Source organism: Mesorhizobium argentiipisi (SeqCode), from assembly GCF_037179585.1.
In the GTDB taxonomy this organism is placed as follows: Bacteria; Pseudomonadota; Alphaproteobacteria; order Rhizobiales; family Rhizobiaceae; genus Mesorhizobium; species Mesorhizobium argentiipisi.
In genome coordinates, this window is record NZ_JAPYKO010000024.1 from 57,672 (window position 1) to 99,260 (window position 41,589).

Below are 41,589 nucleotides of genomic sequence, written 5' to 3' on the forward strand. Positions count from 1 at the left end.
TCGACCCGATGCGCCCGATGGTTCGCGCATGCTGCCGGCATCGAGCTGTCATGCGAACGCACGCACGATTCCTGCGGCAGGCTCAGCATCAGGGTCGCATCAGCGTTTACGGGTCTGCACCGCGCCGAGTTTTGGTCGGATCCTGAACAGGTATTCCAGCGCATACTGGTTCGCGATCTTCATCACGGACGGCCGAAGGATCTGGACGGCATCTCGCATCGTCGTTCGCCAGGATTGATGTCGGAACCTGGCCGGAATGCGGGCGACCCGCAGCGCACGCAAAAGCGTCTCCGGTTTCGGGAGGCCCTTTCTATCCTCGATCAGATGCCAATTGAGCTGTTTGACGGCAAGAGTCACCTCATCCACGTCCTCGTAGCTCTTCGACGTCGTTATGCTCGGATGATGTGTCGCATCATAGAAGATCAGCCCTTCGTTGATTGCCACCATCTCGCCGTAACGGGCCAGATCAACAAAGAACAATTGATCGACGCCGGCCGGGATGGATTTATGGGCGCGCATCTGGCACCCGGCGTGGATGACGGCGGCGTTGATCAGGAGCGTCGAAGGGATGATGCCAAGGCTCCTGGTCACCCGTACCAGATAGAGGTCCGTCAGGCACTGCTGGCTGGAATAGAGCGACACCCGGTTTTGCTCCGGCGGGTCCGACCGCATCACGATCCGGTTTTCCTCGACAACATGCGCTGCGCAGGTCATGAACGCCGCCGACGGATATTTTACCGAGATCTCGGCAAATCTCTTCAGAGCTCCCGGGGCCAGCCAATCATCGTCATGCAGCAATTTGATCCACTTGCCTGTGCAGGCAAGCATGGCGTTGTTGGTGTTCTCCACCTGCCCTCGGCCTCTGCAATTTTCGACGATCCGAATGCGCGGGTCGCGTCGCGCATACTCTTCCAAGATGCCCCAACTCGACCCCTTTAGCCCTTCGTCGTCGCTGACGACGAGTTCCCAGTTGGAAAAGTCCTGCCCCACGACACTGTCGATGGTGCGCCTGATGGTGTCCGGCCGGCGAAACGTCGGAACGGCAACGGAAATGAATGGGCGCGCGGGTGACGCGTCGGCAGCATGAGCGACATTGGCCATAGGGCCAAGCGCCAACAGATTTATCTCATTTTTGCCGCTGGCCACCGGCTCTAGCGACGGCACAGATCCCTCAGGGCGCTCGTCGCTATTCAACAGGAGCTTCATCGTGCTGTTTCCTCGCGATTGGATACGGACTGGAGAATGTTACCTGGGCCGGTTCGATGCCCCGTTTCAGAAGATACAGTGAGGCCGCGGTTTTGATGGCAAACCCAACCATCCCGCCAACAGCCATGAGATAGATGACGTCGATAGGTTCCCACCCTGCCTTGGCGCCGGCGAGCAGCGGACCGAAGACAAGCACCATCCGCGCGGCGTCGACGACCAGCCGCACTTCCTGCCGCCGCAACAGGGAAGGAACCTCGCTGAGCGGTGTCGACAATGCTTGCACGGCGCCCATGAACGCCAAAGCAGTCATGATTTGGGCCGTCGGGATCCAAGCCTTGCCCAGGAGCGGCACGACCAGGTATGGGGCGGCCAGCCCAAGCGTCAGTATCGGCAACGCAGAAAGACCAGCGGCAAGCATCAGTAGGCCACGCGCGACGCCGAGCATATGCCCACGATCGCTGCTCTTGTTCGACTCGGCGACAAACACGTTGCTTAGCGGTGTGGCTATCAGCACGATAGGCCCAGTCACCAGCCGTGTGGCGACGCCGAGATAGCCGGCAAAGGCGGCGCCGAAAAACGAGCCGACAAGAATCGCGGGAAGATTGTTGATGGCGTAGCTCCCGAGGGTCGCGGGAATGTCGAACAGCGGGAATTTGTACTCCCTTTTTGCCTTGTCAAAGACGCTTCTCCACGGGGCACGGACGATACCGCGCAGATCCTCCCAGGACAGGATCTGAAGACCGAGGAAGGCAAGAAAGGCGAACTGGCTGAGGATATGGGCGTATACCATCGCCCCGCCCCCAAAACGTGCGAAACCGAAACCCAATTGCAGCACGGCCATGGTCGCTGGCAGGATCAGCCGGCCGATGGCGAAGTCGCGCATCATGCCCGCACGGAGCGCCCAGCAATTCATCGTTTCAACGAGTGCAGCGCCACTCATCCCGATAGGCACCAGCCATACCAGGTGTCTGAGTTGGGCAGGCGCAGCGCTCAAGAACACCTGCCCGACCAAAAAGGTCAGCACGCCGGTGGTGAACACGGCCAGCAGAATTAGCTTGACCGTGACATAGGTCTGCCCGGTGTCCTTGACCCCATAGAGAGAAGGTTCGAAGCGCAGCGCGGCGACTGCGCCCAGCATGTTGACGATCGAAAGATAAATCGTGAATACGCCGAAATCTGTCGGGGAATAAAGCCGGGTCAGTACCGGAATAGTCGCAACGAGAATAAGCTGGCCGGCGATCGCCATGGCCGATACCCCTCCAGCCGCGCGAATGACTTTGCGGATAGAGCTCGGCGGAATATCGATGATTGCTTTCTCAGCCCTGGGGACTGTGCTCGATCTCAGAATGTCGCTGGCCCTGTCTGACATGAGTTCGCGCTTCCGAGAGGCATGATTTTCGCGGTTCCGGGAGCTTACGATGGGCACCGAACGTCACCATCATCCATCTGAATGACACGATTTGGCGGAGCGGCTGGATCGCGAATTTGTGCTGTCCTGCCTGCCGTCGCAAGGCGCGGCTCTCAAACTCCGGCATTTGCCACGACAAAACGTGGCGGATTTATTGCGCGGCCGCTCCGCCGATGATCTCATTCAGATGGATGATGGTGGCGTTCGGTGCCCATCGTAAGCTGGCGCCAATTCCATTTTTTAATGCGGAATCGCAGCTTCGGTCAGGCTTTAGGGACAAGCGAAATGACCATTTGTCCGGCATGTTGCGGCACATCGACTGCGAAATTGTTCGAAGTGACAGCTGACGAAGCCTCTCGGCATTTCCTCAACCCGCACCAGGAACCCGATCGCTTTCGAAATCTGAAGAGCCACCTGTCGGATCTCTGGGGAAGCGATATATGCGATATCCGCAAATGCGCAGATTGCGGATTCGGTTTCGCAGATCCCTTCGTTGCAGGTGGCGCTGAATTCTACAATCTGGCCTGGGCGTATCCTTCCTATCCAACCATGAGATGGGAATATGCAAGAACCATCGAAGAACTCGCGGGCCTGCGGACTGATGGCAAAACGATCATCGACGTGGGTGCCGGCTTCGGGTATTTTCTCGATCGAGTCAAAAATAAATTCTTCAAAATTTCGGACATTTCCGCAGTCGATTATAACGAAACATCGCAGTCGATATTGTCGTCAAAGGGTTTCACGACGTTTTCGAGCGACATTCGTGGAGACAGCTTTGATCAGTTGGAGGAAGCATTCGACTTCATCTGCTTGTTTCAGGTGTTCGAGCACATGGACAAAGTGGACGACGTCTTCACTCGATTGAAATTCCTGCTTAAGCCACAAGGGTCTGTCTTCATTGCGGTGCCAAACGAAAATAGAACGTACTATATGGAGTCTCATGGATCCCTCATAGACATGCCCCCAAATCACATCGGCCGATGGACGAAGCAATCGTTCGATGCGATTTGTCGGCGACATGGCTTGCAACTGACCAAATGTGAGCGGGAACCGTTCGACCTGCTTAGTTTCCTCAAGCACGACATCGTGAACAGCTATCTGCGTAAGGGTGAAAAACCTGGCAGCTTGAGTGAGTTCGTCCGCGCCCTGCCGCGAAGCAAGGCTCAACGGATCGCGCAAGGCTTGACCGCTTTGGCGATTTCACCATCACGCCTGCCGGCATGGGCATATGCGGTTAGCAACGCGTCGACATTGGGCGGGAATGCACTCTGGGCGAGGATCGACAAAGTCTCCTCGCCGATCGACAAAGTCTCCTCGCCGAGCTACGGAGCCATCAAATCAGGCTGCAATGAACGGCCAGATCAATTCCAGGAAAGTGCGTAACGGTTTTCCGCCCGGAGTAGTTCGGGCAGTCGCTAAGCGGAGGGAGGCTGGCCCGCCCAGTTGTCGCGGCCGGCCGGCGGCACACGAACTAGAAAAACACCAACCGACCGGGGTCGTGTTGGCTATTTCTAATGCCGTTCGCCATGCGAGCGAGGGAACGCTGGGAAAATGGCCTTGTGCCGCTGGCGCGCACTGAACCGCAAAGTCAAAGATCTGCCGGGCGAAGCATCGAAGCCGACCGTATGCGTTCGAATTGGTTGTTGATGTAACGGCGCGCCGGTCGTTCGACAACAAAGTAACTCAACACCGACAGTGCGATGGCGGCTCCAAGACCGAGAAGCCTTCCAGCCATCCCCGGAAATTGAGCAAAGGGTTGCTGCCACAGATATATTGAGAAGGACAGCATCCCGACAGCTACGAGGGGTTTCGAACCGAGCAGGCGAAGGAAGTTGGCGGGGGCTTGCCCAAGGTAGACCAGGGCCAGGGCAAGAAGGGTACTTCCCATCCCGTATTTGAGAGGGTCGGGAACCAGTTCGAAGTTGAAAAAGACTGCGGTCACCCCAAGGGCAAGCGGCGCCCAGGATGGTACGTTATACGAACGGAACAGAAGATAGACAGCCGCGGCCATGAGGATGGAGGCCGCACGTACATCGGTGCGCCAGTAGACATCGTAGTAGCCCGCGCCAAGTAGCGTTCGGATAGCGCCATCGCTCCATGCGAGGACCGCAAGCGACAGGCACAGGATACCCCCGGTGAGCTGGGATCTGCGACTAATCGCGGCAATGGCTGCCAAGATGACGTAGGTGTGTTCCTCGACGCACAGCGACCATATGTGGTCGAGGAAGGTGATGCGCCCGGCTTGGAGCACATAGTAGTTGTAGGTAAACGTGGATGCACTGAGCAGATGTTGCCAGTCTGCGGACCAAAGGGCCGGCGCGAGCGACAACCGCCATCGCAGACAGGAACGCAAAGAGGGCGGGGTAGACACGTGCTACCCGCCGACCAAAGAATTTGGGCAAGGCCATCTGTCTCACAAACAGAATATCTGCCATCAGAAGACCACTGAGAGCGAAGAACATCTCCAGACCAAAGCGGCCAGGGTTAATAAACCGCGATGCGAGATAGTGATCTACCAGGACGCCCGTGATTGCGACGGCGCGCCAACCGTCCAGGTAGGACAAATGCGGCAGAACCTGTGTCGGGCCAGTTGCTTTATTGGACACGGCACCCCTCGCGTGTTGGCTGATATTGTTCTATCGGCTCTGTCTAAAGTCTCCGTCGTGCGAACGACGAAGTCGCTAGTGCCCAGATGTCGCCTTCCAGCGCAGAAGAAGTTTCGCGACAGAGCAATTGAAGAGCGCATCGCATTGCCCGCAACTTTGCTCGCCCAACCCGATCCGGGCTTCCAATCCCCGCCCTTCATTGTTGGACAGCGGCAAGAAGTCCGTTGGACGATGGGTTTACCCAACCCGGTGAGGTGTTCGACTGGATGAAGTCAACCGTGTAGCAGGGTGTTGAGGTCCATGGCGCCTACCAATCGAACGGACGGTATTCGACAAAGACTTGGCGATACTCTCGTCGTCATTGCCAGAGCACGAGCCCGCGGTCCTCAAGTCACGCTCTCGCGCAGGAGGTCGGCGCTGTCCCCGAGCCGATATCCGGCATGCTTTCTGAGATTCACCCGCGTAAGAACGCTCCCGACGGGCACCGGAGCAGAATCTTCGCCCTGAAGCAGTTCCAGCACACCGCGAGCGACATGGCGTCGCGTCTTCGCCCACCGGACGGCGAAAAGCACCACGTCCGCCCATTCGGTGAGGAATCTGGCTTCCGGCCTCCCAAGCCCCGATGGCCCATTTAAGATAACGACGCTATAAACCGAGTGTAGATCCTCCATCACTTCGGACCCGTTCCCGCGGGACAGCAGGGTCAGCAGATCCTCCGAAGGGCCGAGGGTCATCAGGTCGATGCCGACTTCAGGCATGCCAGTGACAGCATCTCTCAAGGTACACCGATCACAAACATAGTCCGCGAAAGAATGGCGAGCCTTAGGTCCACCATACTGGTTCAGAAACTCAAGAGTGAGCCGGGCGGCCTTGGGTTCAAGATCGACCACAAGGACTCGGCCGCCCAGGCGCGTCGCAACCAATGCCAAGCTCCATGCGAGCTCAGTCGCCCCATCCTCGGGCGTGCTGGATGTCACAAGCATGATCTGCGAGGAGCGAGCGCTCAGTCGACTTGGCGTTGCCGCGACAAGCAGCGACGTCACGGCGCGGCTGTATCCGGACTCCTGCTGGCCTAGCACCAACTGCTTCAGTCGCTTGGCGTGCGTGGTGGCAGCCTGAGGTATGAGCGCCAGGCACGGGACCCCAAGCGCTGCTTCAGCTTCAGCCTCGCCGCGCAAAGTGCGATCGAAGTGTCGGCGCAGGAGTACGAGAATTCCTCCAATCAGGCCGAACATAATCATGCCCGGCGGAACGAGGAAAATCGGCGCAAGGGTCGTTGGATTGGCAGGCGGCCACGCCGCGGAAAGAATTCCGACTCCGGGGTTGGGATTTGCGATCTGCCGCTTCAAATCCTGTTGGCGGGCCAAGAGGTCGTTATATCGCTGCGTCAGGATGCTCACCTGCGGCTCGAGCGCGCGCAATCCGGAGAGCCGACCGGCTGTATCGGCCACAACCGCATCGAGAACTTTCTTGCGATCTTCCAGAGCCCCGATCTGAGCGCGATAAATGTCGACCTCAGCGGCAACACGAGCGAGAGCTTGCTCTACAGCACTGTCAATCGCTTTGCTCAGGCCCTTATCTGCCGGCGCGGCGGCTTGGCGAGCCGCAAGGTCGGCCAACTCGGGCGTACCGATCGCTTGGGCCAGCGATGCGAACGGTGCGTTCTGCTTACGGAGGTCCTGAATGCGCTGAAGGCGGGATTCCTGCGCGGCGAGGTCAGCCTTGGACATCGATATCTGCTGAGTGAGTTCGGCTGTCTCCTTGGCCGCGTTGTCCGCCGCACCTTGATCTACTGCGCCATGGCTCAGCCGATACCTTTCCAGCCGATCCGTCGCTTCTGCGAGGCTGTCTCGTATAGTCGGCAGCGTGGCAACTATCGAGTCGAGTTCCTGTTCGTCCGAAGCCTGATTTCTCCTTGCAAGATCGCCAATATATACTTGGACAAACGTATTGGCCACAAGAGCGGCTCGCGTCGGATCCTTGTCGGTAAAGCCGACACTGATAACTCTGGACCTCAGTTCCTGCCCAATCCTTATGCCCTCGCGCAGCACCTTTAGTTCAGCCGCATCTGGCTCCGCCGGCGTGCTTCGCGGCCAGATTTTTTCCAGCAGACCATCTAGAACCGAGGGCGATTTCGGTGGCTCGACGCGACCAGGATTGGGAGAAGAGGTTGCGGTCGCGACATCGGCTCGCTTTGTACCGTCGGCGGCTCCGGCAACATTGGCGGCATCTATTTTGCGCAACGCCGCCACCACGCTTCGCAGATGGCTCTGCGACGAGAGCATGGTTATATGGTCGTCAATGCTGGATTCCAGCAAATCCTGGGTGGAACTCAAGCCGCCGGCCGGAGTCGCCCTGCTCGGCGCATCAACGAGCACCTGTGTAGTGGCCTCGTATAGGGTGGGTCGCGCAAGACCCAAAAGCGCGGCAAGGATGCCGCCTGCGACGACCATGGCAAGCAGGAACCATTTTTTTCGTTGGAGGGTAATGAGGAGCTGATGGAGCGGCGTTTGCGTGTCCATCTGCTCTCCCAACGGCCGTCTCATGCGAGGGTTGATCTCGCGTACGGACGGAGGCGCTTCGGTAGCATGCGGAAGATGGATGCGGCTAACCTTGGAACCTTCCATCTTATACTCCTGTAAGTTCGGGCACTTGAGAAAGCCCCGCTTCCAACACCGGCGACCTGCTCGCCTCTTCGTGCCAAGCCTGAAACATGAGCGCCGGCCACAATTCGCGCGAATGGTCGTGCTTGCCGTCGACGTGGTCGCGCCAGCACGCATCCACCTTCGCAAGATCGAATATCCGGTCTCCGGAATTGCGCATGCCGGCGATAAGTTCGGTGGCCCAAATGCGCAGCGGACCTCTCAGCCAGACCGCTATGGGCACATCGAAACCTTGCTTTGGTCTGTCGATCAGCCGCTCCGGAAGATAGCGATGCAGCAGGTGACGAAGGATCCACTTACCGCCACCATTGCGAACCTTCACATTGGAGGGAAGGCGCCAGGCAAATTCGACAACCCGATGATCGAGCAGTGGGCATCGTCCCTCGAGGCCATTGGCCATAGTGGCGCGATCCAGCTTCACCAGTATGTCGCCGGGCAGGTAACCCGCCATGTCGTCGTACAAGAGACGCGACAGCAACCCGTCGAGCTGCGGCGCACCATCGCTCGATGTGGGGAGCTTCTGCCGGGCGAGGTTTTCGACCGCAGATCCCTTCAGCCTCTGATACAACTCGTCTTCACTGGTTGCGGCGAGCAGCGGAGCAAGCCGATCAAGCCGGTCGCCGCGTAGCGCATGCCGTACACTCGCCGAAAGCGGCAGGTTTCCAACGATCTCGTGACGGACCGCGCGAGCAAGCAACCCTGCCCCGGCCGCCAACGCCCGGCGCAATTGTATGGGCAGCCCCTGGTGCCGCTTCAGCCTCTCCGCCATGAAATGGCGGCCATATCCCGCGAAACATTCATCGCCGCCGTCACCCGACAGCGCCACGGTTACATGCTGGCGGGCCAGCCGCGCCACCAGCAGCGTTGGAATCTGCGATTCGTCGGCGAAAGGCTCGTCCCAGATACGCGGCAATTCTGGAATGACCTCGCGTGCGGCGGTCGGTGAAAGGTGAAGTTCGGTGTGATCGGTTCCCAGGTGCCGTGCTACTTCGGCCGCATAAGGGGCCTCGTCGAAGCCGCCCTCCGCAAAGGCCACCGTGAATGTGCGCACCGGACTTCTGGATTGAGCCTGCATCAGCGCCACGACCGTAGAGCTGTCGATCCCACCCGACAGAAAGCCGCCCAATGGCACGTCAGCGATCATCCGTTCGCGAACGGCGAGCCGAAGCAGGTTGTCCAGTTCGTCGGTCAGATCCTCGTCGCTGCCGGCGATCTGGTTCTCACGGCCTTTGGCGGCGACGTCGGCCAGCGACCACCACGGTTTAACCCGGCGGCGAAGAGCGTCGGCGCCACCCGCTTCGGCCAAATCGGTGGGTCTGACGGAGAGCAGGGAACCGGGCGGCAGCTTGAACACACCCTGCCAGATGCATCTATGGTCCGGTACCCACCCTCTCGAAAGCATGGCAGCGGTCGCATCCAGGTCGAGTTCGGCGGAGAAGCCCGGAAAGCACCGGATTGCCTTCAGCTCGGACGCAAAGACCAGAGCATGCCCGACCAATGCCACATAAAGCGGCTTTTTGCCCATTCGATCCCGTGCGAGATGAAGGGTTCTGGTCTTCAGGTCCCACAACGCAAACGCAAACATGCCCGCAAAGCGCTTAAGGGCGGCCTCGATGCCCCAAGCCTCGATCGCACACAGCATGACTTCCGTGTCGCCGGTGCCGCGAAACTGATGCCCGGCGTCCTCAAGTTCGCGCCGCAGGTCCCTGAAATTGTAAATCTCGCCGTTGAAGGTGGTCACATACCGGCCGCTGGCGGAACGCATAGGCTGACGTCCCGTCGCCGAGAGGTCGACGATCGCCAGTCGCCGATGGCCCAGCGCAATGCCCGCTTCACGATCTGTCCAGAGCCCTTCGCCGTCGGGCCCACGGTGCCGAAGCGCCGACGTCAACTGGCTTATTGTCTCGAGCGGCTTCGTGTTCGCGGCGGCGGTAGCGAGGAGAATTCCAGCGATCCCACACATTACACAACCCTTATAGGCTCGAACCTCGGAGCGAACTCGCGAGGCCTGCCCGCAACAAGGCATAAGGTCAGCGCAAACCACACGATCGGGTGGCGGATGATCAGGTGCGGCATGCTGAAGATGACGATCGACACCATGAGCGCCAACAGCGCGTCCAGCTTCGCGCGCCACGCCGACATGATGGCGGTGCCAACGAGCCAGGCCAGCGCCAGAACCGAGATGACACCACCTTGAGTGTACAGATCGAGTATCGTGTTGTGGGCCTCAAAGGGTCGGGTCAGAAAATCAAACTGCCTCTGCCAGGTTGGGGGGCGGTTGACATGCGGGCCCGGGCCGAGACCCATCGATCCTGATTGCGCGCCTTCCTCCAACGCCGCGCCCCAAAGATACAGGCGGAGTTCGGCGGTTTCGGCTGTCGCTTCGCCGCCATTGTCCTTGGTCAGGCTCTTGGCGAAGTTTTCGAGGGTGTTCGCCTCCGACAGAATGTAGGGAGTGATCGAGACCGCCATCGGTAAACTGCCGATGAGCAATAGAAGGACCGCTTGCCGTGAAAGGCTGACTTTATTGCCAGATGTCTTGAGCCATGTCCTGATTCTCAGCCCGAGGAATGTCAGGTAAGTCAGGATGCTGGTATACAAATAGGCATCACTCTTCGTCAGCCTTCCCACATAGAAGGTGAAGAACACGCTGGCGATGCCAAGGAACCTAGCCCAACCATTGCTAGTGGTCGTCGCGAGATGCAAAGCCAGCGTGCCATAGATCGCGCAGTAGAGTGCGAGTTGATTTGGATTTTCCGACCAGCCGCGAAAGCGGTCCCAGTACCATAACTCGACATTAGCCGGGGGGAACCACCCCCAGCCCTGAGCCACCTGAATGGCAAGTGTCGCATTCGCGATTGCGATCACCCACCACGCGCTGCGACGCAAATGGCGACCGGCGTCGGGCTCTGCGGCAGCAAGGCATGTAATGCAGGCCAACAGAAGATACGCTTCGGTATCGTGTACCAGTCCGGTCGAGTATAGGATCGAGGTGAAATAGGCGACGACGGTGCCGAAAGCCAAAGCGACTGTCATCACCAGCCAGAAGCCGGCGAGTTTGGTCAGGGCAGGTGTAAGTACGGCACGACCTCCGGCGAGTATCCGTCCGATCGACAGCAGGATCCAGAGGACCAGAAACAGTTCGCCATAGCCGAAGGACGAGCCCGGAAGGCTGAGCTGCGTCGCGCCGGCCATCACGGCGCCAAGGGCAAGGAGCATGTCCCGGGTCATCCGTGCAGTCCACCCAGCCGGCGATCCGCGAGGTCGCGCCTAGGCGCGGTCGCGGATCGCGACCGGACGGCCCCCCCTTGGGATCTGGCGTTGATGGTTTTGTCGTATAGGTCGCAGTACTGGTCGACTATCAACGGCAACGCAAAGCGCTCCCGAACAACTGCGGCGGAGCGGCTGCCCAGAGTCGCTGCAAGGGGTCGATCCGACAGCAGCTCGATTATGCGATCCGCGAGCGCATCGGGGTCGCGCGGCGCGACAAGGTAGCCGTTCCATCCGTCTTCGATGAAATCGCTGCAACCGGGCATTCTGGAGGCAACTGTCGGCAATCCCGCGAGGCCCGCTTCCAGCAACACACGCGGAATTCCCTCGCGGTATTCGGTTGGGAAGGCGAATATGTCAGCCATGCCCAGAAGAGCAGGAACGTCCTGCCGTTTGCCCAGCACGACCACGTGAGACGCGAAGCGCTCAAATTCCGATGCTTCGACGGCGAATGGGCCTTCGGACTGCCACGGACCCACAAAGACGAAGCGTGCATCTGGTCTTTTGGCGAGAACTTTTGGAATCGCCGCGAGGAGGGTCGGTATGCCTTTTTGACGAGTCAACCGGCCGACAAACATGACGACTTCAGCCGACTGCAGCCCGAATTCCTGGCGCAACCTTGCTGCCGATGGACCAAGCCGTCTCGCGGCGGCGAATGCGCCGATGTCGATACCGGAACCGCCGATAAGAAGACTGTCCCCTCGTCCGATCAGCCGATAGCGTTCAAAAAATGTTCGGTCGTCGCGGTTTTGGAAGACCGTCGCAGCAGTCCAGAAGGACGCAAGCCATTGCAGGCCGCAAAAGACCGGACGAAGAGCCAAGGCGCGCGGCTGGAGTGATGAGAACGTCCAGCCCAAACCGTTGATGGTGCGCACGACCGGTGCCTGTCCACGCACCGCCAGCGGGGTCAAGAGATTGGGCTTCGTATCGAAACTCTGGACAATGTCCGGACGCAGTTCCGATATCAGGCTTCGAAGTGTTCTGACCGTGCCAGCATTGCCGCCGCCGGTGGCAAAGCGGTCAAACCTATAGCTCCGGTGCGCTATGCCGTGGCGCAGGAATGGAGCTTCCTCGCCGCTCGAGACGGCCGTGACCCGAAAGCCCCTCTCGCGCATCTCCATGAGAAACGGAATTCTAAGCGCGTGATCCTCGCCACCGACGCAGACTAGGTGGGGCTTCATTTTGCCACCCCTCCCAAAAAGCTGCGGTCCGCCGGCCCAAAGTGGCTGGAACTTGGATAGTCTCTCATGGCCCGCTGTCTTTGCGAGGAATGCGTTCAATCGGTCATGAAAGCTACGGGCGGGTCCTAAGCTTGTCCTCGTCCGTTCGAATGACAGAACCAGTCGGTCCGCCGCAGTGGGCAACGGGTGTCGGAAACCGATGCGGGTTCGGCGAGAACGCCCAGGCGGTTTACTGCTGGCTGGAGGAGAGACTTCTCGCTATCGAGCGCGGCATTGAGCCACAGCGTGGCTCCTGACAGGAAGCTGATCTCCAACACGATGCCGGCGGGACGCCGCGGCTCTATGATGGCCCAGTTCGCGATGCAAGCTGCGGTCGTTCAATGACGGTGTATTCATACGCCCGGTGCCGCCGGTCTTCTTCAAAGACGCGTATCCATCGGACTTCGGAATTTCGCAGCGTGATGTCCCGATTGGTTGCGAGCTTTGCGGCCCGGAAGGGCGTTGGCGCAACAATCTTGTGAGAGACGATCACCTTTCCGGCGAAAATCTCCTCGACCTCGTAGCTCGGCATGCCATCCTCCCGCGCCCTTATCTCAGGCCAACCAATCAAACCTCGATCGCGGAGAAATGTTCCCACAAATTCGAGATAAAGGCGAGAGCTAACGACCGGCACACGCGAGAGTTGATTGAGTTCGGCAGCAGATTTGATGCCAGGAGCGGCAACTGAGGACCGCAGAGGAGAGGCCAATGGGGCCGGCCCTGATTGATTTTGCGAACCTATCCACCGGCACCAGGCCGGTTTTCACGGCCAGACCGATAGGAGCCTCGGGCGCTCCTATCGGTAAGGCGCCTTGTCAGACTACAAGAAAGGAGTGTTCACCCAGGTGGAGATGCGGAGCCAGACTCGCAAATTGAGTCTGCGCATGGCCGCCAGCTCCATCGCTGTCGAAGGAAAGCGCTCCTGTCGCGCTGTTGTAGATGATGTGATCGCTCGCATCATGTGCGCTGCGGCCGATGTGGAAATCGCCGGCTGCAAGCGCGCCCTTCTGAAGCCCGGCGAATATGCCGTGGTCGAGATTGATCTTGTCTCGGGAGACGTCGAAATCGGCGATCCTGTCGATATTGTACTTTCCAAGCGCCGTGTTGAACACGAAGGCATCGTGTCCGCCATAACCCTTCAACAGGTCTGATCCGCCGCCGCCATTTATCTTGTTGTCACCGTTGTTGCCGATGATCGTCTGGCCGAACTCGTTGCCGGTCAGATTGAGGGCGGTTTTGCCTGCCGTGTTGGAGGTGGAGAGTCGCTCGACATGCGAGCCGGCGGACAGGGCATAGCTGACCGAGGCCATCACTTTATCAAAGCCGCCAGTGGCTGCTTCCATTATTTTGTCATGTGCATTGTTGACGTGATAGGTGTTGTTGCCCTTGCCACCCTGGATCACATGATCGTTGTGAGAAGGGTCTGTGCTTGTTGGCGGCGTCGCACCGGATGTCGTGGGCGTCGGGCTGGATGTCGGGGGCGTCGGGCTGGATGTCGGCGGCGTCGCGCTGGAAGTCGGCGGCATCGGTTCGGAGGCTGGCGGTGTCGGCTCGGAAGTTGTCGGCGGTGTCGGCTCAGTGGTCGCGGGCGGCGTCGACGAAGTCGAGCTGGTGTTGTGCTCGCGGAAGATTGCCTGCAACTCCGTAGAGTTCTCAAGCGCGGTGTCGCCGTTCTGTGCACCCCATGCATAGGTATAGTCGAACGCCGGCGATGGGACCAGCTTGGCCCAGTGATCAAACACTGCCTTCGCCTGCTCAGCGGTCGGGACAGCGAAGGCGGAGCCGCTTTCGCTTACCCAGTTTCCACCGCCGAAAGCCTGGAATTCCGGGACGATACGGTCAGCCGGAATGCCCGCTGCAACCGCGGCCGCAACCAAGCGATCGATCTGGGAGTAGTCAGGAGCACTTCCCGTATCGGAATGGATCACATAGGCACCCATCCCGTAATAATCGATGCCCGTGTTCGCCGGATTGTAAGAGTTGGCGAAGCTCGGATTGGCGTTGGACCCCATGTTCATCATCGAGATAAAGGTCTTTGCGCCCGGGAAGTGAGAATGAATCCAATCGGATTCGGCCTTCAGATTTGCCGCGGTCGTCAGCGGATGCCAGTGACCGGTCGGGTCGGGCTCGTCGCAGAGGTAGAATCCGAACACCTTTGGATTGTTTAGGAAGGGGGTGACTTTATCAATGAAGGACGAGGTGGCGCCATCATGAGCGTCGAGATACACCAAGGCCTTCATTCCGTCAGGCAGCGCGTTTACCTGCGAAACATATTGAACATCGACGAGATTGAATCCTGCAGCTGCCACGTCGGCGGTAGATCCACCCGCAGCATAATGGAGAGTTGCCATAGGCGCTCCTTCTTTCTTTTGATTCGGTGAGCCCCCCGGCGCCGCCTGAGTAGACGAAAGTTATATTAGAAAAAAATCACATACATATTTCGCCAGTCAAAATAATTGATCGCGTCCAGTCCTTCTTAGATGTCCTGGAGAAAAAACTCAGCGTTTTCAGTCCGGTCGCGCTTCGTTAGTCGACGTATCAGGCAGCGTGTCTCCCGCTATTATCCCCAATTTTCACCGATTCAGCCGCTCCCATTTTGGGACAGGTCACGATTTCGCTTCATTTCGATTAAAGTAGGCTACATTAGTGACGCCTCACGTCCGGCAATCGCTCGGACCTGACATATCCATGCAGTCTGGGTTCCCATATCGGGCAGGGCCAACAAAGCCGCGCGGTTATCCGCGTGAATCGGAAGGCTATGAAGACAAAGCAAGAAATTTCCTCCCTTTTACGGATCGCAATGTCGGACTGCGCTCAGGGCTTGTTTGGCGTTGGGCTTTTTTCAGCGGTGACGAACCTGCTGGCGCTGACTGGGTCTCTCTATATGCTCCAGGTCTACGATCGGGTGCTGCCCTCCCAGAGTGTTCCGACCCTGGTCGGGTTGACGATTGGAATGCTGGGCCTTTACGCAGCCTACGGGCTGCTCGATTTCGTGCGGCTTCGTCTCTTGGTCCGCATTGCCAGCCGGCTCTACAGAAACCTGCACCAAAGGGCATTCGCGATATCGATGCTTCTGCCGCTCAACGCCGGACGGGAGGCGGACAGGCTCAATCCGTTGCGGGATCTTGATCACCTGCGTGGCTTTCTCTCGGGATCCGGGCCGACCGTCATATTCGATGCGCCTTGGATTCCTTTCTATCTGCTGATCATCTATCTGTTGCACCCGTCGCTTGGCGTGCTGGCGACGATCGGCGCGCTTGTCGTGGTGGCGCTGACCGCGGTCGCGGAGATCTTCGGTCGCGGGCCTGCCAGACTGACATCCGAAGCCATGATCTCGCAGCGCGCCCTTGCCGAGTCCGGCCGCCGCAATGCGGAGGTCGTCCACGCGATGGGCCTCTCTTCCAGACTGGCCGGGCGCTGGAGCGACATCGTTCATAGCTACCTGACGCATCAGGAGCGGCTCTCCGACATCATAGGAGGGACCGGTTCATTGTCGAAAGCGCTGAGGATGGCGCTGCAGTCCTCAGTGCTGGGCCTCGGCGCTTATCTGGTCATCGGCGGCGAAGCGTCCCCCGGTGTGATCATCGCATCGTCGATATTGCTGGGTCGCGCGCTTGCTCCGGTCGATGCGGCGATCGCAAACTGGAAGGGCTTTCTGGCGACGCGGCACAGCTATTTCCAACTCAAGTCGATGTTGAACTCGTTCGAAGACCCGATCGAACCCTTGGAATTGCCCCGGCCGCAAACGCGGCTGACCGTCGAGACGTTGACCGTAGCGCCGCCCGGCATGCCAAAGCCGACCGTGCTCGACGTAAGTTTCCAACTGTCCCGCGGCGCGGGCATGGCCATCGTGGGCCCGAGCGGTTCCGGGAAGACGACGCTCGTGCGTGCCCTGGTCGGAGCCTGGAGGCCGCTCAACGGCAAGGTAAGGCTGGACGGGGCCCCTCTCGATCAGTGGGACCCGCATTCGCTCGGCGCTCATATCGGCTATCTGCCGCAGGACGTTGAGCTTTTCGATGGTACCGTGGCGGACAACATCTCGAGGTTCGGCGGCACGAGCGATCCCAAAGGCGTGCTCGCAGCCGCCAGGGCCGCGGGCGTCTACTCGATGATCATGCATCTGCCGGAGGGTTTCCAAACCCGCATCGGCGAGGGAGGCAGAGCCTTGTCGGCAGGCCAAAGACAATTGATCGGCCTCGCCAGGGCGCTCTATGGCGAGCCGTTCCTGGTCGTTCTGGACGAGCCTAACTCCAATCTCGATGTCGAAGGTGACGCAGCACTTGCCGGAGCGGTTCTGGCCGTGCGTCAACGCGGAGGGATCGTGATCGTTGTCGCGCACCGGCCGTCCGCTCTCACCAATATTGATCAGGTTCTGGTGCTGGCCAACGGCATGGTCCGCTCATTTGGCTCCCGCGAGGAGGTCTTGGCGAGCATGGCGCGCCCCCCCGCTCCCGCCACCCACCGTCCGATCATTCCGACCCAACGAGGCGTGACCGGCCATGCGTGACGTCTTGCCTCGCGTTTTTGCGGACCTGCGGTCCTATGCCGGCTTCGGTGCTGCTTCGCGCTCCGCAGGCGCGAACGTGTTCAAGCCGCCCGGCAGCCTCGGCCCAAGCTTGGCTCTTGGCCTGGGGGTGACTTGCCTGCTGGTGGTTGGCGGAGGGCTGTGGCTCGGCTTGACGGAGATTGCCGGTGCCGTGATCGCCCCCGCGACCGTTGTGGTTGAAAGCAACACCAAGAAGGTGCAGCACCAGGCCGGCGGCACGATCAGCGGCATCTTTGCACAGGATGGCGATCATGTCCGGGCGGGCGACGTATTGGTCAGGCTGGATGATACGCTGACAAGCACAAACCTTCAGATCATCAGCGAGGATTTCGATCGCGCCACAGCGCGGCTTGCCCGTCTGGAGGCGGAGCGTCAGGGGCTGACGACGATGCAGCTTCCAGCCGCTCTTCAAGCGGAGATGAACAAGCCAAGCGTGGTGGCGCTGGTCAATGGCGAGCGCGCCTTGCTCGATACGCGGGCTTCGGAATTGGCCGGCCAAAAAACGCTTCTTCGCAGCCAGACCGAACAGATCCAGCGACAGCTCGAAGGCCTGAAGGCCCAGCAGGCCGCGATGGACGAATCCGCGGCTTTGCTAGGCCGCGATCTCACCGATGTGGACGCTCTCTACTCCAAGAAACTGGTTTCGAAAGAGAGGCTCAGCAACGTCAGGCTGGACGCGACACGCGCCAAAGGGGAGTCCGGGCGGCTGGCGGCGGCCGTGGCGGAAGCGCAGGTCAAGATCACCGAAACCGAGTTGCAGGTTCTGCAGCTTGACGAGCAAAGGCGCAGCGAAGTGACCAAGGAGCTGCGCGAAACGGAAGCCAAACGGACCGAGCTCGCCGAACGCAAGATCGTGGCTCAGGACGAGCTGACCAAAACTGAAATCCGCGCCCCGCAATCGGGAACGATACAGCAATCCACCGTCCACACGATTGGCGGTGTGATCGCTCCAGGGGAATTGCTCATGACGATCGTCCCCGATACGGACAATCTTGTCGTGGACGCGCTCATTCCTCCGGCGCGGGTGGATGACATTCAGCCAGGTCAGCCGGTCTCAATCCGTTTTCCGGCATTCGATGCGGGCACGACACCCGCCTGCCAGGGCGCGGTGAAATGGATTTCCGCAGACCTGATCAAGGACCCGCAGCGCCAGCTCTCCTATTTCTCGGCACGCATCAGCGTCGATAACAAGACGAGCTGCCTGAGGGATGCGAAGGTGCTCAAGCCCGGCATGCCGGCCGAGGTTCACATAAGCACTGGCCAGCGCAGTGTCTGGTCTTATCTGCTGAAGCCGCTCACCGACCAAATGTCTCGCGCTTTCCGGTAGGTAAACACAGGGTCCAATCCGGCGCTTCCGCCGCCGCCACTCCTTATATCTGCGCGTCTTAAAGCGCGTCGCGCTGAAACGGATTCAGGCGACGTGCTTTAAGTCTTTGTTTTTGATGCAAGTCGTTGTCGCAGAACCGCCGCACACTTCTGGGCACATGCATTACCTTCCGAAAAACGCGGAGGCGTGCCCGCCCGACCGCACGTCCTTAGGCCGCCGGCGTCCTTCGTTCGCATGGCAAAAAAATCAGCAAGAGCTGATATGTCTTGGTTCAGCCGGCGCCATGTTTTCGTTCCAGCCCCCACCGGTTAGGCCCGGCGCATTGGCGACTCGAGCCGCCAGAGTTCCGGGCCGCTCCGGTGCAGAACCGCCGAGCGATGAAACAGGCGGTCGGGCTGAATGGATAGAAATCCCATTATCGGCGCGTTATCGGCGCCGGAAAACTCCGCTGATCAATCGGAAGTGAGCCGCGGCACCTTGATCCTCGGCATGGCCTCGCGGTTCTTTTCGACGCCTTGGCTCACCGTCCATTGACCCGTACGCCACGGTTGCGCCTGAAGAGGTTGAAGCCCGCTATGGCTGGAGCAGAACGCCACCATATTGCGCCCAAAGGTGCTCGCAGTCCCACACCCTCAAACTTGGCGTTCCTGGTTCGCCATATAAGACCATTGCATTGCGAACATCGTATCCAAGCACTGACGCATTGGCGACGAACTGTATGGCTCGTCCTAGGCTGATGGCGCTGATCCGGGTTTCGATTTTGTTGTTGAGATCGATGATGCCGAAAACCTCCGCGCCTGCACCTCTGCCGGCCAAAACAGCCGTTGAGATCGCATCGTCCAAGGCAAGGAGCATCGCGCAGTTCCCCGTAACCAACCCGTTCTAACTTCGAGACGCGAAATTTGTTGCGCGTCGATGACAAAAATCTTCAACCGTCGTTCAAGCCGCGGCCAGACCGCCGCAAGCGCTCCCACTCACCACTTCACGCTGAAGCCGAGCTTCGCGTCGATCGAGCGGCTGTCGCTGAAGTCTTTCAGGCTGGACTTGGCGAAGGCCTCGCCGAAGACGGTGTAATGGTCATCGGCCCAGGAAAGCGTGCCGCCGACCCCAGGCCGCGCCAGAGCGGCTGGTCCTGCTCGTGCAGCGCCGTGCCCGAAACGTCGACGTCGTTGCCGTCGAGGAAGTCGTAATAGAGATTCGCGATGCCATAGAGATGCGGGCGGCTGACCTTGCCTTGAGCGCCCGTCCACGCATCCTCATAATCGAGCGACAGGCCGTCGCGGCCGATCAGGACATCGCTGCCAGTCAGCGACCGTCGAACGGATCGGTGGAGCTAAAGATCAGAAGCTCTCGCGGATGGCTCCGTATCGCTCGGCCCTACCTTTTGAAGGGCGATTTAGCCATTAAAGCTACCAATGCGTCCCTGGACCGCACACGCAATTACATACAGTGGCAAATCCTAACAAGGAAAAAGACACCCACTCCATAAGGGATGACGAGAAGTCCGAGGGCGATCCAATAGCCGGGCTGCGCTATTGCCGCGAAATCTGAGCGAAGCTGTTCCATTGCCACCAAACGATGCGCCAACATCGTTGTTCCAAGGGGGCAACGGTCCGAGCGCAATATGACGTTCCCGATTTTTGCCAGCAATGGAACATGTTCTTGAGTTTCCAATTCGTGGCAGGATCAAAAGCAGTGGAGATGTTTGGTGTCTCCTCTAACGCCAGAGCAGGTGACGGCGGCTCGGGCCCTGTTGAACTGGTCTCGGGTCAACCTCGGGGCCAAGTGCGATTTGAGTGAGGCCGATATTCGCGAATTTGAGCGTGGTGGCCGTCTCCCCTCGCCAGAAAAGCTGCTTGCCGTGCGCCAGGCATTCCGGGCCGCCGGTATCGTGTTTTTCGGCCAGGGCAGCTCGGGCAAACCTGTCCTCCAATTGCAAATACCGGCTCGTGTTCCGGTCACCAATCGTAGTGATGGTGGGGCTGGGATAGTCGGCAACAGCGAAATGTAGCCGCTCTTCATCCCGATCGGGGGGGGCGAGCGGTTCGTGGAAATCGCCTCTCAGATAGGTCGAGATAGCTTTGCAAGCCTGCCGCAGCCGCAAAACAGCCGAGCTTGCCAACGCCATGATCCGACCTGTCGCCGACGCATTTGGTGCGGCCAGTGATCCAAACTGGTTCCGCTGCCCCGGCGTCCTTCCAGGCCAGCGGACTTGGTCGGCTACAAACCTCTTCATGAAGGAGGAACAAAGCAGGCGGTTGTCAGTTCGGTAACATTCAACAAATGTTCCGGATCATGGCTCATCGTCGGTTTTCGTTGCTAGCTTTGGGCCTTCTGGTCTTGGCGTTTGGCTCGATGCAGCAAAACGCCGCTCACGCGCAAGCGCCCTGCCCGGCCGATCACGACAAGCTGCTTTCGGCCTTGAAGGCCAACGTGAAGGCGAGCGGCGGCCCAGCGAATGGCGGCTTCGAGACCAATGAATGGGCGGCAATAGTTGCCCGCGACGGCACCGTCTGCGCCATTGCCTTCAGTGGACCCACGGCCGATGCGCAGTGGCCGGGCAGCCGACTGATAGCGGCCGAGAAGGCCAACACGGCCAACGGGCTCAGCCTGCCAAACATGGCGCTATCAACAGCCAACCTCTATGCGGGGGTGCAGCCGGGCGGGCCGCTGTTCGGTCTGCACGCCACCAATCCCGTCAATCAGGCAGCAGCCTATGCCGGCGACGCCAATGCTTTCGGCGGCGCCAGCGATCCGCTGATCGGCAAGCCGATCGGAGGCGTCGTCGTGTTCGGCGGAGGCTTGGCCCTGTACGACGGCAAGGCAATTGTCGGTGGTCTCGGCGTCAGCGGCGATTCCTCCTGCGCCGACCACAATGTCGCCTGGCGCGTTCGTGCAGCCCTTGGCCTCGACAAGGTTCCCGCGGGCGTCAACCCCAATCGCAAGGATGCCATCATCTACGATCTCGATTCCGGCGGGAAAAGCGCCTCGGGCTGGGGCCACCCGCTTTGTGCCGGGCACGAGGCCGATATAGCGGCGGAAATCGGTTCCGGCGTCGGAGGTTCGACGCCGAAATGAAGAAAGCAGCGCAACCGGCACGATCCTGCGGGGACGCCCCGATGACCAAGCGCCCGTCGGCGCCCCGAAAACATTCACCGGGCGCCCTTGCAGCGATGCTGTTGGTCTGCGCCCCCTTGCTGACAGCCGCTTCGGAATCGCCGCCAGCACGCGCGATCTCACCGCCTGCCGCGGCAGCACCGCGCGATGACGGGCAATGGACGATGCCCGCCAAGAACTACGCCTCGACCCGCTATAGCGAGCTCGCCGAGATCAATGAACGCAACGTCAAGAATCTGCAGGTCGCCTTCACCTTTTCCACCGGGGTGAACAAGGGGCAGGAAGCGGCGCCGCTGGTGGTCGGCAGCACGATGTACATCGTGAGCCCGTTTCCCAACATCGTCTACGCGCTCGACCTTTCCAAGTCTGGCGCGCCGATCAAGTGGAAATACGAACCCAATCCTGAGCCTGCCGCGCAAGGGGTTGCCTGCTGCGATGTCGTCAACCGCGGTGCTGCCTTCGCGAATGGACGCATATTCTTCAACACGCTCGACGGCCACACCATCGCGCTCGACGCGAACACCGGCCAGCCGGTCTGGAACGCCCATGTCGGCAACATCAATATCGGCGAAACCATCACCATGGCGCCGCTTGTCGTGAAAGGCAAAGTGCTGGTCGGCAATTCCGGCGGCGAGATGGGCGTGCGCGGCTGGGTCAAGGCGCTCGACGCCGGCGACGGTCATGTGGTCTGGACGGCTTACAACACTGGCCCCGACAAGGACGTGCTGATCGGCCCGGAGTTCAAGCCGCATTACGACATGGACAAGGGCAAGGATCTCGGCGTCACGACATGGCCGCCCGAAGCCTGGAAGATCGGCGGCGGCAACATGTGGGGATGGATTTCCTACGATCCGGATCTCAACCTGATCTTCCACGGCACCGGCAATCCTGGCCCCTGGAATCCGGATCTGCGGCCCGGCGACAACAAGTGGACATCGGGAATTTTCGCCCGCGACCTCGATACCGGGGCGGCGAAATGGTTCTACCAGTGGACCCCGCACGACCTGCACGACTATGACGGCATCAACGAGCAGATCCTGCTCGACATGAACTGGCAGGGCAAGCCGCGCAAGGTGCTAATCCGGCCGGAACGCAACGGCTATCTCTACGTCCTTGATCGGGCCACCGGTGAGGTCCTGTCTGCAAAGCCTTATGGACCCGTCAACTCCAGCAAGGGCGTGGATCTCAAGACCGGCCGCCTGATCGAAAACCCAGACAAGCTGACGGGCACCGGCAAGGTCGTCCGCGACATCTGCCCGACCGCGTCGGGCCTCAAGGACTGGCAGCCTTCCGCCTTCTCGCCGAAGACTGGCCTACTCTACATCCCGCACAACAATCTGTGCATGGACGAAGAAGGCGTCGAGGTGAACTACATCGCCGGCACGCCCTATGTCGGAATGAACGTCCGCATGATCCCGGGGCCGGGCGGCAACCGGGGCGCCTTCACGGCGTGGGATATCGCGGCCGAAAAACCCGCCTGGAGCCTCAAGGAGAATTTCCCGGTGTGGAGCGGCGCGGTCGTCACCGCCGGCGATGTGGTCTTTTATGGAACGATGGAAGGCTGGTTCAAGGCGGTGAGCGCCAAGACTGGCGACCTGCTCTGGCAGTTCAAGACCTCGTCCGGCATCATCGGCCAACCTATTACCTATCGCGGCCCGGACGGCCACCAATATGTCGCTATCTTGTCCGGCGTCGGCGGCTGGGCTGGCGCCATCGTGTCGGGCGACCTCGACCCGCGTGATGCCACCGCCGCGCTCGGTTTCGTCAACGCGATGAAGGACCTGAAGAACGCGACCACGGCGGGAGGCACACTCTATGTATTCCGGCTGCCCTGATGTGTTCAGCGTGATCCACAGCGTGGCACGAAAGGTTTTCCCGCCGGTAGCGCTCGGCATCACCGCGCTCGCCTTGCTGCTCTTGCCGGCGACGGCCGGCGCTCGTGAACTCAGGGTCTGCGCCGACCCGAACAACCTGCCCTTTTCCAATGTGGCCGGACAGGGGTTCGAGAACAGGATCGCCGAAATCATCGCCGCCGATCTCGGCGCGAAGCTGACCTACACCTGGTGGGCGCAGCGCCGCGGCTTCGTGCGCAACACGCTGAAGGCGGGTCTCTGCGATCTCGTGCCCGGCACGCCGGCCAATTTCGAAATGCTGCGCACCACGACCCCCTACTACCGGTCGTCTTATGTCTTCGTGACCCGGAAAGCCGGTCCGGACGTAACGTCCTTTAACGACCCGCGGCTGCGCGACATGCGCATCGGCGTTCAACTCATCGGCGACGACGGCGCCAACTCGCCTCCGGTCCAGGCGCTCGGCCGCCGCGGCATCGTCGGTCACCTCGTTGGCTATCCGGTCTATGGCGATTACTCCGCTCCCAATCCCCCGGCCCGCATCGTCGAGGCGGTGGCGAGCGGCGAGGTCGACCTCGCGGTGGTGTGGGGCCCGCTTGCCGGCTATTTTGCCCAGAAGCAGAACGTCCCGCTGCGCATCACGCCGGTTGCGCCTGGCATCGACGGACCGCAATTACCCATGATCTACGATATTTCGATGGGCGTTCGGCGCGAGGACGACGCGTTGCGCGGCGACGTGAACAATGCCTTGGCCAAGCACAAGGCGGAGATCGACGCATTGCTGGCGCAGTATGGCGTGCCGCGCCTCGATGCCTCGGGGAGCACGGTGCGATGAGGTGCGCTGTCGCTGTGCTCTTTCCTGTGGTGCTGATGCTCGTCGCCTGCCAGCGCGAGGAGCGGGACACACGCCCGCAATCAGCCCTTGGCTCGGGCGAGCAGCCGACGCCGGTGACAACTCTGGAACCCGGCGGGCAGCGGCCTTCCCCCACAGATAACAAAGCGGCGAGCTTCGAGGCCAATGCCTTTCATCTGAGCGAAGGCAAGCGCCTGTTCGGCTGGTTCAACTGTTCAGGATGCCATGCCAATGGCGGCGGCGGCATGGGCCCGGCGCTGATGGACGAAAAGTGGATCTATGGCAGCTCGATGGAAAGCATCCATGCCACGATCCGCGACGGCCGTCCGAACGGCATGCCCACCTTCCGCGACAAGATCCCGGACGACCAGATCTGGGAGCTTGCGGCCTTCGTTCGCTCGTTGAGCGGCAACGCGCCCTCCTCCGCCGCGCCTTCCCGCAATGACGACATGATGGCGCACCCGTCGGAAAATCGTATGCCGAATGCCGCCACGCTGGGGAAGTCGCCGTGAAGCGCTTCGCCTCGATTGCGTTCGCCACGGCAATCGCCCTGTTTCTTCAGGGATGCGCCGGCTGGCAATCGGCGCTCGACCCGAAAGGTCCCGCGGCAAGCGAGCTCGCATGGCTGATCTGGTTCTTCACCGGCCTCTGCGCGGCGGTTTGGGTGCTGGTGATGATCGCCCTTGCCTTGCCATTGATGATGCGGCCACGAGAGCGCGCCGAGCCGCTTGTAATCGACGCCGATGCCGACAACCGCAAGCTGCGCGTGGTGTTGACCGCCGTAGCGCTGACCGCGGTGATCCTGGTCGGGCTCACCTTGCTCAGCTTCATTGCCAACAGGACGCTTGCCGCGATCGGTTCCGACGCCGCGCTGACCATTCGCGTCACAGGTCATCAATGGTGGTGGGAGGTCCGCTACGAGGATGCCACACCGAGCCGCATCCTGACCACGGCGAACGAGATCCATATTCCCGCCGGCGAACCGGTGCGGCTTCTTCTCACTTCGACCGACGTTATCCATTCCTTCTGGATCCCGAGCCTTTCCGGCAAGCTCGACCTCATTCCCGGCCGCATGAATGTGCTCGATATCAAGGCGGACAAGCCCGGCGTCTATCGGGGCCAATGCGCCGAGTTCTGCGGCGCACAGCACGCCAATATGGGGACCTTCATCATTGCCGAACCGCGCGAAAAGTTCGACGCCTGGCGGAACGACCAGTTGCAGCCGGCCGCCGCGCCAATGAGCGACGAGGCCAAGACCGGCGAGAACCTCTTCCTAAGACGCCCCTGCGTTATGTGTCACAAGATCGGCGGCACCCCCGCGGGCGGAACGGTCGCGCCCGATCTCACCCATGTTGCCAGCCGGCAGACGCTCGCGGCCGGAACATTGACGATGAGCCGCGGCAATCTCGCCGCCTGGATAGCCGACCCTCAGGGCGTGAAGCCTGGATCCCACATGCCGGTGGTCGATCTCAGCGGCGACGAACTCAACGCCATCGTTGCCTATCTCGAGGGGCTGAAATGAGCAGCGCCGATATCACCAGCGAACGCGATCTGCCTCCCGAAAGTGAAGCGTCCGCCAAAGGCGATATCGCCCCCGAACGTGACGGACCGCGCGACACCGGCTTGGACGATGCCAGCCTGCATCGGTGGCTGGCGCGGACGTGGCGCACGCCTCCCGGTATCATCGGCGCGCTGTCGAGCGTCGACCATAAGGTCATCGCCCGCCGATACCTGATCACCGCCTTCCTGTTTCTGTGTTTGGGCGGCCTCAACGCCGTTGTCATGCGTATTCAGCTCTCGGGCCCGCAGCGCGGCCTGATCGGACCGGATCTCTACAACCAGCTGTTTACGATGCATGGCGTCACCATGATGTTCCTGTTCGCCGTGCCCATCGTCCAGGCGACAGGCATCTATCTGGTGCCGTTAATGGTCGGCACCCGCAACATCGCCTTCCCACGCCTCAATGCCTTCAGCTATTGGGTCTATGTCTCAGGAGGCCTCTTCGCCTGGGTGTCCTTCGCCCTCTCGATGGCGCCGGATGTGGGCTGGTTCGCCTATGTGCCGCTGTCCGGGCCGGAATACGCTCCAGGCAAGCGCGCAGACGTCTGGGCGCAGATGATCACCTATACCGAGGTCTCATCCCTGGCGGTCGCCGTCGCGACCATCGTCACCGTATTCAAGCAGCGCGCGCCCGGCATGGCGCTCGACAAGATCCCGCTCTACGTCTGGGCATTACTGGTCACGTCCTTCGTCGTCGTCTTCGCCATGCCGGCGGTGATGATCACTTCGACCTTCCTGATCCTCGACCGGCTCGTCGGCACGCATATCTTCAATCCGGCCGAAGGCGGTGACGCGCTGCTGTTCCAGCATCTCTTCTGGTTCTTCGGCCATCCCGAAGTCTACATCATCTTCCTGCCGGCGACCGGCATGGTCTCCGCCATCATCCCGGCCTTCGCCCGGCGGCCGATGTTCGGCCATCTCGGCTTGGTCCTATCGTTGATCGCCGTCGGTTTCCTATCGTTCGGCCTCTGGGTCCACCACATGTTCGCGACCGGGCTGCCGAAACTGGGGGCCAGCTTCTTCACCGCCTCGAGCATGATGATCGCAATCCCGAACGGCGTTCAGATCTTCTGCTGGCTGGCGACTCTCTGGGACAGCAGACCGGTGATCCGTACGCCCCTGCTGTTCGTCTTCGGCTTCTTCTTCACCTTCGTCATCGGCGGCCTGACTGGCGTCATGCTTGCCTCCGTGCCGCTCGACCTGCAGGTGCACGACACCTATTTCGTCGTCGCTCACTTCCATTACGTGCTGATCGGCGGCTCGGTCTTTCCGCTGCTCGGAGCTGCCTATTTTTGGTTTCCCAAAATCACCGGCCGCATGATGAGCGAGCGCCTCGGGCGTTGGCACTTTTGGCTGGCGATGGTCGGCTTCAACGCGGCTTTCTTCCCCATGCACATCGTCGGCCTGTGGGGCATGCCGCGCAGGGTCTACACCTATCCGGCCGAGCTCGGCTGGGGGAACATCAACCTCTTCATCAGTACCGGCGCGGTGCTCTTCTTCCTGAGCTTCGTGCTGTTTGCCTTCAACCTCGTCCACAGCGCATTGAGGGGTGCGCCTGCCGGCGACAATCCCTGGGACGCCGGCACGCTTGAATGGGCGACGTCCTCGCCGCCGCCCAGCTATAATTTCGCGCGCATTCCGATCGTGACGAATGTCGAGCCGCTCTGGGCCGAACGCGAGGCGCTCCCCGTCGCGACCGGGCTTCGCGTCGACGTGCGCGAGTTGGTCGTCTCGACGGTGGCGGAAGCCCATCCCGACATCCGCGAGAAATCGGCGACGCCGTCGATCTGGCCGCTGCTGGCGGCGATCGCCGTCGGCGCCACCTTCCTCTACTCGATCTTCACGCCCTGGGCGATCGTCTGGGGCGCCGCGCCGATCGCCATCACCTTGATCGGATGGTTCTGGCCCAAGGGCGATCCGGAGGACGAGGAATGAACCAGCGCCCCGCCATGGACCTTTCCGGCCTCCCGACCTTTGGACATGGCCCGCGCAGCCCGACCTGGTGGGGTACGCTTGGCTTCATGGCGTTGGAGGGCACGGGCTTTGCGCTGGCCGCCGGCGCCTATCTCTATCTCGCGACCTTGTGGCCCAACTGGCGGCTAAGCGCACCGCAGCCCAACCATTGGCCCGGAACGATCGTAACGCTGCTTCTCATCGCCAGCCTGGTTCCCAACCACATACTGAACGGCTACGCCAAGCAATGCGCTATAGGACCGGTGCGGATCGGGATGGTGGTGATGTCGCTGCTCGGCATCGCGCCGCTCGTCGTGCGCTGGTTCGAATTTCCCGCGCTGAACATCTACTGGGACACGAACGCCTACGGCTCGATGCTGTGGGTGCTGCTCGGTCTTCACACGACGCATCTGATCACCGATGTCGGCGACACAATCGTTCTGACGGTGCTGATGTTCACGCACCATGGCTACAGCGGCCGGCGCTTCGGCGACGTCGGCGACAATGTCTTCTACTGGGATTTCGTGGTCCTCACCTGGATCCCGATCTACCTGCTCATTTACTGGGTACCGAGGCTGGGCTGAAATGCGCGCGCTGCGACTGGGCACGTCCTGGGGTGGTTTGTTGTCGGGGCCTTTGGCCTGGGCAATCTCGACGCAGCTGAACTATTCGCTTGTGCACTGGCAGTGCAATCGCCAGGTGCAGGTCGTGCTCCCGGTGGCGCTGTTGCTCGCCGTATTTTCTCTGCTGGGCGGCGCGTTATCTTGGCGGGCGAAGCGGCAAGGCGGCGCCGCCTTCAAGCCGGAGCGCACGCGCAGTACCGAGCGTTTCGTCGCCGATCTCGGCATGCTCGCGGCACTGCTGTTTGCCCTCGTCATCATCATGCAGGGCAGCGCGGCGCTTATTCTCGACGAGTGCCTGCGATGAGTCTCGAGGCCTTCTTTTCGACCTCGATCTGCTATGGCGCCGGCGCGCCCGAGGCCGGATGGACGGTGGCGTTTCCCATCACGCTTCCCTTGGCTGCAATCGCGCTCATCTATGGGATCGGCGCAAGCCGGCTATGGCGCCGCAGCGGCCAAGGCCGACCCGAGCGGCTACGGCAAGCTCTCTTGTTCGCCGCCGGCTGGGGCGTTTTGACGGGAGCGCTGGTCAGCCCGATCCATGCGCTCGGCGAGCGGGTGTTCTCAGCCCATATGATCGAGCACGAGTTGCTGATGGCCGTAGCGGCGCCGCTTCTTGTCGCCGCCTGCCCCGGCGCGGCCTTGATGTGGGCGTTGCCGGCCACACTTCGCCGAGGGACGGGAAAGCTCACCCATGGCAAGGTGCTGCAGGCGCTCTGGGCCCTCGCCGCGCGCCCGCTCAGCGCGACGGTCCTTCATGGGATAGCAATCTGGACCTGGCACGTTCCGGCGCTGTTCGAGGCAGCGCTGCAGCAGGGGGTGTTGCACTACGCGCAGCATGCGAGTTTCCTCGGCACTGCCTTGCTGTTCTGGTGGGCGCTTCTGCCACGCTCTGGCCGACGGCAAACCTATGGCAGCTCCGTCATGCATCTTTTCTTCACCTCGCTGCATACCGGCCTGCTCGGCGTCCTGCTGCTGCTATCGCCAAAACTCTGGTATCCGGCGAATGCCTCCGGCGCGGCGCTCTGGGGCCTGAGCCCGATCGAGGACCAGCAGCTCGCCGGGCTAGTAATGTGGGTTCCGGCCGGTTTGATCTATGGCGGAGCGGCCTTGCTGCTCGCCGGCCTTTGGATAAGCAACAGTGGAACCAGGGAGGCAACGCATGCGCTCCGACCTGGCTAGGCTGATCGGCGGCGCCCTTGCCGCGATCCTCCTGCTGGCCGCGGCAGTCGGCGCGGCGGCCTTATGGACCGACCGGCGCGAGCGCGTCCGGCACGAGTCGGATGTGGCGACCGGCGGCGTGGGCGCACGCGCCATTCCGATCATGACCGCGAATGGCTGTTCCGGCTGCCATACGATTCCCGGCGTGCCGGGAGCGCAAGGCCAGGTCGGGCCGCGCCTCGACGGCAGCCTAGCCGGCCGTGTCTATATCGGCGGCGTTCTGGCAAACAATCCGGAGAACCTGATCCGCTGGATCCGGTCGGCAAGGGAAATCAACCCGCATACCGCCATGCCGTCGACAAGGATCACCGAGCAGCAGGCGCGCGATATCGCGGCCTATCTCTATGCCCTCAGATAATCAGCCTTCGCCGCCGCGCCGGGACCACAGGCCGCGGCCTGGATCGTAGCCGACCACCGCCGCCAGGAAGAATGCCCCAAGGCAGGCGACAACGACGAGCATGGAAACCACATCGAACCGCAGGTAGAGCGCGAAGCGGATCAGCTCGACCGCCGAGCTGAATGGGTTCCAGGCGGCGATCGTCGCCAGCACCGGACCGGCTTCGGCGAGCCGCCAGATCGGATAGAGCGCCGTCGAGGCAAAGAACATCGGGAAAATGACGAAGTTCATCACGCCGGCGAAGTTCTCCATCTGCGTCGAGATCGAGGACACCAATAGGCCGAACGCACCGAGCATCAGACCCGACAGCACGAGCGCCGGAAACACGGCGACATAGCCCAGGATCGGCGGCCGCACGTCCCAGAAGCGCGCCACGAAAAGGAACAGGTAGACCAGCGGCAGGCCGACGATCACGCTGGCCAGCAGGCGCGCGGCAAGCAGGTACCAGCGCGGCAGAGGTGCCGTCAGCAGCAGGCGCATGCTGCCCAGCTCGCGGTCGTAGACCATGGCCAGCGAGCTTGCCATGGCATGAAACAGCAGCATCATGGCCACCAGCCCGGGCACAACATAAACCTCGTAGAGGACATAAGTCTGGTAAGGCGGCGTGATCGACAGGCCGAGTACCGAGCGAAAGCCGGCGGCGAAGATCGCCAGCCAGACAAGCGGACGGACCATCGCGGAGAACAGGCGCGCGCGCTGCCGCAGCGTGCGCAGCATTTCCCGCTGCAAGATGCCGTGGAGCGCCCGCAATGCGTGATGCGTCTTCATGGCGACCCCGTCAGCGAGGCGAATGCCTCCGCGATGCTTTCGACCCCAAGCTCGGTGGAGATGCGATCAGCGCGACCGGCCCAGCGCACCCTGCCCTGATCCAGCACGACGATGTCGTCATCGGCTCCCACTTCTTCAAGGAAATGCGTCGCCCACAGAACGGCGATGCCGCGCTCGCGGCAAAGCTCTCTCACATGCCGCTCGAGCGCGCGCCGTCCCGGCACGTCGAGCCCGGCGGTCGGCTCGTCGAGCAGCAGCAGGCGCGGACCATGCATCAGCGCCCTTGCGATCTCCACGCGTCGGCGCTGACCGCCGGACAGCGCGCGGGTGGGATGATCGATCCTGTCCAGCACTCCCAGGCGGCTGAGTTCCTCCCTGGAGCGCTGCTTGCTCAAGTCTGCGGGAATCCCGTGCAGGGCCGCGTGGTAGCGCAGGTTCTCCCCCGCCGTCAGGTCGAGATCGAGCGTCGGCAGTTGGAAAACGATGCCCATTTGCGCGAGCGCGGCGGATGGGTTCGCCTCCATCGCCTGGCCAAAGACATGCACAGATCCTGCCCGCGCGTGATAGAGACCAGTGATCAGCGAGAACAAAGTCGTCTTGCCGGCCCCGTTGCGTCCAAGCAGGATGCACATCCTCCCTTCAGCCACAACGAACGAGACCCCCTGGAGAACCCGCCGGTTTCCGAAACTGTGGCCCAGCTCCTCGACCGACAGCGCGTTCATGGGCCGATCACGACGCTCCATGGGCCGCGCCCCACCGGCAGCGATTTCACCACCTCCTGATTCTCCAGGTCAATGAAGGAGATGTCGCCCGAGTTGCCGTTGGCGCTGATCAGGCGCTTCTGGTCGTCCGAGAGCGCGACATGCCAGGGCCGCTGGCCGACGAGGTAGAGGCGCCGGACCTCAAGGGTCTTGGTATCGACCTCGGCAATCCTATTGGCCGGACCGAGCGCTACATAGGCGTTCGCGCCGTCGCGCGACATCACGATACCGACCGCCTGCACGCCCTCGCGCCGAATACCCGGCACCTCGAACTCGATCTTACCCGTTTGAGCGCGCGTCGCGGCGTCGAACACCGTGGCGGTGCCGCGGATTTCGGACGACACCCACAATTGCTTGCCGTCCGGCGAGAACGCCGCCGCGCGCGGCCGCGTGTCGATGAGCAGATTGTCGATGAGCTCGAGCGTGGCGGCGTCGATAAGATGGACCATGCTCGTGGTCTCGGAGGTACAGGCGACCGTGCGTCCGTCCGCACTAACCGCCATGCCTTCCGGCTCCACCCCGACATCGACGGTGCCGATAACCTTGGCCGCCGCGATATCCACGACCGAAACCAGATTGTCATTCTCATTGGCCACAAAGAGCCGTTTGCCATCCGGGTGGACGACGAAGAATTCCGGATCGGCGCCCGAAGGCAATCGACCGACCACTTGCCGCCTGGCGAGATCGATCATGTCGATGCGGTTGTCGTCGCCTTCGGCAACGAACAGCGTCTTCTTGTCGATCGAAAGCGCCATTCCGCGCGGACGCCGGCCGACTTCGATCGTGTCCTGAAGGGTCATGGTCGCCCCGTCGACGACCGCGACGGTGTTGTCCTGTTCGTTGGAGACGTAAATCGTCTCTGCCGAGGCGGAACGAGCGAGGATCAACATCGAAAGGACGAGCGCGATCAGAACTTGCACGTGCTCTCCTCCAGATCGATGCCCAGAGTGTCGAGCGCCGTACGCTGGTGCAAGAAGCCCGGCTGTGGCGAGCTCGAGACGAGCAGGCGAGGACCAGCGATCAGGATGGGCTGGCGCATCTGCCCGTCCCACGGACGGAAACTCAGCCCCTGTCCCTTGAAGCCGGCGAGAAGGAAATCGTCGCTGCGCAGATAGTTTCTGATCGCGGTCGGATCGAGACTGTGCAGCCGCGTTGCCGCCTCGCCAACGCTTCTGACGGCAAGCCAGGCGGCGTAGTCGCTGGGCAGCATCCAGCGCCCGGCCAGCTTGTGGAAGCGATCCTGGAGCTGCGTGGCACCCCACTCCTCGTTGACCGCACTCCAGCCGGTTGCGACCAGCCCTTGCGTCCCGGCCACCGGTCTCGGAAGAGCGGTGCGCCCCTCGAGATAGGCGCCGAATTCATCGGCTTCGTCGGCTGCGACCAGAACATCATAGTCGCTGACTTGCGTGGCGGCGGGGATCTCGGTCTGCAGCGTGACGTGCCCGGTGTCCGCGCGGCCGTTGGCGGGCCGGAACGTCCAGGGCTGGTCGACCGTGATTTCCGCTCCGAAGCGCGTCGCGGCGCGCCGGAAGGCAGCCGCCATCGCCTGATCTTGCGGATGCGGCCCGACCAGCAGGAACCAGTGCTGCCAGCGTTTCCAGACCAGATATTGCGCCAGGGCGTCGGCGAGCATGGCGTGGCTCGGAATTGTGTGCAGCACGTTCCTGCGGCAATCCTCCTGACGCAGGCGATCATCGGGTGCGCGGCTGTTGAACAGCGTCATCCGCTCGGCGCCGGGTGCTGCGCTCGCCTGCAGCAATTGGGGCGCATCCAGATCGGCAACCACAAAGCTGATGCCGGCGGCGGCGAATTCCTTGATCGCTTCGGCTGGCGTCTCGCCGACCTTGAGGATGGCTTGCTGTAACCGGAATTGCTGGCCGAGAAAGCGGCCAGTGCCCATGTCCTCGCCAATGCCCAGCCGGGCGCCTTGCAGGCCATCGTCGGTGACCGTCTGATCGAGAGGTCCCAGCGGCAAAGGCGGAGTCCGCTGTTGGCCAAGATAGCCGATCACCATAGTATGCGGCTCGGCAAGCCCGGGGACGGGTGCGGCGAGAAGCATGACCAATGCCAGCGCCTGCCTTATCCGGCTCGGGTTGCGCAAGCGAAGCTGAATGTTCGAAATCGGCACGGGCACTCCAGGACGGCAGCGACCCTAATGCTTTGCAGTAAGGAATGTTCCTGGATTCAAGCGAGCTGAGCCCGCCCCAGTCGCACAGCGCGGCGGGCGGTAAGCCTTCGACCGGTGGGGGAGCCCCGACGGCCCTGACTCATTGTTCCTATCCCAAGTCAGCGTTTCGCGCTGTCGCTGTCTGCGTCTGCCCGCGTCAAGAACTGTTCCGTGACCTGCGGCAGGTTGCTCTTCAGCCACTCGGCCATGGCTTCCTCCTCACGCAGGTTCTGTTCGCACACGCGAGCAATCTCTGCCTCGCCCGCGGCATTGGCCGCGGCGATGAGGATCGTGTAGGACGCGATTTCCATGTGTTCGAACGTGTAGCTCGCAAGCGAGCCTTTCATGACCTCGTCGCCGGCGAACACGCCGCTGATCGACTGCGCCGTGGCGGTCAGCTTGCCGCCCGCGTCCTTCAGCATGGACGATCCTTCGTCCATGCCATCCAGACAGGTCTTCAGCCGCCTGGCCTGCTCTTTCGTTTCTTCCAGATGAGTGCGAATTCGCTCGCTGAGTTCAGGGTAGCTCTCAATCCGGCTCAATTGCCCCGACAGCATCGTCTCTGCCTGTTCCTCCATGGCGTGAGCGTCCCTCAACCATTGGACAAGCCATTCGCGCGATTCAGCCATTGCGGTGTCTCCATCTATCTGGCGCCGCTCGAACCGAGGGAGGCGCACATTGTTCCTTGAGGTGTTGAAAAAGCAGCTACGATTTCCGGGACGAGGACGCGTCGGAATCGGAAAGTTTCTCGCGCACCGATTCGTCGGCCTTGTCGGCCGCGGCTTTGACGACCCCGCCGACCTTGTCGGCCAGCGTGCCCTCGCTCGACGCCTGCCGTCCGGCTTCGTCGCTCGCCGTCTGGTAGGCTTCGGCCGCGACTTGCTTTGCAGCGTCGAGGCCTTCTTTCAAAGTGTCTTGGGCAGTCTCCCCAAGCCTCTCGCGATAGGCCCCCAACCGCTCGTCCTCGACCTCAGTGTGGGGCAGCATGGCGCCGATCGCAGCTCCGATGGCGAGGCCGATGGCGGCCGCGGCGAGAGGCTGGTCTTGGAGCAAACTATGCGCCGATCGGCTGGCGCTCGTCGCCATATCGGCCGCAGCTGCCGCCGAGCTCGCCAGTGTGTCGGCTGCGCTGTTTGCCATGTTCGGCACTGTGCCGGCCGCTTCGCTTGCCATTCCCGAGACAGTTCCGGCAGCCCCGCGGACCGCTTCGGCGACAGAGCCTGCCGCATCCGAAGCGGTCGAACCCATTCCGGCGCCGAACGCTCCACGATCGAGGCCAGGACCTCGCCGCGTCACACCATCGCTGCCAGCCGAGGCACCGGAGGCGCCGCTGCCCAACATCAACCAAGCCAGGCCCGCACCGATCACCGTCAGCGGCAACGGATTGTCGCGCACCTGGAGTTTCAGATTGTGAAGCATGTCGGAGCCTGCGCCGCCTTTGAAAAGCCCAGTGAACTCATCGAAGAGCTGCCCGGGGGTCATTTTGTCGCGAATTGAGTCGGCGGTCGCTACCACCCTTGCGCGCGTGGCCTCCGCCTCGCGTTCGAGCTCGGCTGCGGATCTCTCGGTCATCTCGCTTGTTCCTTGATCACGTTCACGTCACGCTTGAGCTGTTCCTGTGTGCGGTCCGGCGCGAGCGCGGAAGGCGCCATGCTCGCCATGCCGGTCCGCAACAGGATCACTCCCAGCACGGCAACGACCACGCCGACGAGCAGAGCGGACCACCCGGCGCCCAGACCAAGGCGGGCCAGGGCGATCACAAGCGCCTGCAACAAAATCAGCAGCGCTGCCAGCAAACATATCGCGCCGCCCAGCACCTCGACAGCGCCTGCGCCAGCCTTGGTCGCGTTCTCCGATATCTCTGCTCTTAGGAGCCTCGCCTCCGTTTGCACGAGCGTGCTCACCTGTTGCGCCAGATCGGCGACCAACGTGCCGAGACTTGGATTGTCCTGAGTGCTCATTTCTTCAGCTCCGCTGCCTTGCCGGGTATGCCGCCGTCGGAACCCCAATTTGCTGGAACGCTATCCCGGCGCGCGCTCGTTCCCGGGCCGGTTTGTCCGGGGTATTCGGGCGTGGTGGCATCCTGCGTCGGATGGCGCGTGCCGGGCGGCGAAGCCTTTATGAAGCGGCCAAGTGCCAATCCCGCCAGAACCGAACCGGCAAGAAGCGCTCCAGGATTCTGGCGGCCAAAAGACTGAACGTCTTCGAGCACTTGTCCGAACGGCTTCTCCTTTAACGAGGAGGACAGCCGTTCCAGCCCGCTTGCGGCCTCCTGCATGAATTTGGAGGCCGCACTCTGGTCGCTGTTGGCCAGGTGATCGCTCGCGGCACGCAGGGCGCCGCCGAAAGCGGCCAGGCTCGATCCGATATCGCGCTGCGTCTGCTCGGCCTTTTCGGAGACGGCCTGCTGGGCTTCGGCGGCATACGCTCCAGCCCTGCGGGCGACCTCGTCGCGGGCATCGTGGAGAGCTTCGCCGGCGCTTTGCGTTTCTTGCCGGATTCGGTCGGAAACTTCGTCCTTGGCTTTGGCAAAGTCCGCGGACTCGGGGCCCCGATCATTCTCGCGCTGCATGGTGCCTCCTAGTGAAAGCCGAGGAAGGAAAGCACTGCCAGCACGACGACGATCAGACCAATGAGATAGATGACACTGTTCATGGTGCAGCCTCCTCGATGCACTCCGAACTTCCCGCCTGCGGCAATGTTCCCCTGTACGAGCAGCTTTTTAGCAACTCGTCATTTGCCCTGGGGCTTTGCTCTGAAAGCGGCAAAGTCTTGCCTGCCGGCAAGATGATCGAGGTGCACAGTCCCCATCCTCAAGCTCCCCGGATTCGGCCGACAAGGTGTTCGCTCAGCCAGCCCGGCAAGGCGTAGATCCTGGTCCGTCCCGCGTCGATGTCGAATTCGATGTTGACGCGGATATCGCGCACCTTGTTCCGCGCGATCCGGCCTTGCCCGGCGCCTGCGCTAAGCTTTGCCCTGGGCGGCCCATGGAGCCGTTTCTGGTTGGCCAATCTCCCGCAAGAGATGACGCTCGGGTCGGGGCAGCCCGGGCGACCGGTAGCCCGTTCTCACTGCGGAGTTGACGGGCTCTTACTATTCAGCGGAACCTACTATACGCCTCCCGCTTATCGAAGGATGAGCGCACGCGGACTAAACCCCCGATGGATAGGTACCAGAGCACCTGCCGAACGTCCTCAGCGACGACCCTGCGCGGTGAGCGACCTGGCAGCGAGATGATGAAGGCAGCAGAACCCGAGAGCCCGTCGGCCCGACAAATTAATGAAGAAGCCAACAGCGTGTTCGAACTGATCTTCGAAGCGATCCAACACCGAGCTGGCAGCACGGCACAATGAGCAGCAGCCGCAAATCAAGGCGCCTGTGGATCGCCTTCAGTATCCTGATCGCAGGGTTGGTGGTCATCTTGCTCGCCGGGCTCGCCTACGCTGTTTTAATCCAGCATCCAGTCGGCTAATTCAACGGCCGACGCATACGGGACCTAGAGGTCAGGTACCTGAGAGCGTCAGCTGCCAGAATTGGGCTGAGCGCGTCACAATTGACGCCCGACTAGGCTAGGCGCTTTGATTGCGCGTTAAATTGCGATGCGTGAATGGGAGGACAGGCGTTACTGCCCACAGCCCTTGAAGGCAAACCGGTACACAACCTTGTCTGCCTCATCCGTAACTCGAATCCAGCGCTGTTCGTCGCCACGTGTGTTCACGACCTCACTGCCCGTTGCCGTTTCAGCTGCCACCCATGGCGTATCGGCGTCAATGGTATGTTCAGCCACAACTCTGTCCCGGTCCATCTCTTCCACCCGATAAGCCTTCATGTGCGATCTCTGCTGCGTTCATTCCCTCTCCGAACACAGAGCGAGCAAGCTTTGTTCCTGCCCCGAGCGGTCGGCGTTTACGGGCAGCTAAGGCAGATAGGTGATCGGGACGTCCTCGCGGTCTGCCTTTCTCGAGCGTGGAGGTGCCTGAGTTAATCGTAAGTTGCTGGGGTCCTTGATTCCGCCTTGCAGGCAGCCGACCGGCCTCGGCGCCGGTCCAATTGCGGTCCAATCTGTTCGAAATCAGGAACGCTCGGTGTCCCGGCTCGCCGGCGGCGGCTTCACTACTTTCTTGCTCGGCAGCGGCGGAGCCTTGTCCGTGGGTTTCGTATCCTTGATGACCTTCTTCATCGTGCGGTTGAAGTTCTCCTGGGAGACGTTCCCAGTTGCGACACGGTTTGGTCCTCGGCTGCTTGCAGGCGATCCATCTTTGGGCATCAGGCGTCTAGCTCCGACCGCTCGTGTTAGGATGGGTCGATGATCGACAGGTGGTTGAGCAACGTGGATACCGCCGTAACTATCTGTGGCATGAAGAACGGCTTGGCAATCATGATGCTGTTCGGGACACCTTCGTGAGCCCAATGCGCTGCACCGTCGCCGCTTATGTAGACGACCGGCAAGACATTATTGATGCGGCGAAAACGTCGCGCCAGCTCCCACCCCGTCTCGCCAGAGCCGAGCCGAATATCGGTCACCAGCGCTTTGAATTTTTCTGGGTCGGCATCGTAGGTGGCCGCCGCGCTCGCCGCGTTATTTGCCCCGACGACCTCGAAGCCGGCTTCTTCAAGCGCAGACTCCAGGTCGAGCAAAATCATTGTCTCGTCTTCAACGACTAGGACCGCACCATCGCCCATATCTGCGAGTACCCCCCGAGCGAACCCCAACGCCTGATCGGAACTTATGTTCCGTGAGCGTTGCGGGATGTTATCTTTCCTCGCTCAAGTTCACGCGGAACGCACAATGTAAACCAGCTCGGCCGTAGGTGATCTTCACCCCACCAGCGTTCTTTCCCTCGAATACCCGTTGGAGCAGTTGCGTACCAAATCCACTTTTCCCAGGGGTGACAGGTGGACCGCCCTTCTCACGCCAATCGAGCTCGAGAACCCGATCGCCTCCCGCCCCCTGCAGCTTCCAATCGATCGCGATAGATCCCGTTGCGTTGGAGAGCGATCCATATTTGATCGCGTTTGTCGTCAGTTCATGAAGCGCTAGGGCGAAAGAGAGCGCGATGTTGGGTGGAAGCCAGACTTGTTCGCCGCTGAGGTCGAAACGGTCGAGAGAGGCATGCGGCTCAACGGCGGCCGCAATCAGAGCGCTGAGATCGGCGCCGCTCCAGTTCTCGCGGGTCAAGATGTCGTGCGCCTTTGCCAGAGACACAAGTCGGCTGGAAAGCACTTGACCCGCCTGTGCCAGGCTGCTGGCGTTGCGCATGGTTTGGGCGGCTATGGCCTGAACCACAGCAAGGGTGTTCTTGACCCTATGGTTCAGTTCATTGACGAGCAACTGGCGCTGTTCCTCCCCCCGTTTACGGTCAGATATGTCCAGGCTGATCTGCACTGCGCCCACCACCGACCCTTCCGAGCTGCGAATGGGCCGCGCGCTGGAAAGCAAATATCGCTGCGCCCCTGATGGCAGAGTGTATGCAAATTCCTCGTTGGTGGTCTCTTCGCCTCGCATTGCCCTGCTAAGCGGGCGGTCCTCTCGGCTGATGGTTTGGCCGTTTTTGTAGGCAAGAGTATCGATCACCAGATCCGGTTTTCCAAATGGCCTGTGAGGCTGGGGCGACAGACCCATAAGTTCCGCCGCAAACCGGTTGCGGATAACCTGGCGCGCCTGCGGGTCATAGGTAAACCAGACCGCAGCGGGAACCGTCTCCAAGACCGTTTCCAACTCGCGCGTGCGCTCCGCAATTGCACGCTCTGCCGTGATCATGGCCTGACCAATCGTGTCGAATTCCGCGACCGAGGTAAGGATCGGCTCCACAGCGCGGCCGCTGCCGAGCGCATCGGCTCGCCCGACGAGTTCTGCGGTGGCCTTGGTGAACCTCCTGCCGACGAAGTAGGCCAGGGCAAGCGAGAAAAGCAGCGCCGAAAGACCGATCCCTCCGATCTGCGCGAACGACCACCAGAGCGGCGCCTGGACCTGGGATAGTGGAATGTTGGCGGTGTAGAACCAGCCAGAATAGGGTGATCGGTAATATCCAGCCAGCAATCTGTTCCCTTCGAAATTCTGAGACTGGAAGGTTCCGGAGCGGCCCACGACCTTAGCCACGTATTCAGGCAAACCGGGCCTGCCGGCGACCTGATCATGCATTTTGGATCTGGCGACATATTTTCCCTCGCGGTCCCCGACACCGACCGTCCATCCCTCCGGAACCGCTGGCAGCATGGCAAGGCGGATGCGTTCGGTAGGAAATGATTCCGAAAGGAACAACGGTTCGCCGCTGAAGCCCGACACCTGCGCAGTGACGGCGACGCGATACTCGTTAGCCCTGTGCCCAGCGAACACGTTGCCGAAGAGAATTCCAGCCAGTTTCAGTTGCTCGCGTTCGTCAACTGTGAGCGGGGTTGTTAAAGACATATCGGAGGCGAGCTCAGGTCCGGTGCTTGCCAACTGGCGACCGTCGAGATTCCGCAGTGTGATTACCTCGTCCGTCCCTTGGACAAGGCGGCGCGCCTCGGCGCCAAAGGCCAGCAAGTCTCCATTGGCCAGAGCGGGGGACCTGGAGAGGCCATCAAGAACCGTCTTGAGATTAGAGAGTTCGCCTTCGACCACCAGCGACACCTGTCGAGCGGTCCACAGAGCTTCCTGCTCGATCCGTGACCTTTCATGCAGTGCGTACGTCACCAGCAGATAGGCAGCAAAAAGCCAGACGGGCAACACGGCTGCCGCGATTAGTCCAAGCAGATGGGCTCGTGCCGATCGACGAGACAATCTTGTCCCCTGTTCGCCCTCAAAGGTACCTTAATCCCATGCGCGCCAACGACAAGCGCGAGGAAGCAGCGCGCAGCGCTCCATTTGAGGCATGCGTTGGATATTGACGGTATCGAGGACGCCAATCGCGCACGATCCAGACAAACAGCGGCGCGTAGCGCGGAAATTCCTGAACCAAACAGCGGCCCGCGCTTTAAGAAATGAAAGGGGATGCACAGGACTGTGTCGTTTATGCTCAGACTAACGACAAAACTTCCATTCCGTGAGGGCAAGTTGAGGAGGAGAGCGCCCTCGCCTCGCATGCGTTTACTTATAGAAAGGTGCGAAGAACAAGGCAGTCCTAGGCACCTCAATCCGCAGGCCCGCAGCTTGTCACGATCCACACTCAGGGGTTCCAGTGAGCTCGTTGGGATTTAAGTCATGACCGATCAGGGACATCATCGCGCCGAGCAAATTGACTGCTTGATAGTTGGAGGTGGCCCCGCTGGGCTCGCGGCCGCGACTTATCTCGGCCGCTTCCGTCGTCGAGTCGTTCTTTTCGATGCCGGTGAAAGCCGCGCGAAGTTCATTCCGATTACCCGCAACTGTCCCGGCTTTCCCGACGGTATATCCGGCCCTGACCTGCTAAGTCGTTTGCGGCAACAGGCCTTGCGGAGCGGCGCGGAGCTTAGGGACGAAGCAGTCCACGACATTAAGCGCGACGGGGCCGAGTTTATTGCTGCCGGTCCAACATCCGTTCGAGCCCGTGCGGTGCTCCTGGCAACGGGTGTGGTCGACACGCTTCCTGACATCCCACTGGCTACCGACATGATTAGAGGGGGGACAATGCGCCTTTGCCCGATCTGCGATGGCTACGAGGTCATCGATAAGCGTGTCGCAGTAATGGGCCCTTTGAAAGAGGCGGTGAAGAAGGCGTCGTTCATGCGAACCTACACCCGCGACCTTACCGTACTTGCGACCGACGGGGCGTGTCGAATGGATGAATGCTCAGGCCCACTGAGGGAAGCTGGAATCCGGGTTGAGGCCTGCATTCCCAATTCGCTCCGCCCGCTCGGTGAACATGCCATTGTCCTACTCTCCGGCGGAGCGACCTGCACATTCGATGCGGTCTATCCGGCGATGGGATGCAGGACAGGGGCTAAGTTTGGAATAGACCTCGGGGCGACTTGCGACGACCTCGGATACATTATTGTGGATGCGCATCAGCGAACCGTTGTGCCCGGTCTCTATGCCGCTGGTGATGTGGTGAACGAAATCAACCAGATCGCGGTAGCGTTCGGCCACGCTGCGATCGCGGCCACGGACATTCACAA

The 41,589-nt window shown here is 61.3% G+C and carries 38 protein-coding genes and 1 pseudogene; 16 read left to right on the plus strand and 23 right to left on the minus strand.

The window, feature by feature from the left end; translation table 11 throughout:
• Positions 1–99: 99 nt before the first annotated feature.
• A complete protein-coding gene (locus tag O7A05_RS26245) occupies positions 100–1,206 on the minus strand; it encodes a glycosyltransferase family 2 protein (protein WP_337095861.1) in 1,107 nt (368 codons plus the stop codon).
• Positions 1,187–2,575: a lipopolysaccharide biosynthesis protein gene (locus tag O7A05_RS26250; protein WP_337095862.1), complete on the minus strand. Its 1,389-nt coding sequence runs from the start codon at positions 2,573–2,575 to the stop codon at positions 1,187–1,189. The genes O7A05_RS26245 and O7A05_RS26250 overlap by 20 nt, the downstream gene beginning before the upstream one ends.
• Positions 2,576–2,899: 324 nt before the next feature.
• Here O7A05_RS26250 and O7A05_RS26255 point away from each other — a divergent pair, with 324 nt between their 5' ends.
• Positions 2,900–3,997: a class I SAM-dependent methyltransferase gene (locus O7A05_RS26255; protein WP_337095863.1), complete on the plus strand. Its 1,098-nt coding sequence runs from the start codon at positions 2,900–2,902 to the stop codon at positions 3,995–3,997.
• A 205-nt stretch (positions 3,998–4,202) separates the two neighbouring features.
• Here O7A05_RS26255 and O7A05_RS26260 read toward each other — a convergent pair whose 3' ends face one another.
• The 8 genes and pseudogenes from O7A05_RS26260 to O7A05_RS26290 form a co-directional block, all read right to left on the minus strand.
• Entirely contained in the window at positions 4,203–4,943 is a 741-nt protein-coding gene (locus tag O7A05_RS26260; protein WP_337095864.1) for an acyltransferase family protein, read from the minus strand.
• A 52-nt stretch (positions 4,944–4,995) separates the two neighbouring features.
• Positions 4,996–5,220, minus strand: a pseudogene (locus tag O7A05_RS34505) (hypothetical protein); the annotation flags it as partial.
• Between the two features lie 386 nt (positions 5,221–5,606).
• Positions 5,607–7,742 carry a GumC family protein gene (locus O7A05_RS26265; RefSeq protein WP_337095865.1) on the minus strand — a complete coding sequence of 712 codons (2,136 nt, stop codon included), beginning with the start codon at positions 7,740–7,742 and terminating at the stop codon, positions 5,607–5,609.
• A 106-nt stretch (positions 7,743–7,848) separates the two neighbouring features.
• Complete coding sequence (gene asnB / locus O7A05_RS26270) at positions 7,849–9,846, minus strand: asparagine synthase (glutamine-hydrolyzing) (RefSeq protein WP_337095866.1); 1,998 nt, start codon at positions 9,844–9,846, stop codon at positions 7,849–7,851.
• Positions 9,846–11,114 carry an O-antigen ligase family protein gene (locus tag O7A05_RS26275; RefSeq protein WP_337095868.1) on the minus strand — a complete coding sequence of 423 codons (1,269 nt, stop codon included), beginning with the start codon at positions 11,112–11,114 and terminating at the stop codon, positions 9,846–9,848. Before O7A05_RS26275 ends, asnB begins: the two co-directional genes overlap by 1 nt.
• Positions 11,111–12,334, minus strand: coding sequence for a glycosyltransferase (locus O7A05_RS26280; RefSeq protein ID WP_337095870.1), 1,224 nt, complete (start codon positions 12,332–12,334; stop codon positions 11,111–11,113). The genes O7A05_RS26275 and O7A05_RS26280 overlap by 4 nt, the downstream gene beginning before the upstream one ends.
• A 340-nt stretch (positions 12,335–12,674) precedes the next feature.
• On the minus strand, positions 12,675–12,905 hold the full coding sequence (locus O7A05_RS26285; RefSeq protein WP_337095871.1) for a hypothetical protein: 231 nt from the start codon (positions 12,903–12,905) through the stop codon (positions 12,675–12,677).
• Between the two features lie 283 nt (positions 12,906–13,188).
• Positions 13,189–14,724, minus strand: a complete 1,536-nt coding sequence (locus tag O7A05_RS26290; protein ID WP_337095872.1) for a calcium-binding protein — start codon at positions 14,722–14,724, stop codon at positions 13,189–13,191.
• Between the two features lie 449 nt (positions 14,725–15,173).
• Between O7A05_RS26290 and O7A05_RS26295 the strand changes: the two genes are divergently transcribed.
• Positions 15,174–16,880, plus strand: coding sequence for a type I secretion system permease/ATPase (locus tag O7A05_RS26295; RefSeq protein ID WP_415927056.1), 1,707 nt, complete (start codon positions 15,174–15,176; stop codon positions 16,878–16,880).
• Positions 16,873–18,246, plus strand: a complete 1,374-nt coding sequence (locus O7A05_RS26300; RefSeq protein ID WP_337095874.1) for an HlyD family type I secretion periplasmic adaptor subunit — start codon at positions 16,873–16,875, stop codon at positions 18,244–18,246. Before O7A05_RS26295 ends, O7A05_RS26300 begins: the two co-directional genes overlap by 8 nt.
• Before the next feature lie 573 nt (positions 18,247–18,819).
• On the opposite strand, the gene O7A05_RS26305 is transcribed toward O7A05_RS26300, so the two are convergent.
• Entirely contained in the window at positions 18,820–19,101 is a 282-nt protein-coding gene (locus tag O7A05_RS26305; RefSeq protein ID WP_337095875.1) for a hypothetical protein, read from the minus strand.
• 60 nt (positions 19,102–19,161) lie between these two features.
• On the opposite strand from O7A05_RS26305, the gene O7A05_RS26310 reads away from it, so the two are divergent.
• Positions 19,162–19,320 carry a hypothetical protein gene (locus O7A05_RS26310; RefSeq protein ID WP_337095876.1) on the plus strand — a complete coding sequence of 53 codons (159 nt, stop codon included), beginning with the start codon at positions 19,162–19,164 and terminating at the stop codon, positions 19,318–19,320.
• A gap of 643 nt (positions 19,321–19,963) precedes the next feature.
• Here O7A05_RS26310 and O7A05_RS26315 read toward each other — a convergent pair.
• Positions 19,964–20,374, minus strand: a complete 411-nt coding sequence (locus O7A05_RS26315; RefSeq protein WP_337095878.1) for a hypothetical protein — start codon at positions 20,372–20,374, stop codon at positions 19,964–19,966.
• Positions 20,375–20,601: 227 nt separating this feature from the next.
• Between O7A05_RS26315 and O7A05_RS26320 the strand changes: the two genes are divergently transcribed.
• Genes O7A05_RS26320 through O7A05_RS26365 form a run of 10 tightly spaced genes read left to right on the plus strand, consistent with a single transcriptional unit; the run spans position 20,602 to position 29,778 of the window.
• Positions 20,602–21,324 (plus strand): heme-binding protein, encoded by a 723-nt coding sequence (locus tag O7A05_RS26320; protein WP_337095879.1) that lies wholly within the window; start codon positions 20,602–20,604, stop codon positions 21,322–21,324.
• A complete protein-coding gene (locus O7A05_RS26325; protein ID WP_415927057.1) occupies positions 21,321–23,198 on the plus strand; it encodes a methanol/ethanol family PQQ-dependent dehydrogenase in 1,878 nt (625 codons plus the stop codon). The genes O7A05_RS26320 and O7A05_RS26325 overlap by 4 nt, the downstream gene beginning before the upstream one ends.
• Complete coding sequence (locus tag O7A05_RS26330; RefSeq protein ID WP_415927058.1) at positions 23,179–24,048, plus strand: substrate-binding domain-containing protein; 870 nt, start codon at positions 23,179–23,181, stop codon at positions 24,046–24,048. The genes O7A05_RS26325 and O7A05_RS26330 overlap by 20 nt, the downstream gene beginning before the upstream one ends.
• Positions 24,045–24,578: a c-type cytochrome gene (locus tag O7A05_RS26335; protein ID WP_337095882.1), complete on the plus strand. Its 534-nt coding sequence runs from the start codon at positions 24,045–24,047 to the stop codon at positions 24,576–24,578. The genes O7A05_RS26330 and O7A05_RS26335 overlap by 4 nt, the downstream gene beginning before the upstream one ends.
• Positions 24,575–25,588, plus strand: a complete 1,014-nt coding sequence (coxB, locus tag O7A05_RS26340) for a cytochrome c oxidase subunit II (protein ID WP_337095883.1) — start codon at positions 24,575–24,577, stop codon at positions 25,586–25,588. Before O7A05_RS26335 ends, coxB begins: the two co-directional genes overlap by 4 nt.
• A complete protein-coding gene (gene ctaD, locus O7A05_RS26345; RefSeq protein ID WP_337095884.1) occupies positions 25,585–27,561 on the plus strand; it encodes a cytochrome c oxidase subunit I in 1,977 nt (658 codons plus the stop codon). Before coxB ends, ctaD begins: the two co-directional genes overlap by 4 nt.
• Positions 27,558–28,163, plus strand: a complete 606-nt coding sequence (locus tag O7A05_RS26350) for a cytochrome c oxidase subunit 3 (protein ID WP_224543023.1) — start codon at positions 27,558–27,560, stop codon at positions 28,161–28,163. The genes ctaD and O7A05_RS26350 overlap by 4 nt, the downstream gene beginning before the upstream one ends.
• A 1-nt stretch (position 28,164) precedes the next feature.
• A complete protein-coding gene (locus O7A05_RS26355) occupies positions 28,165–28,506 on the plus strand; it encodes a hypothetical protein (RefSeq protein ID WP_337095887.1) in 342 nt (113 codons plus the stop codon).
• Complete coding sequence (locus tag O7A05_RS26360; protein ID WP_337095890.1) at positions 28,503–29,381, plus strand: cytochrome c oxidase assembly protein; 879 nt, start codon at positions 28,503–28,505, stop codon at positions 29,379–29,381. Before O7A05_RS26355 ends, O7A05_RS26360 begins: the two co-directional genes overlap by 4 nt.
• Entirely contained in the window at positions 29,362–29,778 is a 417-nt protein-coding gene (locus O7A05_RS26365; RefSeq protein ID WP_224510172.1) for a c-type cytochrome, read from the plus strand. Before O7A05_RS26360 ends, O7A05_RS26365 begins: the two co-directional genes overlap by 20 nt.
• Here O7A05_RS26365 and O7A05_RS26370 read toward each other — a convergent pair whose 3' ends face one another.
• The 8 genes from O7A05_RS26370 to O7A05_RS26405 form a co-directional block, all read right to left on the minus strand.
• Positions 29,779–30,585 carry an ABC transporter permease gene (locus tag O7A05_RS26370; protein ID WP_337095892.1) on the minus strand — a complete coding sequence of 269 codons (807 nt, stop codon included), beginning with the start codon at positions 30,583–30,585 and terminating at the stop codon, positions 29,779–29,781.
• Positions 30,582–31,307 carry an ABC transporter ATP-binding protein gene (locus O7A05_RS26375; RefSeq protein ID WP_337095894.1) on the minus strand — a complete coding sequence of 242 codons (726 nt, stop codon included), beginning with the start codon at positions 31,305–31,307 and terminating at the stop codon, positions 30,582–30,584. The genes O7A05_RS26370 and O7A05_RS26375 overlap by 4 nt, the downstream gene beginning before the upstream one ends.
• Positions 31,304–32,266, minus strand: a complete 963-nt coding sequence (locus O7A05_RS26380; RefSeq protein WP_337095895.1) for a PQQ-dependent catabolism-associated beta-propeller protein — start codon at positions 32,264–32,266, stop codon at positions 31,304–31,306. Before O7A05_RS26380 ends, O7A05_RS26375 begins: the two co-directional genes overlap by 4 nt.
• The gene (locus tag O7A05_RS26385; protein WP_337095897.1) at positions 32,254–33,474 is read right to left on the minus strand and encodes an ABC transporter substrate-binding protein; all 1,221 of its coding nucleotides are present in this window, start codon (positions 33,472–33,474) and stop codon (positions 32,254–32,256) included. Before O7A05_RS26385 ends, O7A05_RS26380 begins: the two co-directional genes overlap by 13 nt.
• A 158-nt stretch (positions 33,475–33,632) precedes the next feature.
• The gene (locus O7A05_RS26390) at positions 33,633–34,142 is read right to left on the minus strand and encodes a ferritin-like domain-containing protein (protein ID WP_224582752.1); all 510 of its coding nucleotides are present in this window, start codon (positions 34,140–34,142) and stop codon (positions 33,633–33,635) included.
• A 76-nt stretch (positions 34,143–34,218) separates the two neighbouring features.
• Positions 34,219–35,085, minus strand: coding sequence for a hypothetical protein (locus O7A05_RS26395; protein ID WP_337095898.1), 867 nt, complete (start codon positions 35,083–35,085; stop codon positions 34,219–34,221).
• A complete protein-coding gene (locus O7A05_RS26400) occupies positions 35,082–35,474 on the minus strand; it encodes a phage holin family protein (RefSeq protein ID WP_337095899.1) in 393 nt (130 codons plus the stop codon). The genes O7A05_RS26395 and O7A05_RS26400 overlap by 4 nt, the downstream gene beginning before the upstream one ends.
• Complete coding sequence (locus tag O7A05_RS26405; RefSeq protein WP_337095900.1) at positions 35,471–36,085, minus strand: hypothetical protein; 615 nt, start codon at positions 36,083–36,085, stop codon at positions 35,471–35,473. The genes O7A05_RS26400 and O7A05_RS26405 overlap by 4 nt, the downstream gene beginning before the upstream one ends.
• 11 nt (positions 36,086–36,096) lie before the next feature.
• Here O7A05_RS26405 and O7A05_RS26410 point away from each other — a divergent pair, with 11 nt between their 5' ends.
• On the plus strand, positions 36,097–36,384 hold the full coding sequence (locus tag O7A05_RS26410) for a hypothetical protein (RefSeq protein WP_337095901.1): 288 nt from the start codon (positions 36,097–36,099) through the stop codon (positions 36,382–36,384).
• 751 nt (positions 36,385–37,135) lie between these two features.
• Here the strand turns inward: O7A05_RS26410 and O7A05_RS26415 are convergent.
• From O7A05_RS26415 to O7A05_RS26425, 3 genes are all read right to left on the minus strand, one after another.
• Complete coding sequence (locus tag O7A05_RS26415) at positions 37,136–37,342, minus strand: hypothetical protein (RefSeq protein ID WP_337095902.1); 207 nt, start codon at positions 37,340–37,342, stop codon at positions 37,136–37,138.
• Between the two features lie 464 nt (positions 37,343–37,806).
• Complete coding sequence (locus O7A05_RS26420) at positions 37,807–38,196, minus strand: response regulator (protein WP_337095903.1); 390 nt, start codon at positions 38,194–38,196, stop codon at positions 37,807–37,809.
• A gap of 70 nt (positions 38,197–38,266) precedes the next feature.
• Positions 38,267–40,225: a sensor histidine kinase gene (locus O7A05_RS26425; RefSeq protein WP_337095904.1), complete on the minus strand. Its 1,959-nt coding sequence runs from the start codon at positions 40,223–40,225 to the stop codon at positions 38,267–38,269.
• Between the two features lie 471 nt (positions 40,226–40,696).
• Between O7A05_RS26425 and O7A05_RS26430 the strand changes: the two genes are divergently transcribed.
• Positions 40,697–41,589 (plus strand): NAD(P)/FAD-dependent oxidoreductase (locus O7A05_RS26430; protein ID WP_337095907.1); only part of this gene is annotated, 893 nt, incomplete at its 3' end.

Excerpts from the sequence above, each read along its gene's own strand:
- O7A05_RS26245 (WP_337095861.1), bottom strand. The coding sequence starts at position 1,206 with ATGAAGCTCCTGTTGAATAGCGACGAGCGCCCTGAGGGATCTGTGCCG.
- O7A05_RS26250 (WP_337095862.1), bottom strand. The coding sequence starts at position 2,575 with ATGTCAGACAGGGCCAGCGACATTCTGAGATCGAGCACAGTCCCCAGG.
- O7A05_RS26255 (WP_337095863.1), top strand. The coding sequence starts at position 2,900 with ATGACCATTTGTCCGGCATGTTGCGGCACATCGACTGCGAAATTGTTC.
- O7A05_RS26265 (WP_337095865.1), bottom strand. The coding sequence starts at position 7,742 with ATGGACACGCAAACGCCGCTCCATCAGCTCCTCATTACCCTCCAACGA.
- asnB (WP_337095866.1), bottom strand. The coding sequence starts at position 9,846 with ATGTGTGGGATCGCTGGAATTCTCCTCGCTACCGCCGCCGCGAACACG.
- O7A05_RS26275 (WP_337095868.1), bottom strand. The coding sequence starts at position 11,114 with ATGACCCGGGACATGCTCCTTGCCCTTGGCGCCGTGATGGCCGGCGCG.
- O7A05_RS26280 (WP_337095870.1), bottom strand. The coding sequence starts at position 12,334 with ATGAAGCCCCACCTAGTCTGCGTCGGTGGCGAGGATCACGCGCTTAGA.
- O7A05_RS26285 (WP_337095871.1), bottom strand. The coding sequence starts at position 12,905 with ATGCCGAGCTACGAGGTCGAGGAGATTTTCGCCGGAAAGGTGATCGTC.
- O7A05_RS26290 (WP_337095872.1), bottom strand. The coding sequence starts at position 14,724 with ATGGCAACTCTCCATTATGCTGCGGGTGGATCTACCGCCGACGTGGCA.
- O7A05_RS26295 (WP_415927056.1), top strand. The coding sequence starts at position 15,174 with ATGTCGGACTGCGCTCAGGGCTTGTTTGGCGTTGGGCTTTTTTCAGCG.
- O7A05_RS26300 (WP_337095874.1), top strand. The coding sequence starts at position 16,873 with ATGCGTGACGTCTTGCCTCGCGTTTTTGCGGACCTGCGGTCCTATGCC.
- O7A05_RS26305 (WP_337095875.1), bottom strand. The coding sequence starts at position 19,101 with ATGCTCCTTGCCTTGGACGATGCGATCTCAACGGCTGTTTTGGCCGGC.
- O7A05_RS26310 (WP_337095876.1), top strand. The coding sequence starts at position 19,162 with ATGACAAAAATCTTCAACCGTCGTTCAAGCCGCGGCCAGACCGCCGCA.
- O7A05_RS26315 (WP_337095878.1), bottom strand. The coding sequence starts at position 20,374 with ATGGCGTTGGCAAGCTCGGCTGTTTTGCGGCTGCGGCAGGCTTGCAAA.
- O7A05_RS26320 (WP_337095879.1), top strand. The coding sequence starts at position 20,602 with ATGCAGCAAAACGCCGCTCACGCGCAAGCGCCCTGCCCGGCCGATCAC.
- O7A05_RS26325 (WP_415927057.1), top strand. The coding sequence starts at position 21,321 with ATGAAGAAAGCAGCGCAACCGGCACGATCCTGCGGGGACGCCCCGATG.
- O7A05_RS26330 (WP_415927058.1), top strand. The coding sequence starts at position 23,179 with ATGTATTCCGGCTGCCCTGATGTGTTCAGCGTGATCCACAGCGTGGCA.
- O7A05_RS26335 (WP_337095882.1), top strand. The coding sequence starts at position 24,045 with ATGAGGTGCGCTGTCGCTGTGCTCTTTCCTGTGGTGCTGATGCTCGTC.
- ctaD (WP_337095884.1), top strand. The coding sequence starts at position 25,585 with ATGAGCAGCGCCGATATCACCAGCGAACGCGATCTGCCTCCCGAAAGT.
- O7A05_RS26350 (WP_224543023.1), top strand. The coding sequence starts at position 27,558 with ATGAACCAGCGCCCCGCCATGGACCTTTCCGGCCTCCCGACCTTTGGA.
- O7A05_RS26355 (WP_337095887.1), top strand. The coding sequence starts at position 28,165 with ATGCGCGCGCTGCGACTGGGCACGTCCTGGGGTGGTTTGTTGTCGGGG.
- O7A05_RS26360 (WP_337095890.1), top strand. The coding sequence starts at position 28,503 with ATGAGTCTCGAGGCCTTCTTTTCGACCTCGATCTGCTATGGCGCCGGC.
- O7A05_RS26365 (WP_224510172.1), top strand. The coding sequence starts at position 29,362 with ATGCGCTCCGACCTGGCTAGGCTGATCGGCGGCGCCCTTGCCGCGATC.
- O7A05_RS26370 (WP_337095892.1), bottom strand. The coding sequence starts at position 30,585 with ATGAAGACGCATCACGCATTGCGGGCGCTCCACGGCATCTTGCAGCGG.
- O7A05_RS26375 (WP_337095894.1), bottom strand. The coding sequence starts at position 31,307 with ATGAACGCGCTGTCGGTCGAGGAGCTGGGCCACAGTTTCGGAAACCGG.
- O7A05_RS26390 (WP_224582752.1), bottom strand. The coding sequence starts at position 34,142 with ATGGCTGAATCGCGCGAATGGCTTGTCCAATGGTTGAGGGACGCTCAC.
- O7A05_RS26395 (WP_337095898.1), bottom strand. The coding sequence starts at position 35,085 with ATGACCGAGAGATCCGCAGCCGAGCTCGAACGCGAGGCGGAGGCCACG.
- O7A05_RS26400 (WP_337095899.1), bottom strand. The coding sequence starts at position 35,474 with ATGAGCACTCAGGACAATCCAAGTCTCGGCACGTTGGTCGCCGATCTG.
- O7A05_RS26405 (WP_337095900.1), bottom strand. The coding sequence starts at position 36,085 with ATGCAGCGCGAGAATGATCGGGGCCCCGAGTCCGCGGACTTTGCCAAA.
- O7A05_RS26415 (WP_337095902.1), bottom strand. The coding sequence starts at position 37,342 with ATGAAGGCTTATCGGGTGGAAGAGATGGACCGGGACAGAGTTGTGGCT.
- O7A05_RS26420 (WP_337095903.1), bottom strand. The coding sequence starts at position 38,196 with ATGGGCGATGGTGCGGTCCTAGTCGTTGAAGACGAGACAATGATTTTG.